Source organism: Nonomuraea sp. 3N208 (assembly GCF_052245935.1).
Classification (GTDB): Bacteria; Actinomycetota; Actinomycetes; order Streptosporangiales; family Streptosporangiaceae; genus Nonomuraea.
On record NZ_JBQQBR010000017.1, the window covers coordinates 164272 to 218494 of the forward strand.

At 68.6% G+C, this 54223-nt stretch carries 60 protein-coding genes and 1 pseudogene (2 of these 61 running past the window's edge); 31 read left to right on the top strand and 30 right to left on the bottom strand.

The features are described 5' to 3' along the window. Together ACTWPT_RS26245 and ACTWPT_RS26250 are read right to left on the bottom strand one after the other, a co-directional pair. Positions 1-377, bottom strand: the 5' portion of a protein-coding gene (locus ACTWPT_RS26245) for a radical SAM protein (protein ID WP_443180103.1). Its footprint begins 577 nt before the window's first position; only the first 377 of its 954 coding nucleotides appear in the window; its start codon is at positions 375-377; its stop codon lies beyond the left edge, outside the window. A gap of 33 nt (positions 378-410) precedes the next feature. Next, positions 411-866: a GNAT family N-acetyltransferase gene (locus tag ACTWPT_RS26250; protein ID WP_443180104.1), complete on the bottom strand. Its 456-nt coding sequence runs from the start codon at positions 864-866 to the stop codon at positions 411-413. 329 nt (positions 867-1195) lie between these two features. Here ACTWPT_RS26250 and ACTWPT_RS26255 point away from each other — a divergent pair, with 329 nt between their 5' ends. The 5 genes from ACTWPT_RS26255 to ACTWPT_RS26275 are packed head-to-tail and all read left to right on the top strand — an operon-like array spanning position 1196 to position 3390. Then, complete coding sequence (locus ACTWPT_RS26255; protein WP_443180105.1) at positions 1196-1519, top strand: DMT family transporter; 324 nt, start codon at positions 1196-1198, stop codon at positions 1517-1519. Then, positions 1516-2097 carry a TetR/AcrR family transcriptional regulator gene (locus ACTWPT_RS26260; RefSeq protein WP_443180106.1) on the top strand — a complete coding sequence of 194 codons (582 nt, stop codon included), beginning with the start codon at positions 1516-1518 and terminating at the stop codon, positions 2095-2097. The genes ACTWPT_RS26255 and ACTWPT_RS26260 overlap by 4 nt, the downstream gene beginning before the upstream one ends. Before the next feature lie 20 nt (positions 2098-2117). Beyond that, positions 2118-2681: a GNAT family N-acetyltransferase gene (locus tag ACTWPT_RS26265; RefSeq protein ID WP_443180107.1), complete on the top strand. Its 564-nt coding sequence runs from the start codon at positions 2118-2120 to the stop codon at positions 2679-2681. Next, complete coding sequence (locus ACTWPT_RS26270; protein WP_443180108.1) at positions 2678-2974, top strand: DUF952 domain-containing protein; 297 nt, start codon at positions 2678-2680, stop codon at positions 2972-2974. The genes ACTWPT_RS26265 and ACTWPT_RS26270 overlap by 4 nt, the downstream gene beginning before the upstream one ends. Positions 2975-3015: 41 nt before the next feature. Next, positions 3016-3390, top strand: a complete 375-nt coding sequence (locus ACTWPT_RS26275; RefSeq protein ID WP_443180109.1) for a nuclear transport factor 2 family protein — start codon at positions 3016-3018, stop codon at positions 3388-3390. A gap of 30 nt (positions 3391-3420) precedes the next feature. Here ACTWPT_RS26275 and ACTWPT_RS26280 read toward each other — a convergent pair whose 3' ends face one another. After that, positions 3421-3642 (bottom strand): hypothetical protein, encoded by a 222-nt coding sequence (locus ACTWPT_RS26280; RefSeq protein ID WP_443180110.1) that lies wholly within the window; start codon positions 3640-3642, stop codon positions 3421-3423. Between the two features lie 418 nt (positions 3643-4060). Here ACTWPT_RS26280 and ACTWPT_RS26285 point away from each other — a divergent pair, with 418 nt between their 5' ends. Continuing rightward, the gene (locus tag ACTWPT_RS26285; RefSeq protein ID WP_443180111.1) at positions 4061-4315 is read left to right on the top strand and encodes a hypothetical protein; all 255 of its coding nucleotides are present in this window, start codon (positions 4061-4063) and stop codon (positions 4313-4315) included. A gap of 585 nt (positions 4316-4900) precedes the next feature. Here the strand turns inward: ACTWPT_RS26285 and ACTWPT_RS26290 are convergent. Then, a complete protein-coding gene (locus ACTWPT_RS26290) occupies positions 4901-5122 on the bottom strand; it encodes a hypothetical protein (protein WP_443180112.1) in 222 nt (73 codons plus the stop codon). Between the two features lie 622 nt (positions 5123-5744). Continuing rightward, complete coding sequence (locus tag ACTWPT_RS26295; RefSeq protein WP_443180113.1) at positions 5745-6227, bottom strand: hypothetical protein; 483 nt, start codon at positions 6225-6227, stop codon at positions 5745-5747. A gap of 109 nt (positions 6228-6336) precedes the next feature. Here ACTWPT_RS26295 and ACTWPT_RS26300 point away from each other — a divergent pair, with 109 nt between their 5' ends. Continuing rightward, positions 6337-6489, top strand: coding sequence for a hypothetical protein (locus ACTWPT_RS26300; RefSeq protein WP_443180114.1), 153 nt, complete (start codon positions 6337-6339; stop codon positions 6487-6489). Between the two features lie 253 nt (positions 6490-6742). On the opposite strand, the gene ACTWPT_RS26305 is transcribed toward ACTWPT_RS26300, so the two are convergent. Then, complete coding sequence (locus tag ACTWPT_RS26305) at positions 6743-7639, bottom strand: YihY/virulence factor BrkB family protein (RefSeq protein WP_443180115.1); 897 nt, start codon at positions 7637-7639, stop codon at positions 6743-6745. 256 nt (positions 7640-7895) lie between these two features. Here ACTWPT_RS26305 and ACTWPT_RS26310 point away from each other — a divergent pair, with 256 nt between their 5' ends. Continuing rightward, positions 7896-8996, top strand: coding sequence for an AI-2E family transporter (locus tag ACTWPT_RS26310; RefSeq protein ID WP_443180116.1), 1101 nt, complete (start codon positions 7896-7898; stop codon positions 8994-8996). 675 nt (positions 8997-9671) lie between these two features. On the opposite strand, the gene ACTWPT_RS26315 is transcribed toward ACTWPT_RS26310, so the two are convergent. Beyond that, positions 9672-10169 (bottom strand): STAS domain-containing protein, encoded by a 498-nt coding sequence (locus ACTWPT_RS26315; RefSeq protein WP_443180117.1) that lies wholly within the window; start codon positions 10167-10169, stop codon positions 9672-9674. Next, complete coding sequence (locus tag ACTWPT_RS26320) at positions 10166-10396, bottom strand: STAS domain-containing protein (protein WP_443180118.1); 231 nt, start codon at positions 10394-10396, stop codon at positions 10166-10168. Before ACTWPT_RS26320 ends, ACTWPT_RS26315 begins: the two co-directional genes overlap by 4 nt. A 175-nt stretch (positions 10397-10571) precedes the next feature. Here ACTWPT_RS26320 and ACTWPT_RS26325 point away from each other — a divergent pair, with 175 nt between their 5' ends. Beyond that, a complete protein-coding gene (locus ACTWPT_RS26325; RefSeq protein ID WP_443180119.1) occupies positions 10572-10787 on the top strand; it encodes a hypothetical protein in 216 nt (71 codons plus the stop codon). A gap of 31 nt (positions 10788-10818) precedes the next feature. Here ACTWPT_RS26325 and ACTWPT_RS26330 read toward each other — a convergent pair whose 3' ends face one another. The 4 genes from ACTWPT_RS26330 to ACTWPT_RS26345 form a co-directional block, all read right to left on the bottom strand. Then, positions 10819-11334, bottom strand: coding sequence for a DUF5994 family protein (locus ACTWPT_RS26330; RefSeq protein ID WP_443180120.1), 516 nt, complete (start codon positions 11332-11334; stop codon positions 10819-10821). Next, complete coding sequence (locus ACTWPT_RS26335) at positions 11331-12293, bottom strand: acyl-CoA desaturase (protein WP_443180121.1); 963 nt, start codon at positions 12291-12293, stop codon at positions 11331-11333. Before ACTWPT_RS26335 ends, ACTWPT_RS26330 begins: the two co-directional genes overlap by 4 nt. Before the next feature lie 155 nt (positions 12294-12448). Beyond that, positions 12449-12751 (bottom strand): LapA family protein, encoded by a 303-nt coding sequence (locus tag ACTWPT_RS26340; RefSeq protein WP_305925196.1) that lies wholly within the window; start codon positions 12749-12751, stop codon positions 12449-12451. A gap of 595 nt (positions 12752-13346) precedes the next feature. After that, complete coding sequence (locus ACTWPT_RS26345) at positions 13347-13640, bottom strand: hypothetical protein (protein ID WP_443180122.1); 294 nt, start codon at positions 13638-13640, stop codon at positions 13347-13349. A 734-nt stretch (positions 13641-14374) separates the two neighbouring features. On the opposite strand from ACTWPT_RS26345, the gene ACTWPT_RS26350 reads away from it, so the two are divergent. The 7 genes and pseudogenes from ACTWPT_RS26350 (at position 14375) to ACTWPT_RS26380 (ending at position 19032) form a co-directional block, all read left to right on the top strand. Beyond that, positions 14375-14686: a UBP-type zinc finger domain-containing protein gene (locus ACTWPT_RS26350; RefSeq protein WP_443180123.1), complete on the top strand. Its 312-nt coding sequence runs from the start codon at positions 14375-14377 to the stop codon at positions 14684-14686. Positions 14687-14705: 19 nt separating this feature from the next. Next, entirely contained in the window at positions 14706-15707 is a 1002-nt protein-coding gene (locus ACTWPT_RS26355) for an acyl-CoA desaturase (protein WP_443180124.1), read from the top strand. Between the two features lie 3 nt (positions 15708-15710). Beyond that, positions 15711-16705 (top strand): annotated as a pseudogene (locus ACTWPT_RS26360) (TerC/Alx family metal homeostasis membrane protein). 248 nt (positions 16706-16953) lie between these two features. Continuing rightward, positions 16954-17127, top strand: coding sequence for a CsbD family protein (locus tag ACTWPT_RS26365; protein ID WP_443180125.1), 174 nt, complete (start codon positions 16954-16956; stop codon positions 17125-17127). A 145-nt stretch (positions 17128-17272) separates the two neighbouring features. Next, a complete protein-coding gene (locus tag ACTWPT_RS26370; RefSeq protein WP_433013658.1) occupies positions 17273-17470 on the top strand; it encodes a hypothetical protein in 198 nt (65 codons plus the stop codon). Positions 17471-17568: 98 nt separating this feature from the next. Next, positions 17569-18540: a LysR family transcriptional regulator gene (locus tag ACTWPT_RS26375; protein WP_443180126.1), complete on the top strand. Its 972-nt coding sequence runs from the start codon at positions 17569-17571 to the stop codon at positions 18538-18540. A gap of 195 nt (positions 18541-18735) precedes the next feature. Then, positions 18736-19032: a GlsB/YeaQ/YmgE family stress response membrane protein gene (locus ACTWPT_RS26380; RefSeq protein ID WP_443180127.1), complete on the top strand. Its 297-nt coding sequence runs from the start codon at positions 18736-18738 to the stop codon at positions 19030-19032. A gap of 499 nt (positions 19033-19531) precedes the next feature. Here the strand turns inward: ACTWPT_RS26380 and ACTWPT_RS26385 are convergent, their stop codons facing one another. Then, positions 19532-20818 (bottom strand): serine/threonine-protein kinase, encoded by a 1287-nt coding sequence (locus ACTWPT_RS26385; RefSeq protein WP_443180128.1) that lies wholly within the window; start codon positions 20816-20818, stop codon positions 19532-19534. A gap of 935 nt (positions 20819-21753) precedes the next feature. On the opposite strand from ACTWPT_RS26385, the gene ACTWPT_RS26390 reads away from it, so the two are divergent. From ACTWPT_RS26390 to ACTWPT_RS26410, 5 genes are all read left to right on the top strand, one after another. After that, on the top strand, positions 21754-22038 hold the full coding sequence (locus ACTWPT_RS26390) for a GlsB/YeaQ/YmgE family stress response membrane protein (RefSeq protein WP_443180129.1): 285 nt from the start codon (positions 21754-21756) through the stop codon (positions 22036-22038). Between the two features lie 403 nt (positions 22039-22441). Beyond that, positions 22442-23050 (top strand): hypothetical protein, encoded by a 609-nt coding sequence (locus ACTWPT_RS26395; protein WP_443180130.1) that lies wholly within the window; start codon positions 22442-22444, stop codon positions 23048-23050. Positions 23051-23053: 3 nt separating this feature from the next. Continuing rightward, on the top strand, positions 23054-23497 hold the full coding sequence (locus ACTWPT_RS26400) for a hypothetical protein (protein WP_443180131.1): 444 nt from the start codon (positions 23054-23056) through the stop codon (positions 23495-23497). 4 nt (positions 23498-23501) lie between these two features. After that, entirely contained in the window at positions 23502-23675 is a 174-nt protein-coding gene (locus ACTWPT_RS26405) for a hypothetical protein (protein ID WP_443180132.1), read from the top strand. Positions 23676-23849: 174 nt separating this feature from the next. After that, entirely contained in the window at positions 23850-24665 is an 816-nt protein-coding gene (locus ACTWPT_RS26410; RefSeq protein ID WP_443180133.1) for a transglutaminase-like domain-containing protein, read from the top strand. Positions 24666-24699: 34 nt separating this feature from the next. On the opposite strand, the gene ACTWPT_RS26415 is transcribed toward ACTWPT_RS26410, so the two are convergent. From ACTWPT_RS26415 to ACTWPT_RS26430, 4 genes are all read right to left on the bottom strand, one after another. Beyond that, positions 24700-24867 (bottom strand): hypothetical protein, encoded by a 168-nt coding sequence (locus ACTWPT_RS26415; RefSeq protein ID WP_443180134.1) that lies wholly within the window; start codon positions 24865-24867, stop codon positions 24700-24702. Further along, positions 24864-25151 (bottom strand): hypothetical protein, encoded by a 288-nt coding sequence (locus tag ACTWPT_RS26420; protein ID WP_443180135.1) that lies wholly within the window; start codon positions 25149-25151, stop codon positions 24864-24866. The genes ACTWPT_RS26415 and ACTWPT_RS26420 overlap by 4 nt, the downstream gene beginning before the upstream one ends. A 48-nt stretch (positions 25152-25199) precedes the next feature. After that, positions 25200-25427, bottom strand: coding sequence for a hypothetical protein (locus tag ACTWPT_RS26425; RefSeq protein WP_443180136.1), 228 nt, complete (start codon positions 25425-25427; stop codon positions 25200-25202). 83 nt (positions 25428-25510) lie between these two features. Next, complete coding sequence (locus ACTWPT_RS26430; RefSeq protein ID WP_443180137.1) at positions 25511-26068, bottom strand: hypothetical protein; 558 nt, start codon at positions 26066-26068, stop codon at positions 25511-25513. 401 nt (positions 26069-26469) lie between these two features. Here ACTWPT_RS26430 and ACTWPT_RS26435 point away from each other — a divergent pair, with 401 nt between their 5' ends. Then, positions 26470-27321: a phosphotransferase enzyme family protein gene (locus ACTWPT_RS26435; protein WP_443180138.1), complete on the top strand. Its 852-nt coding sequence runs from the start codon at positions 26470-26472 to the stop codon at positions 27319-27321. A 198-nt stretch (positions 27322-27519) separates the two neighbouring features. Here ACTWPT_RS26435 and ACTWPT_RS26440 read toward each other — a convergent pair whose 3' ends face one another. The 3 genes from ACTWPT_RS26440 to ACTWPT_RS26450 are packed head-to-tail and all read right to left on the bottom strand — an operon-like array spanning position 27520 to position 30146. Then, a complete protein-coding gene (locus ACTWPT_RS26440) occupies positions 27520-28533 on the bottom strand; it encodes an NAD(P)/FAD-dependent oxidoreductase (protein ID WP_443180139.1) in 1014 nt (337 codons plus the stop codon). A gap of 4 nt (positions 28534-28537) precedes the next feature. Beyond that, on the bottom strand, positions 28538-29059 hold the full coding sequence (locus ACTWPT_RS26445; protein WP_443180140.1) for an isoprenylcysteine carboxyl methyltransferase family protein: 522 nt from the start codon (positions 29057-29059) through the stop codon (positions 28538-28540). A gap of 34 nt (positions 29060-29093) precedes the next feature. After that, positions 29094-30146 (bottom strand): type III polyketide synthase, encoded by a 1053-nt coding sequence (locus tag ACTWPT_RS26450; RefSeq protein ID WP_443180141.1) that lies wholly within the window; start codon positions 30144-30146, stop codon positions 29094-29096. A 122-nt stretch (positions 30147-30268) separates the two neighbouring features. Between ACTWPT_RS26450 and ACTWPT_RS26455 the strand changes: the two genes are divergently transcribed. Beyond that, positions 30269-31144 (top strand): UbiA family prenyltransferase, encoded by an 876-nt coding sequence (locus tag ACTWPT_RS26455; protein WP_443180142.1) that lies wholly within the window; start codon positions 30269-30271, stop codon positions 31142-31144. 22 nt (positions 31145-31166) lie between these two features. Here ACTWPT_RS26455 and ACTWPT_RS26460 read toward each other — a convergent pair whose 3' ends face one another. After that, positions 31167-32309, bottom strand: a complete 1143-nt coding sequence (locus ACTWPT_RS26460) for an NAD(P)/FAD-dependent oxidoreductase (protein ID WP_443180143.1) — start codon at positions 32307-32309, stop codon at positions 31167-31169. A gap of 283 nt (positions 32310-32592) precedes the next feature. After that, entirely contained in the window at positions 32593-33588 is a 996-nt protein-coding gene (locus tag ACTWPT_RS26465) for an aldo/keto reductase (protein ID WP_443180144.1), read from the bottom strand. Between the two features lie 139 nt (positions 33589-33727). Here ACTWPT_RS26465 and ACTWPT_RS26470 point away from each other — a divergent pair, with 139 nt between their 5' ends. The 3 genes from ACTWPT_RS26470 to ACTWPT_RS26480 all read left to right on the top strand — a co-directional run bounded on the left by ACTWPT_RS26470 (position 33728) and on the right by ACTWPT_RS26480 (position 38104). Next, a complete protein-coding gene (locus ACTWPT_RS26470; RefSeq protein ID WP_443180145.1) occupies positions 33728-34588 on the top strand; it encodes a helix-turn-helix transcriptional regulator in 861 nt (286 codons plus the stop codon). A gap of 254 nt (positions 34589-34842) precedes the next feature. After that, complete coding sequence (locus ACTWPT_RS26475; protein ID WP_443180146.1) at positions 34843-36558, top strand: enoyl-CoA hydratase-related protein; 1716 nt, start codon at positions 34843-34845, stop codon at positions 36556-36558. 16 nt (positions 36559-36574) lie between these two features. After that, entirely contained in the window at positions 36575-38104 is a 1530-nt protein-coding gene (locus tag ACTWPT_RS26480) for a helix-turn-helix domain-containing protein (protein WP_443180147.1), read from the top strand. A 143-nt stretch (positions 38105-38247) separates the two neighbouring features. On the opposite strand, the gene ACTWPT_RS26485 is transcribed toward ACTWPT_RS26480, so the two are convergent. Further along, positions 38248-39084, bottom strand: a complete 837-nt coding sequence (locus tag ACTWPT_RS26485; RefSeq protein WP_443180148.1) for a phosphatase PAP2 family protein — start codon at positions 39082-39084, stop codon at positions 38248-38250. Positions 39085-39363: 279 nt separating this feature from the next. Between ACTWPT_RS26485 and ACTWPT_RS26490 the strand changes: the two genes are divergently transcribed. Beyond that, positions 39364-40494 (top strand): tyrosine-type recombinase/integrase, encoded by a 1131-nt coding sequence (locus ACTWPT_RS26490; protein WP_443180149.1) that lies wholly within the window; start codon positions 39364-39366, stop codon positions 40492-40494. Positions 40495-40634: 140 nt separating this feature from the next. Here the strand turns inward: ACTWPT_RS26490 and ACTWPT_RS26495 are convergent, their stop codons facing one another. From ACTWPT_RS26495 to recD2, 3 genes are all read right to left on the bottom strand, one after another. Next, the gene (locus ACTWPT_RS26495) at positions 40635-41132 is read right to left on the bottom strand and encodes a GNAT family N-acetyltransferase (RefSeq protein WP_443180150.1); all 498 of its coding nucleotides are present in this window, start codon (positions 41130-41132) and stop codon (positions 40635-40637) included. Positions 41133-41168: 36 nt separating this feature from the next. Then, positions 41169-42371 carry an Ig-like domain-containing protein gene (locus ACTWPT_RS26500; RefSeq protein ID WP_443180151.1) on the bottom strand — a complete coding sequence of 401 codons (1203 nt, stop codon included), beginning with the start codon at positions 42369-42371 and terminating at the stop codon, positions 41169-41171. A gap of 124 nt (positions 42372-42495) precedes the next feature. Beyond that, positions 42496-44709 (bottom strand): SF1B family DNA helicase RecD2, encoded by a 2214-nt coding sequence (gene recD2 / locus ACTWPT_RS26505; RefSeq protein WP_443180152.1) that lies wholly within the window; start codon positions 44707-44709, stop codon positions 42496-42498. Positions 44710-45444: 735 nt separating this feature from the next. On the opposite strand from recD2, the gene ACTWPT_RS26510 reads away from it, so the two are divergent. Continuing rightward, on the top strand, positions 45445-47439 hold the full coding sequence (locus ACTWPT_RS26510; RefSeq protein WP_443180153.1) for an ATP-binding protein: 1995 nt from the start codon (positions 45445-45447) through the stop codon (positions 47437-47439). A 36-nt stretch (positions 47440-47475) separates the two neighbouring features. Here ACTWPT_RS26510 and ACTWPT_RS26515 read toward each other — a convergent pair whose 3' ends face one another. Beyond that, positions 47476-47754, bottom strand: a complete 279-nt coding sequence (locus ACTWPT_RS26515) for a hypothetical protein (protein ID WP_443180154.1) — start codon at positions 47752-47754, stop codon at positions 47476-47478. Between the two features lie 395 nt (positions 47755-48149). Between ACTWPT_RS26515 and ACTWPT_RS26520 the strand changes: the two genes are divergently transcribed. The 3 genes from ACTWPT_RS26520 (at position 48150) to ACTWPT_RS26530 (ending at position 52757) form a co-directional block, all read left to right on the top strand. After that, complete coding sequence (locus ACTWPT_RS26520) at positions 48150-48635, top strand: hypothetical protein (protein ID WP_443180155.1); 486 nt, start codon at positions 48150-48152, stop codon at positions 48633-48635. Between the two features lie 226 nt (positions 48636-48861). Beyond that, on the top strand, positions 48862-52410 hold the full coding sequence (gene dnaE, locus ACTWPT_RS26525; RefSeq protein WP_443180156.1) for a DNA polymerase III subunit alpha: 3549 nt from the start codon (positions 48862-48864) through the stop codon (positions 52408-52410). After that, a complete protein-coding gene (locus tag ACTWPT_RS26530; RefSeq protein WP_443180157.1) occupies positions 52407-52757 on the top strand; it encodes a DUF6300 family protein in 351 nt (116 codons plus the stop codon). Before dnaE ends, ACTWPT_RS26530 begins: the two co-directional genes overlap by 4 nt. Before the next feature lie 80 nt (positions 52758-52837). On the opposite strand, the gene ACTWPT_RS26535 is transcribed toward ACTWPT_RS26530, so the two are convergent. The 3 genes in view from ACTWPT_RS26535 to ACTWPT_RS26545 are tightly spaced (at most 40 nt apart) and all read right to left on the bottom strand, a layout consistent with a single transcriptional unit that may run on beyond the window. Beyond that, a complete protein-coding gene (locus tag ACTWPT_RS26535; protein ID WP_443180158.1) occupies positions 52838-53020 on the bottom strand; it encodes a hypothetical protein in 183 nt (60 codons plus the stop codon). Between the two features lie 40 nt (positions 53021-53060). After that, entirely contained in the window at positions 53061-53630 is a 570-nt protein-coding gene (locus ACTWPT_RS26540; RefSeq protein ID WP_443180159.1) for a hypothetical protein, read from the bottom strand. After that, positions 53627-54223: the 3' portion of a putative 2OG-Fe(II) oxygenase gene (locus tag ACTWPT_RS26545; protein WP_443180160.1), read on the bottom strand. It continues 72 nt past the right edge of the window; the window shows 597 of its 669 coding nt (coding positions 73-669); its start codon lies beyond the right edge, outside the window; the stop codon is at positions 53627-53629. The genes ACTWPT_RS26540 and ACTWPT_RS26545 overlap by 4 nt, the downstream gene beginning before the upstream one ends.

Consider the following 54223-nt stretch of genomic DNA (forward strand, 5'->3'; position numbering starts at 1 on the left):
AACCGGTACGTCTCCTCCGCCACCTGATAACAGTCGCCGCTGACCCCGACCGCCAGCTCCTCACCGCCCCAGCGCGCCAGATCCGCCCGCAACCGCGCCACCGCGTTCGGCTTCACCACGACCCGCGTGTCGAAATCCCGCCCCGCGTCCAAACCCAGCCGCCGATGCCCCGCGCGGGCGCCACAGCCGCGGCAGGCATGGGCGCAACCACGGTAGGGGGAGACGGCCCACCGCTGCGCGATGCCCGCGACCTGCGGCACCCGCTCGATCATCGTGCGGGCCTGCATCTCGAGGAAATCACCGCGCACCACCGCACGCCGCTCGATCAGCGGGCGATCGTCGGCAGCGTCAACAAGCGAAAGCGCGTCCCAACCCACACCCTCCAGTGGAACACGTATTCGACTACGTTTTCAAGCGGTTCCGCCCACCACATGCCCCCACGCGTAACGATGCACCAGCGCCGGCTCGCCCGCCGCGTCCAGCCAGCCGACCCGGCCGCTGCCCACGCGGCGCCAGCCCGACCGCTCGTACAACGCGATCGCCGCCCGGTCACCGGCCGACACCTCCAGCTCCAGCGGCCCCGGCACCGCCGCGCGCACCGCCGCCAGCAGCCGCCCCGCCACACCCCGCCCTCGCGCGGCCGGCACCACGAACAACCGGGTGACCTCCACCTCCCCGGCCACACCCACATGCCCCACCACGGTCCCCGCCTCGACCGCCACCCACGCCCGCGTCAGCCCACCCGGACACAACCAGCCGGCCGGATCATCCGGCCAATTCACCGGGTAGCGGTCTGCGGCATGGACCAGGGCGAGCGCCTCCACGCAGGCGTCCAGGTCCCCAGGAACTCTCCGGCGAATGGTCACGTCCCCACCCTAAGCCTCGTCGCCATCGCCGATCCCGCCCTGTCCCCGCCGGCCAAGCCTGCGGCCGCATCCCCCCGCACCTGACGGCCAGCCCGCGGCCCGACCCGCCTGCGCCCTGACGGCCGTGGCCAGACCCGGCCGCGCCTGCCACACCCAAGGCGACAGACCGGGGGAGCAGCGCGCCCGGCCGCCACACCACCCCGCGCAAGCCCCCACCACCACGGCCGCTCCACGGTGGCCGCGCCGCTGGGGCGCAGCCGCCCAACAGTGGCGGCGGCGCCCGCGATAAACTGGCACACTCGTACCACTTTTCAGTCTGGGGGACACCCATGGCCTGGCTCCTGCTCGCCATCGCCATCGCCACAGAGGTCCTGGCCACCTCCGCGCTCAAACTCAGCAACGGCTTCACCCACCTCGGCTGGACCCTCCTCGTCGCCGCCGGCTACATCACCTCCTTCACCCTCCTGGCCCAAGCACTCAAACTCCACCTCGACATGGGCACCGCCTACGCCGTCTGGTCAGGCGCGGGCACCGCCGCCATCGCCCTCATCGGCGCCGCCTTCATGGGCGAGACCCTTACCCCCCTCAAGATCGGCGGTATCCTGCTCATCATCGGCGGCGTCGTCGTCCTCAACCTCGCAGGTGGCCAGTGAACCCGCAGCCCGACCACCCCGGCCTCGCACCCCGCCACACCGCCACCCAGGCCCGCGGCCGCCGCCGCCGCGCCGCCCTCCTGGCCGCCGCCGTCGACCTGCTCACCGAAGGCGGATTCGCCGCCGTCACCCACCGAGCCGTCGCCCAGCGCGCCCACCTGCCCCTGGCCGCCACCACCTACTACTTCGCCTCACGCGACCAGCTCCTGGCCGAAGCCTTCGCCCAGCTCGTCGAAACCGAACTGGCCACGACCCGCGCCTGGATCGCCGACCACGGCCTCCTCGACCTGCCCGCCCAGGTCGCCGCCGCCGACCGCACCCGCCAGCTCGGCCTGTGGGAACTGTACGTCCACGCCGGCCGCGACCCCGTACTCCAGCAGATCGCCCGCCGCTGGACCGACGGCTGCACCCACCTCATCGCCGACGCCCTCCACCTCAGCGACACCGACCCCCGCGTACGCCTCCTCTCCACCACCCTCTCCACCGTCTGGCTCGAACACGTCGTCGAACAACGCCCCCTCGACGAGGCCCGCACCCTGCTCACCCTCGCCATCGAAAACACATTGCGCCCCCCATGACCCCTCCCTACACTGCCTGCGTGCTCCAACCCCGCTACCCGATCACCACCGAACGCCTCCTCCTGCGCCCCTTCACCCCGGCCGACCTCGACGCCGTCCACGCCTACGAATCCCGCCCCGACGTCGCCCGCTACCTCTACTGGGAACCCCGCGACCGCGACACCTCCCGCACCTTCCTCGACAAGAAGATCACCCGCACCGCGCTGCGCGAAGAAGGCGACGCCCTCGACCTGGCCATCACCCTGCCCCACACCGGCCACGTCATCGGCTCGGCCCTGCTCATCTGGACCAGCAGGCAGCACCGCCAAGGCGAGATCGGCTACATCCTCCACCCCGACCACCACGGCCACGGCTACGCCGCAGAAGCCGCCCGCGCCATGCTCCGCCTCGGATTCGCCGACCTCGGCCTGCACCGCATCACCGGCCGCCTCGACGCGCGCAACACCGCCTCCGCCCGCGTTCTGGAAAAACTCCGCATGCGCCGCGAAGCCACCCTCATCGACAACGAATACGTCAAAGGCGAATGGGCCAGCGAAGCCGTCTACGCCATCCTCGACACCGAATGGACCGCACAGGCCGCATGACCCTCCACCACCTCGCCCTGGCCGCCGACTGGCATGCCGCCCAGCCCGCGGGGGAGTACCGCATCTCCACCCTCGGCCGCACCCTCGAGCAAGAAGGCTTCATCCACTGCAGCCGCGACCTGGCCCAGCTGCGCGACGTCCACACCGCTTACTACCGCCACGTCACCGCACCGCTGCTCATCCTCGACATCGACCCCACCGGCCTCGACGTCCGCACCGAAAACGGCTACCCCCACCTGTACGGGCCCCTGCCCGTGACGGCCGTCACCGCCGTCCGCCCCTACACCGGCTGAAAACGGCCACCACACCACGCAAGCCGGTCACAATGATCGGTATGGAGACCCGAACGGCCGCCCAGCGCTTCGCCGACACCTGGCAGCGCGCCTGGACCAACCACGACGTCGCCGCCATCACCGCCCTCTACCACGACGACGCCGTGCACACCAGCATGCCGTTCCGCCCCCCGCATCACGGCAAACAAGCCATCGCCGACTACATCGCCTGGTCCTTCACCGGCGAAAGCGAACCCACTGTCACCTTCGCCACCCCCATCGTCGACGGAGACCAGGCCGCGATCGAGTTCCGCGTCCACGCCCTCGACAACGGCCGCCCCACCACCCTGGCCGGCTGCGTGTTCGCCCGCTTCAACACCGACGGGCTCGCGGTCGAAACCCGCGACTACTGGCACACCGCCGACAGCCACTCATGACCACTGCTCCCGGGACAACGGGGGAGCGGCTCAGCGCACCACCCGCAACGGCGCACCACCAGGCCCGCCACCGGCCACAGCCGGTCGCCTCGGCGCGGGCTCCGCACGTACCACCGGCTCCGGACGCGCCATCTGCTGCGTCTGCTCGGCCGCCTCCGCACGCCGCTCGGCACACCCGCCCGCGCAGTACCCGTTGGTCACGATCAGACGCCCCCGCAGCGCCGTGTACGACTCCTTACCCGAAGCGGGCACAACACCTTGACATACCGGGCACAACACCGACTGGCTCCCCACGTGCTGCTCCTCTCGGCGCGAATAGCGCGAATAGCAGGAGCTCCACCCTAAGTCCATAGCCGGCGCAAAGGACAGCGAATCAACCAGCCGTCAAAGCAGCCGTCAAACCCGCCGGCCCGCCGCGAGCGCCCGGCCGCGGCGCCGGCGCACCGGCGAAAGCGCCGCTCAGCACACCGATTCCGCCCTCCGCCGCCTCCTGCGCGGCGCCGGATCCGTCCACGAGGCCGGCAGAAAAACTTTCCCATCAGACCCTCCGGCCTCACCCGCAGAGGGGAGTCTCGCACCGCACCGGACAGTGGTTACTTGACATAATGTTCATTATCAAGCAACGAGCGAACCGCCGCATAAACCCTCAACTCGTGGGAAGACGCAGCCCATGTCACCCCTGGAGATCACGAGCCCGAGCATCATCGCGCTCACGGCCGTCATCACCGCAGCCGCCATCTGGCTCATCATCCTCGCCGCACGCCTGACCCAGCGGCCCCGCAACCGCCCCAACCCGAGCATCGATCTGGTCGACCAGGCCCGCGAGCTCAAAGCCCTCGGCCAGATCCAGGAAGCCGTTTTCCTGGTACGCGGCGAAACCGGCATGAGCCAGAGCGCCGCCGCGCGCTTCGTCAACCGCCTGTGACCCGTCACGGGACGCTGGTCGCAGGCGGGCTTCCCCGAGAGCCGGTCGTCGGCGGGTCCGGCGCTGGCGCCCTAGAATCACCCGAAAGAGGCATTTATGCGCTATACCGGACAGAATGTGAATTCTGTTCTGTTTGGCTTGTTTGTTGATCTTCGCCCCCTTTTTTCATGTCGCACCAGATGCCCTGTCTCATCGGATCTGCTTGGTTTCGACCCGTCTTTGTCCCTTCTCGGTTGAGCTGGCGCAATCGCAACAAATCTCGGCGTCGATCCGGCCGATTCTCGATCGACCTGAGAGTTGCTGAACGGCATGGTCCGTTTTGGGCTGATTCTTGTCTCACTAGGGTTGGCGGTTCTCAGTAGATCAGCGACGTTGTCGACCGGCGCGGCGGAGATGCTCGGCACCGCTGACCTGAGGGAAAGGACGAGGCTGTGGCGGGCATAAGCCAGAAGCAGCACTGGTGAGATTCTGGTTCGTCTCACCACGCCTGTTGTACCCCAACTTCGCGACACGATCCGCTGGCGTGATTTCTGAGACTGGACATGTGTCTGGCAAGGCGGGAAGGATCGGATGCGCGATTGAGGGTTACTCGCGCGCGACCCTTCGCAGGCCGTGCGTGGGCGTCCACCACTCGACGACGAGCATCGTGGCCTCGTCGTCGAGGTGGGTGTGCACAACTTCGGCGATGTCGGCGTGGAAGCGGTCGCCGTCCGGTCCCTCGGCGATGGGTCCGACGGCGATCGCCCGACCGGAGATCTTCGCCTCGCCCGGAGATCCGCGGTGACCCGTCGGCTCGCAAGGTGGCAATTGTCTTGTGTCTGTGGGCGTCGAACAGCGCCCGCACGCGCCGCGCGAACTCCGGCTCTGCCTGTTCGACCTTCTGCCACGCCGTCATAGGTCCATGATCACACCGAGGACCCGGGTGGGATGCGCAGACAGGGGCTGTGCCCCGGGCACTCCCCCAGCTTCCCACCATCTACCTTCACGGAATTCTGGGCAATCGGCACATCCCAATGAGCGGGCGTTTCGCGTCCCGGCCGGGCTCATCTGGGCCGACGCCGGCCAAAGGTCACTCCGGGTCGAACATGCCGGGTTCGCCAGCCGCCGCGGTCCTGTCGTAGCGAAGACTGAAAGAAGAGAGCGAGCCGGACTTCAGCGGGGCTGTGCCCCTCCCCCGCCCTTGCGCCGTCGGCCGGGGGAGCAAATCAGTCCCCTGCGTGTTCCCCCGCTCCCCCGGACCTGGCCGCCAACCGGCGTCAGGTCCTTCTGCAGCAGCCGTGTCTGCCGCTGGTCGCATCGATCCGGGTCCAGCGCCTCGGCCAACTTCTTGGTATGCCAGTCCCCCTGGGGGCGGCATTTACTCATTCGATCACGCTGCCGAGCAGCTGCCGCTGCACCTGCAGCATGGGCTCGGCTGGCGATGTACAGGCTAGCCATCTCCTACGGCAGGCGCTACGTATGCTGCTCCCGGTCGTCTGTTGCCTCGCGCGGCCAACCGCATGTTAACCACTCCGACGCTGGTCAGGCTGGCAGCGGCCTGCTGAGACGTGGAGACCTTCCGTAAGCTGCTGAGATGACGACCACACCCCGCCGCGACGAGTCGGGCGAGTTGTCCCTTGAGACGGAAAAGCGAGCACTTCTCGATCACCTCGCCGCCGTTCTTGACGGCATGACCCGTGAGGAGGCCCGCGCAGCTGTTGATCGTTTCGCCGGAGCAGGCACCGCGCACGCGGTCGTCGCGGAACGACGCCGCCAGGCCGACGAAGCACGGCGCATGCTCCAGCGCATCATCGACGAGCGATACCGCGACGATCCGGAAGCCGCCGCGGCCGCTGCCGCCCTCGTCGGCCGACTTATCGCGCGGATCAAAGCCGAAGCCTCGCTCTGTTTCATCACGCCCGCTGTTCAGCATCGGCTGCTATTTCGTACCGGGCTGAAGGAGAGATCGTGCACCGCGCCAACGAGCTGGGCCTGGCCGGCGCCGTATCCCTTGCGGTCGCGATCACCGCCGCGATGCTCTGGTGGCCGAGGTCGTGCTCGGCAATTGGCTCGCCATCGTGTTCGGCGCCGCGGCGGCACTGGCCACCTGCTGGCTGTGGCTCCTGCAGCCGATCATCGACCTGCGCCGCCAAGCAACGGCCAACCCACCGCAGGCAACAGATGGCGCGGACTAACGAGCCGAGCGCGAATCCCCGGCGCCAAGAGCCGGCTGAACCCGAACGCCCGCTACGGGAACAACCCCACGGACGGAGGTTCCCACCCATGACCAGCACCGAGAGGATGAACACAGCGCTGCGCGACAACCCCCGCGCAGCAGCTGGTCGGCTTGGCGGGGGTGGTGGGGGGCGGTGCGGGGGCAGTGTGGAGTCGCGACGGAGGTACAGGCGGAGCCGGGAGTGGCCGTCCGGGTGGTGGCACACCTCGAGGTCACGGCGGATCTGACCGAGTGGCCAGGTCGGTGACCTCGCCGGTGGCGCTGGTGGCCGCCAGCGCGGTGGCGAACAGGATGAGCTGGTTGAGCACCTTGAGGAAGAGCAGCATCGCCACCGCTCCGGTGACGACCTGGTAGGCGGGGTTGGCGGCGGTGAGGTTGAGCAGGGCTTGGCCGAGGGTCTTGAGGATCTCCAGGCCGATCGTGATGACGAGCGCCGGCCCGATCACCCGGTGCAGCGGTAATCGCAGCCGTGGCGGCGCGGTCAGCAGCGCCATGGCCAGCAAGGTATTGACCCCGATGCCCAGCACGAACGCAGCCACCGACAGGACCCACCGGGCAGGGGTGGCCTCCACACCCACGGTGTTCACCGCAAGCCAGGTCAGCACCCACTCGGCGGCGAAGGCGACGGTGAGCGACAGGGAGAGCAGCACCCCGAGCCCGGCCACCACGCCCAGGTCGATGATCTGGCGCAGGAAGAAGTTGCCCGGGTACTCCTCGAGCCGCCAGATCGCCCTGGTCGCCGAGCGCAGCGTGTCCATCCAGAACAAGCCCGTCAGCGGCAGCACCACGCAGGCCACCAGCCCGGCCGTTCCCCCGGCATTGCGAAGCGCTTGGACGTCCAGGCGCGGGAAGGTGTCGCTCAGGTAGCGCTGCACCTCGGCCAGCGCCGCCGGATAGTCCAGGATGCGGCCGAGGATGGCGAACCCCAGCAGGACCAAGGCGAAGGTGGCGAAGAAGGCGTAGTAGGTGAGGGCGGCCGCCAGCCGGCCGGCGTCGGCCTTGTCGTAGCGGATCAGGGCGCGCACCATGTGATCCAACCAGTCGTGCCGGCTCCTCGCTCGCTTCCAGCCTGTCGCCATCCGGTCGGCCCAGCGCCGGGCGGCGCTCATGGCCGGGGCCGGTACGTCGGCGGAATGCGGCCGTGAGCGCGCGCCGCGGTCGTTTCACAGAAGATGGCTCACCGTGCCGTCGTGAAAAAGTTGGTAGGGCGGAACGACCCCTACCCGTGACGCACCTTTTATCTCTCCAACATTTCCCTGGGTTGAATCCTGAAAGCGTGCCTATCTCCGACCGGTGGGGAAGGTTCCGTGCATGGATCCACCTCAGGAGCGCCTTTTGCGGTTAGTGCCTGCGACCTTGGCGAGGATGGCCGCGTGGTGCGCGTGTCTGATCGTCATCGGCATCGTGGCCAACTACGTGTTCGGCTTCGTGGCGACGATGCGCATCCTCGCCCTGCCGGTGGCGGTCGCCCTGCTGCTGACCGCGCTGCTGTTCCCGCTCACCCGACGCCTGCGCGCGTCGGGCCTGCGGGCGATCTACGCCACCTGGATCACCATGCTCGTCGCCCTCGCCGTGCTGAGCGGGACGGGCTGGATCATCGGCGTCCGGGCCAACGCGGAGTTCCCCGGCCTGGTGACACAGGTCAGGCAGACGGCCAAGACGGTGGAGGACTGGCTCTACACCGGCCCTTTGCACCTGGAGCCCCTCCAGCTCAGCCGCTGGGTGGACGAGATCGCCAAGTTCATCACCGAGCGGCAGCGGCAGATCACCTCGACGGTTCTCGCGGGCACCGTGGTGGTGATTGAGGTCCTGGCCTCGATCGTGCTCCTGCTGTTCGTGACGTTCTTCCTGCTCAAGGATGGCGACCGGATCTGGTCCTGGTTCCTCAAGGGGTTCGGCCGGAGGGCGCCGCGGGTCGACCGGGCCGGCCGGACTGCCTGGGCCACGCTGTCCCACTACGTGCAGGGCACGGTGGCCGTGGCCGCGGTGCACGGCGTGCTCATGGGTCTGGTGCTGGCCGTCATGGGCGTCCCGCTCTGGGCGGCACTCGCCGTACTGATCTTCCTGGCCAGCTTCATCCCGATCGTCGGCATCCTGTTCGCCGGCGCGGTCGCGACGCTGGTCACGCTCGGCGCGAAGGGCCCGATCTACGCGCTGATCTTCATCGGCATCCTGATCATCGAGCAGCAACTGGAGAATCACGTGCTCCAGCCGCTGATAGTCGGCCGGGTGCTGCACTTCCACCCGCTGGCGATCATCCTCGTGCTGGCCGTCGGCGGCATCCTGGCCGGGATCGCGGGCGCGGTCGTGGCCGTGCCGATCACCGCCGTCCTCTACCGGGCCGTGCCCGAGCTCTTCAAGGACGATCCGATCCCCCTCCCGGCGGGACCGGCCCCAGAACCACCGGCCCCAGAACCACCGGCGCAGGCCGTATCTCCTGGGAAGGAACCCGAGCAGAAGGACTGACGGGCTTGGAGGCGAGCGCAGGCGCGCTCGAACTGGACAAGATCATGACCGCACGACCCGTGACGACAACGGGCGTGCGCGCCCGCGAGATAAATCTCTACCGCCCCTACTTCAACCTGGTCGCCGACAGCGCCAAGACGATCGAAGTGCGGGTGCAGTGCAGTACCTCAACCTGCGCACCCTCGCCACCGGCGACCACATCCGGTTCGCGTGCGGCCGCGACGCCGCCCTCACCCGTGTCAAGTGTGGCTCCTGCAGCCGATCATCGACCTGCACCGTCAAGCAACGGCCAACCCACCGCAGGCAACAGATGGCGCAGGCCAACGAGCCGAGCGCTGGTGAATCGGCCACGTCTGACCTACCGATCGCGATCGGACCGCGGTCATGGCGAGGGCCGGCGTGTCAGCCCAACCCTCCCTGCAAGGCCGTGCGCGCCCAGCCGAGCGCAGCAGAGGGATCCATCCCGCGCGGGTGCGGTCGGTTGGGGTGTAGCTGAGCCACTGGTCGATGAGCCGGCCCAGCTGTTCGGGCACGTCGATCTGCGTTAAGGCGATGATCTGCGCCGAGGCGACGATCTGCTCGGCGTCGGTGCGAGCCTGGCCGAGGATCGCGGCGGCCTGGATCTGGGCTTCTCCCAGCACCTGATGCCGTAGCCGATCCAGCTCGGCTGTTGCCTCAGCGGGAAGACAAAGGCGTGGCCCGGCGGTCGTCCTGCTGGCAGCGGCGGCGAGACCAGACATGTGCGCACGACGTCTCAGCGCGCTGCCGCGGAGCCGAACACGACCCTGCCCGTACCCCTGCCCGTACCCGTGCTCGCACGCCTGCCGAAGCCTCTGCCCGGGGTGGTGCCATACATCGGGAAGCTGCGGTCCAGGCCGGTGAGGCGCAGCACCCTGGCCAGGTGTGGACGGGGGCGGCCAGGCCGAGGGCGATGTCCAGGGATCTGGCCCGGTGCTGGACACCGACCACGGCGCCTAGCCCGGCGGCGTCGCAGAACGACACCCCCGACAGGTCGAGAATGAGCAGGCTGGTGCTGTACCGCAACGCGCGCAGCAGGCGTTCGCGCACCGCCTCGCCGGTGCCGATGTCCAGCTCGCCGCACAGGCGAACGACGGTGGCGGTGGCAGGGATGAGCCACAGACCTGCCCCGGAGCGGGGATGGAGGGTCGTCATGAGTTGCTCCGATCCTGCAGGTGAAGACCTGCCGTCTGGTGCCAGCCGGTGAGCTCGAGCAGGCGTCGCACCTGTGGGGAGGGCGAGCGCAACGTCAGAACGTGGCCGCCGCGCATACCGGCGGCGGCGGTGACCAGGGCGCGCAGTCCGCCGACGTCGCAGAACACCAGGCCGCTGAGATCGACGCAGAAGCTGCCACCACCCGCCATCGAATCTGTCGGCTGCACCGCTCGTGGCGTGTTGCGGGAATGGGGCGCTCTGCTGTTGACCGCAGCCGGTGTCTGGCGCAGAGCTCGGCTGGCGGTGGGCACGGTGGGATCGGACAACACTCAGAGCTCAAGGACGGCAAGGTGAATGGCGTTGAATGCTCGATTTCCGCGGCGGCCGGATCCGAACGATGGCGTGGATCAGGCCCTGGCCGATGTCTTGAAGGCGATTGGCACAGCCTCGCGTACGCTCGCCCTTCAGAACGCGGCGGGCATGGCCTGCCGTGGTGACCGGCAGCGGCTGGCCGTCTGTCTGGAGGCGATGACGCCTGGTCAGCTCGTTGAGGTGGCCGCTGCCGCCCGGTTGCTCAGTGCCGCGGCCGACCAGGAGCTCGCCAGGAGGGACCCGTAGCGGTGTGCAGTCCCCCTGCCAGAACGCGTGATCAGGATGCGTAGTCGCCGCGGGCGGGCTGTCGGGTCTGCCCGCCTTCGTTGTCCCAGTCGGACAGGCTCAGCTCCTGCTCGGCGATGGCGTCGGCGGGGCCATTTTGGTTTGCGGCGGCGAGGATGTCGCCAGGACGGGTACGGCCGCGGCATCGGGTGGCCATGACGAGCGCCTTGTGAGCGGCGGCGGGTGTGGTGTCGGGTGGGATGACGAGCAGGTTGAGGTGCTCGATCCCCGGGATGATCAGGTTGATCACGTGGGGGTCGATGGTGCGGAACCAGCCCACTTTGACGTGACGCCCGGGGGCGCCGATGTGGTGTGGGATGTTGTCCCAGGTGTCGATGTGCAGGCCCACGCGCAGGACTCGCCGGTTCAGCCGCTGGTCGACGGCGGTGATCAGGGCGGGCAGTTCCGCGCCGGCGTCGTAGGTGGCGGGCCACCACGCCCCGTCCACGGCGCCTCGGCGTGTGATGGCGGGATCCAGGCTGAGCCGTATCTTCTCAGGGCCGGTCATGGCGATGGCTCGCGGCGTCGTGCGGCCAGGCGTGCCGGGGTCGGCCAGCGTACGTCGTGGATCCAGCCGAGTTTTTCCAGCAGCCGGATCAGCCGGGCGGAGATGTCGATCTGGCCGGGCAGCACGCCGTGGCGGGCGCAGGTGGGGTCGGCGTGGTGGCCGTTGTGCCAGCTCTCGCCGAACGACAGGATCGCCAGCGGCCAGAAGTTCGCGGCCCGGTCGCCGGCGCGGGTTTTCAGCGGCCGCTCACCGAAGACGTGGCAGATGGAGTTGATCGACCAGGTGACGTGGTGCAGCATCGCGATGCGTACCAGGGCGCCCCAGAAGAACGCGGTCAGCGCGCCGTGCCAGGTGCCGGTGGCCAGCAGGCCGATCGCGGGCGGCAGCAGCAGCGAGGCCGCGACCAGTGGCAGGAACAGCTGGTCCACCCGGCCGATGCCGGCGTCGGCTAGCAGGTCCTTGGCGAAGCGCCGCCGGTTGGTGAGGTCGCGTCCGAACATCCAGCCGACATGCGCGAACAGCAGCCCTTTGGCCAGGCCGCGTACGCTGTGCCCGTAACGCCAGGGCGAGTGCGGATCGCCGTCGCGGTCGGCGAAGGCATGATGGCGCCGGTGGTCGGCCACCCACTGGATGACCGAGCCCTGCACGGCCAGGGACCCGGCCACGGCCAAGACGATCCGCAGCCACCGGCCCGCCTTGAACGCGCCATGGGTGAGATAGCGGTGGAAGCCCACCGTGACGCCGAGTCCGGTGAGGACGTAAGCCGTGGCGGCGATCGCCACGTCGACCCAGCTCAGCCCCCACCCCCAGGCCACCGGCACGGCGGCGGCCAGTGCCGCGAACGGCACCAGCACGAAAACCCACAACGCGACCACCGCCGCGACCGGTTTACGCCCGTCGATGATCGGCGCCGCGCCGATCCGCTCCCGATCGACGATGCCTGCACCTGTCGAAGCCATGCCAGTTCCCCCGTCACACGTGCAGCAGTGTCCTTTCGTTCCCTGGAACCAGTCCGCCTGCCCACGCCTTCAGCGCTCACTCTCCCCTTGGGCTGTTCTTGGGATTACCGGGGTGATCTGGTGGAGAAAGCCCTGACGCTGGGAGTGCTCGGCGGTCAGCGGTTCTGGCGGCGGCGTCGGCTGGCCAGGCGGCGGAGCTGGGTGATGCGGGCGGTGCCGAGCACCAGGGTGAGCAGGATCCCGCTGATCATGGCGATCAGCATCGCGACCGCGAGCGGCAGCGTGCCGTGCAGGCCGAGGAAGGACACCTGCGTGGGTGTGGTGTTCTGCAACATGAACACGATGAAGGCGACGGACACGAGCGCGGCGGCCCACACGCCCGCCCAGGCCACGCTGGTGCGGGTGACGGGTACCGGCCTGGAGGTCTCGGCGCTGGAGCCCGGGTCCGCGGGGCGCACGGCCGGCGCTGGTGAGCTCTCGCCTTGGGGCACATCGGCTTCAGCCGTTCCAGCGGATGGCCCGGATCTGGTACGGAAGCGGTGCAGGATGTCCATGACAACCCTTTCGGTGAGCCGGCCTGGCAGGCACCTCAAAAGCGTCGGGATGTCGTCGTTTCCGGATACCTTGACTCTACGTCACTCACCTGGCACGCCAAGCGGGCGCTCACCAGAGCGGCCGACCAGGCGGTCAGCGCCGCCAGGTCCTTCTTCGGGCCTGCCGTCATGCCGGATCCCGTCGCAGCAGCCGCACACGCCCCGATGCTCAGGGAGATCCGCCGCGCCCAGTCGTTTGATCCGCTCGGTATTCCCGTCAACGGCTCGCCCTGCGACTTCGACGCGCGTCAGCAACGCGAAGTCCCCACCCCGATCTCTCCTGACGCCTCCGCGCTCGGTATCGGTGTGAATCCCGGCTGCCCGGGCACGCTGCAATGCCGACAGCTCCTTTGCATCCCGCGCGGCATGAAGGCTGGCATAAAAAATGCCCGCGCCATGACGCGAGAATATTCTCACACGCCACAGCACAAGCTGAGTTTTTGCGACGTTCAGCTGGTGATCAGCTCTTGTCGCGAATCACATCGTAGTTGGAGAACTCGATCGGGCCCTCGCACAGTTTGGCCATGTGCGCGTTGAACCGGTCGGTTTCCGGTAGCTTGCTGTTACGCTGGGCCTCCTCGTAGGAGGAGAACTCCACGATGGCCACATAGTGATCGGGGCGATCGCGGTGCTTCGCCACGACCTCGCGTCTTACAGAGCGCGTGCCCTTGGTCTGTGTCCGCCACTCGTTCATGAGCGACTCGACATCCCCGGCGCGTTTGGTGTCGAATTCCAGAATCTGTACGAAGCTCATAAGAGCCTCCCCTTTTCCTTGGCTTGCGTTCCTTATTCAATACCCATCCGAAATAAATAGCAAGGAAATTTCGCACAAATGAGCGAATTCCACTCTCGGCATAAGGTGATGGGAGGTTCGCGCCGGTGAAATCTCCGGCCGATTCTGCGGGCCGGCGGCCCTCAAAGTTCGCGATCCGGCAGGTCAAGACGATCCAGTGGCCCCTCTTGGAAGATCTCGCCCGGCCCTGCCTGAGTCTGGGACGAGGGTCGCTGACACGTGTGCATCGGCCGAGGACGTCGCGCGGTGTTGGGCTCCGGTTCGGGCCCGGGAGACTGTCTGCGATCATCAACGGTCGGCCGGATCCTCGGCGCGAAGGTGCCAGAATTCGGAGGGAGACGGCTACGAGCTCGTTGTCGGCTGAGTTGATGGCGTTCTGGACAGCTCGCCCCGCGTTCCGCGCCCGGCCCTGGCAGGGGTCACCAGCTGATCAGCATCCACTCACCGCGAGAGCGAGGAAGTCCGCGAAACGCGCAGGGATCCCGGTCCATCGCTTTTGTGGCGGTCCGTCGAGACGCGGGATCGAGCCGGATGCGTGTCAGATACGGCGCGTCGGCAACGCGCCCGCAGGCTCGCTATCGCCGCAGGTGATGAGACTTACTGGGAATGGACGTTTCCACCGGCTCGCAGATCACCTTGACTGAGCACTGATCAGTCGGCGCAGCTTGCGTCGCTGTCACCATGAGGGGGTCGTGATGACCCTGGACGCAGAAGGAACGAACGCGACCGCGCGCGCCGGTCTGAACGGTCAGGCGCCGCGTTGCGATCACATCGATCTGCTCCCGGCCGTGGAGCCCGGGCTGCCCGAATGCAAGGAATGTCTGGCCCTCGGCCGGACCTGGACGCGGTTGCTGGTGTGCCTGACCTGCGGGTGGGTGGCCTGTAGCGACGATGCGCGCGGAGGCCACGCCAAGGATCACTACCAGGAAACCGACCACCCGGTGGCCGCCACCCTGGACCCGGGCTCGACCTGGCGCTGGTGCTACGTGCACCGGCGAACCGTATAGACAACACAAAAGAGACATCATGACCATTTTCGAACGGCCGGTAAAAGATCGGCTGGACTATGACGGCGCATCCCCATTTCCCGGAGCAAAGGAGCATCCTGCGGCCGGCAGAGCTCAGCTGGGGCTGACGGCGGCGATCGTGATCCTGCCGTTCTTCGCGCTCGGCGTCGCGATCGTCCTGGCGTGGGGGCAGGGAGTCGCGCTCACCGATCTGCTGCTGGCGGCGGGCTTCTACGTGGTGACCGGGCTGGGGGTGACGGTCGGCTTCCACCGGCTGCTCACCCACGGCTCCTTCACCGCGCGGCCATGGTTGCGCGTGGCGCTGGCCATCGCCGGGTCGATGGGTTTTCAGGGCAACGTCATCGACTGGGTCGCCGTCCATCGCCGCCATCACGCCTTCACCGACCGGCCGGGCGATCCGCACTCTCCCTACCGGTACGGCACCGGCCTGCGCGGGCAGCTTCGGGGGCTTGCCCACGCCCACCTGGGCTGGCTGTTCGCCGACGACCAAACGCCGGCCGAGCGCTACGCCCCGGACCTGCTGGCCGACCCGGCCATGGCCCGGGTGGCTCGTGCCTTCCCCGCGCTGTGCGCGCTGTCGCTGGCTCTACCGTTTCTGGCCGGCTGGGCGATCACCGGCACCCTGTACGGCGGTTTGACCGCGTTCCTGTGGGCTGGGTTGATCCGCGTCGCGCTGTTGCAGCACGTCACCTGGAGCGTCAACTCCCTGTGCCATGTGATCGGCAGCAGGCCGTTCAAGACCCGCCGCCACGACCGCTCGACCAACGTGTGGCCGCTGGCCCTGCTGTCCTTCGGCGAAAGCTGGCACAACGGCCACCACAGCCAGCCCAACTGCGCCCGTCACGGCCTGGAACGCGGCCAGCTCGACCCGTCCGCCGGGCTGATCCGCCTGTTCGAGCGGCTGGGCTGGGCGAGCGACGTGCACTGGCCCGACGCCGAGCGCATCCAGCGCCGCCGAGCCGACCACCCCCAGCAGGCCCGCGTCCTGGCCGGAGACTGACCGATGCCCCTTTCGGTGTCACCGTTGGGCTGGCTGCTCACCGGTGCGGCGGCGGCTGTGGTGATCATCGCCGACCTGGTGGCCGGGCGAGGCCGACGCCCCAGCCCCTTGCAGGCCGGCGTATGGGTGAGCGTCTATCTCTCCCTGGCCATCGCCTTCGGCATCGGATTGGGCCTGGTCGCCGGTGTGGATACGGCGGTGCAGTTCTTCGCCGGCTACCTCACCGAATACAGCCTGTCAGTCGACAACCTGTTCGTCTTCGGGGTCGTCATGGCGGCCTTCGCCGTGCCGGCCGCACAGCAGGCCCGGGTGCTGCTCATCGGCATCGCCGCCGCGCTCGTCTTGCGCGGTTGTTCATCCTGGCCGGAGCCGCCGCCATCGACCGCTTCTCCGCCACCTTCTACGTGTTCGGTGCCTTTCTGATCTTCACTGCGGTGCAGCTCATCCGCCATCGTGGCGTTCAGCCCGACATCGCCCGCAATCCGGTGTTACGCCTGGCCGCGCGGCTTCTGCCCACCACCTCCGACTACCACGGTGGCGCATGGACCGTCCGGGTGGCGGGGCGCCGGCTGCTCACCCCGATGGCGATGGTCATCGTGGCCATTGCGCTGTGCGATGTGATGTTCGCCCTGGACTCCATTCCGGCCATCTTCGGCCTGACCCAGGAGCCTTATCTGGTCTTCACCGCCAACGCCTTCGCCCTGATGGGGCTGCGCCAGCTGTACTTCCTGCTCGGAGGCCTGCTCGACCGGCTGGTCTACCTCTCCCACGGGCTGGCGCTCATCCTGGCCTTCATCGGCGTCAAACTCATCGCCCAAGCCGCCCACGACAGCTTCCCGCAGATCCCGCAGATCCCGGTGTGGCTGTCGCTGACAGTGATCGTCACGGTTCTGGCCACGACCACGATCGCCAGCCTGGCCGCGTCCCGGCGCACGAGAAGGCAAGACACGGACGGCCCGGCATCCGGCATCCAGCCGCCCGCACAGCCCGTGCCGTAGACAAGAAAGACATTCCAAGATCGCGACCCCGGATGCTCTGGTACGGCCAGCGCTCATCGGTTCCGGTGATAACCGGCGCCGCCATTGCTCGTTTCCCCCTATCGGGCCCGGGCGGACACTGGGACTCCAAGCCGCCTGACCGCGGCGGAAGTATCCGCCTGCCCAAGGTCATGGCAGACGGGCATACGAAACAACAGTCTGCCCGGCATGCCGGCGTACGGGATGCGGAGCGGTGAAGGGAAATCGCGATGAGTCTGCGTTGGGAAATCAGCAACAAGGTCCAGGTCCTTAAGGGCTGGGCCAGGCAGCGTTTCGGCCGCGTCACCGGCAACCGGCGCCAGCAGATCGCGGGCAAGAGCGATCGGGTCGCAGGCAATCTGAAGCAGGCCGGCGGGAAGGCCAGGGACGCCTTTAAGCGCTGATCCCCGCTTCGACAGAACGCCCTGCGGGGTCCAGATTCCGACCTGGGATCCCGCCCGGACACCGGCGAACTCCACGATGACCCCGCCCGATGACCCCATCGTCTCCGCCACCCCCCGCGCAAGAACGAAGATGGAGGGAGGACCAATGCGCATCGCATCAGTAGTGCTGATCCTGTGGCTGATCGCCGGTGCCGTCGCCGCAGGCCAGCGTAACTACTACACAGGACCGGTGGAGAACTGCAATCAGGTGGCCACCATCGCGGTGACGATCCTGGCAGGCCCCCTCAACTACCTCGGCATGAACCCGAAGATCGCCTGCCAGACACCTCAGCCCAGCAAGTAGTGCCAGGCCCTCCTCCAGAAGTTCACACGCCCCCGAGGAACTACAGTCGAAGATGACGGCCCGGATCGGCGCCGCCCGGGCAGGAAGGGGTGGCGGGCATGGAGTTACGTCAGCTGCGCTACTTCGTGACGCTGGCCGAAGAGTTGCATTTCGGCCGGGCAGCGGCCCGCGAGCACATCGTGCAGTCCGCGCTGAGCCAGCAGATCCAGCGGCTGGAGCGCGAACTGGGAGTGCGACTACTGGATCGCAGCACCCACCACGTCGACCTGACCCTGGCGGGCGCCGCATTCCTCGTCGAGGCGCGCCAGATCCTCGACCACGTGGGCAGGGCCGCGCAGGCCGCACGCAACGCCGTCGCCTCAGCACCCACGCTGCGCGTCGGCATCATCGACGCCGGCTACGACACCATGCCGCAGATCCTGCGCGAACTCCAGCACACCCATCCTGACATCACCATCCACCAGGTCGAAGCGGGCACCCCCGAGCAGTACCGGCAACTGGCCGACGGGCGCCTGGACATCGCCATCGGACACGCCTCCCAAACCCCGGCCGAGGTGACGTCCAAACTGATCAGGCTCGATCCACTCGGCGTGCTGGTGCCCAACGACCACCGCTTCGCCGACCTCGACGGCGTACCCGTCGCCGCCCTCGCCGGCGAACCCCTGCTGCTCGGCGAGGAATCCCAGACGCCGGAACTCAACCAGTTCGTCATCGCGCTGTGCCGTTCGGCAGGGTTCGCGCCCACGATCTACGAGGGAACCGTCGAGAGCACCCGCGCCGCCGCCGACCTCGTACTCCAGCACCGCTGCGTGCACTGCATCCCCTCCTCCTTCCGCACCTCCAACCGGCCGGGCACCACCTGGCGGCCCTTGATCGAACCTGCCACGCACTATCCCTGGTCCCTGCTGTGGCACGACGCCAATCCCTCTCCCCACATCGCCACCCTCATCAACAGCGCCTCACACCTCGCCGAGCGGCTCGGCTGGCTGGAACCCGTCGCCCCGCCCAGCGGACCATCCCTCAGCGAAGGTGCTCCGACGGCCACCAGCCACAGCGATGAGCCTGTCTGATGCCCCGGTGATCGGTCCTGGAGATGGGTTCTTTCCGGATCGCCTGTTTCGGTACGGCACGCGTGAGTGTTTGGCTCGAAGTGAACGAGTGTGACCGTCGGCGCCGGCACCCATGCGGCGGCCGGCCCCCTGCTTCGACCGGTCCGGAAGGCCGATCCCATGCAGACATCGATGCACCGCCAAAGGAGCTCGGCCATGGGCATCATCGCTTGGATCATCCTCGGACTGGTCGCCGGGGCAGTGGCCAGAATGCTGGTCCCCGGCAAGGACCCGCAAGGTTTGATCATTACTTTCGTGCTCGGCATCTCCGGGGCGCTGCTGGGTGGCTTCGTGGCCACCGAGGTGTTGCACGTCTCGGGTATCCAGGGGTTCTTCAACCTGTCCACCTGGCTGTGCGCCATCGCCGGCGCGGCAGCCCTGCTGCTCGGCTACCACCTGATCACCGGCCGGCGTTCGGGCCGCCGAACCGGCCGCTGGGCCGGCCGCCGATGACCCCGCCCAGCACGCCCCGCAACCCATCCCATTCCTGTTGACCTGGCCTTCCAGGCTCGTTTCGGCTGCTGTATCTGCCGGTGGTCTGCGTCTTCGACTGGCCGGCTCATGCTCATTGCGGGAGCGGATCGGCTGGCCTGGCTTGTCCGAGTTCACCGTGAGATCCAGACGGAGGGACAGCAGGAGCCGTACGTGCGGCCTTCGCACAGCTTGAAGACGGTGATGCGACTGAGGCGGGTGGAGTCGGGTCCCGCAGCCCCCATCCGGCGTCGTCATGCCAGGCGCCGGCAGACTGGGCAGTGGCCGGCGAGGCAGCGAGCACGGCGGTGATGGCGGTGACCGTCAGGGCGATGCGAGGGAACGCGCGCTATCCGTTGTGGAGGTCAGAACGGTGCCCCAGCGAACCCATCGCATGCCTGGATCTCACAGCTCAGACCCCTTAGTGACGTGTCTTGATCAACATTTGGTCGGCACCTCACGAGCGAGACAGTCGCACGCCTCAAGGCTTCTTCGGACGACGCCACACTGGGCGTCCCGTGTTAGCCCGCCGCTGACTGCGGACGAAAATCCACAGCCGTACGAGAACGCGGGCGCCTTTACCGGTACTTGATACGGCCTGCCGAATGCGGACCAAACAGCCCTCTCCACCCTTCTCATCTGATCTTCTCTTGACCGTCCAAGAGGTCTGCCGATGCAGTAGGCGACGGAATGATCTACTGTCCCTGGCGTACGAGCACAGTCCGCGCACACGAGCCTTGCCGCTGCCGAGTTGGGACCCTCTCATCGACGGCGCGGCGATTCCGGGAATGAACGGTGAGGTCGCTGCCACGGGGATGTGCATGAGGGTGGTCACTGCCGGCTCGTCCTTCAGCGGCCATAGATCTGCCACGTGCCGGAGTTGCTCGCGCGCGCCGACTGCGTCGAGCCGCGTGGCAGGGTCCTTGTCGAGCAGGCCGGCGAGCACGGCCGCCAGCGGTCCAGCCCTTTGGAAAGGGTCGGGTGGGTCGGCGAGCACGGCGACGAGAGTGTGAATCGCCGTGTCACGGCAGAAGGGGGGCCGCCCTTCGACGGCCATGAAAAGGGTGGCGCCCAGCGACCACAGGTCCGACTGTGGGCAGGCATCGCCTGTGACCCGCTCAGGAGCCAGGAAGGCCATGGTGCCTGTCAGCGTTCCGGTCGGGGTGGAGGCCTCGCCGTCCATCGCGGCGATGCCGAAGTCGGTCAGGACCACGCGACCGTCATGAGCCAGAAGCACGTTGTCCGGCTTGACGTCCAGGTGCACGATCCCGGCCGCGTGAGCGGCGCACAACCCCTCGAGCACGTCCAGCCCGATCTTCGCCACTGTGCGCGGAGACAGCGGCCCGTCCTGGGCCACCCTTTGACCAAGCGTTCGAGAGCGCACCAATTCCAGCACGATCCAGGGCTGGCCGGCCACCTCGACGACGTCGTAGACGCCCGCGACATTGGGATGGTTGACGCGTGCTGTGGCACGTGCCTCCTGTCGGGTGCGCTCGGCCAGGACCGTCCGTTCGGGCCCGGTTGGCAACGGCACTTCCTTGATCGCGACCTCGCGAGCGAGCAGCTCATCACGACCGTGCCAGACCGTTCCCATGCCGCCCATCCCGAGAGGTTCGAGCAGTCGGTAGCGGTCGGCGAGAAGAGAGGAATCCAACGGTGCATCGAGCCTGCGATGATCACCTGCTGTATCGACGTCATGCCCGGGCGCGAGGTCGAGGACGGGCCTCTGATGGTGGCTGGGGGCACCAACACTCGCCGTGAGCGCCATCCGATCGTGATCGCCGGTCGGTAGCGGCCTGGTCTCTGGCGCCCGGCCGGTCCTCGCCATATCTACTTTCCTGTCCGCTGGCCGTCGCTTGGGCGGCGAAGGCCGATGATCGGCTGCAGAATGGCCACAGCCGGCTGGTCGCCAGCGTCGCCGAACACGATGGCCAGTCGTTGGCGCATATTCGTCAGCTCGGTACGAAACAGCAACCGGTGCTGGACAGCGGGCGTGATGAAGCTCGCCGCCTCCCGAGCGGCTGCCCCTCCCGGTGAGGCCCGAGGTTCCGTGCAGGAGCGTCATGGGCGGGCCGGGCAGCAAGATGCGTCCGGAGACGATGGCCGCGTGGTCACCGCCCACCGCCTGTTGCTTCATCGTGGACAGGGCGTTCGTGCTCGGGTGAATCGCTCGCGGAGACGTTCTCGACGCTGTCGCAGTCGGCCGTAGGCAATGGCCAGGATCACCATTTCGACGACGATTACGGCCAGCCATAGCATGGTCTCGGTGAATATGACTGCCTCCGCGCGGTATCGACGCTGACAGACACCGCCCGAAGACGGGTAGCCAGACACCGCCAGCCAATGCCGCTGACCAGCAGACGGCTACCGGCGTTCCGAGCAAAGCTCATCACCGTAGCTGATCACCGATCAAACCCCTTCGACAGGCCGAGTCCGACAACGCCGGACGGGGCCGACCGTCGGGGCCGCCTGCCTTGCAACCGCCAGACGGTCCGCAGCGCCCGTGCTCCGCCCGGTGATCGGCTGTGGTGATGACGCCTTCCGGGATTGGCTGTGTCTGTATGGCATGCGTTGATGTTGGCTTAAGGAGAACGAGTTCGACAGCCGGCCCCGGCGAGTCCGCGGACGGCCGGCCCCCTGCTTCGACCGGTCCGGAAGACCGATCCTGCGCAGACATCGATTCGCCGCTCTAGGAGTTCGGTCATGGGCATCATCGCCTGGATCATCCTCGGATTGGTAGCCGGACTAGTGGCCAGAGCGCTGGTCCCCGGCAAAGACCCGCAAGGGCTGATCATCACCTTCGTGCTCGGCGTCGCCGGCGCATTGCTGGGCGGCTTCGTGGCCACGCAGCTGTTCCACGTCTCGGGTATTCAGGGGTTCTTCAACCTGTCGACGTGGGTCTGCGCCATCGTCGGCGCGGCTGTTCTGCTGCTCGCCTACAACCTGTTCACCGGGCGGCGTTCTGGCCGCTGGGCGGACCGCCGATGACACCGGCCGAGCGCCGCGGCGTGGGTGCGACCTGATTCCTTCGATGGTGGCATCGCCGTCATCGCCATCGGAGCCATCTCACCTTCGCGCTGAACAGAAGCACGATAGGCGGCCTCGCCCTGAACATCGTCGGCGTCATCCTGATGCTCAGTGGCGGCGTCGCGCTCGTGCTGCCCCTGCTCCTGCGTGGCAGATCGCGCTGGAGCCTGTCGACCGTCCGCAAGCCACCAGGACGTCATCGATGACGCGCCGCCCATCATGGTGGACCGTCCTGACGACGAGGCCAGGCAACACGATCAACGTCAGTACCCGGACGATCTTCGGTCCTGGTCGGCAGATGTGTCCCATGCGATGCCTTCGCCCCCGGCGGTGCGCGAAGGCATCGAGTCTCCAGGAGGCAGACATGACCAGCATGACCATGACCTGGGTCGCGGTGGCCGTGGCGGTGGTGGTGATGTTGGCCATCGCCTCTATCGTGCTGCGACAGCGCCGGCAGCGGCTTCGTCGGCGCTTCGGTCCCGAATATGAACGCACCCTGAGCCAGCGGGACACCCGCGGCGAGGCCGAGCGGGAGTTGCGGACCCGCGAGAAGCGGTTCGCCACCCTCGGCATCAAGCCGCTCAGCCCGCAGGCCCGGCAGAGCTACCGCGCGCAGTGGACCAAACTGCAGGAACAGTTCGTGGACGCGCCAGGCCCCACCGTAGGCGAGGCCGATCAGCTGGTGATGGCGGTCATGGCCGAACGCGGATACCCCACAGGAGACTTCCAGCAGCAACTCTCCAACCTGTCGGTGGTGCACGGCCGCACCCTGCACCATTACAGGAAGGCCCGCCAGATCAGCGGGCGTGCCGCACGTGACAAAGCCTCCACCGAGGATCTGCGGCAGGCCATGGTGCACTACCGCGTCCTGTTCGAGGAACTCCTCGACGACTCCGACAAGGACCACCCGCAACCAGCCGCCGCTGCCCGTGACGACCATCCGGCACTGCACGGCGACCCTCGAGAGAGCTGACGCATGGACATCCGCAACGACGAAGAGCGCCTCGGCCAGACCACCGACATACCGCCACCTCGACCCGCGCCCATTCTCGATCACGACACTCCTCCGGCCACCACCTCCGACAAGCTCGTCTTCGAGCCGGCGGCCGAACCCGCGCCACCGCAACGCGCCTCGCTACTCGGCAGCGACCCCAGCGGTGTCCTGGACCGGTGGCACGATCTTCAAGCGTCCTTCGTGGACGACCCGCGCGAAGCCGTCCAGCGCGCCGACTCCCTCATGGATGAGGTGATGACCTCGATCCGCGAGACGCTGGAACGCCGCCTGCGTGAGCTCCAGGAGCCCTGGAAGAACACCGACCACGACGAAACGGAAACCGAACGACTGAGAATGGCCCTGCGCGCCTACCGCAACGTCTTGCACAAGCTGATGCCGCTCGCCGACGACCACGCGACGCGGTGACGTCGTGCTGGCCATCGTCGCGGCCATCGTTTTTGCGATCGGCCTACTGCTCGACCTGCTCAACACCGCTATCGCCGACATCGGCGGCACCACCTTCATCCTGCTCGGACTGTGCCTGCTCGCACTCCATCAGGGAGGCATCGGCACCGCGGGCACCCGCTGGCGCAGAAAACGCTGACCGGGGCACCTTCCAGCCACGGCGACGAGCCTCCCAGCACCCTCAGCGACGTGCCTTCGGATCAAAGGGACCCATGGCAACCAACCAAGCCACAACTGAAGGAGTTCTTCGAATACTTGGGATCGGCTGGCGACGGGAAACGTGATGGAAACATCGCCGCAGCACCATAGGGCCGTGGACGTGCGACGGGTTCGGGTGGGATGTGAGTTCGTGTACGTCGCCGCCATCGACACACCGACCGTCTTGCAGGTGGAACTCCAGGACGCGGCGCCGGTCAGTCTCGCGCAGCACGGGTGGTCGACGGAGCCGCAGTTGCGCATCCGCCGCTACACCGACTTATACGGCAACCTGTGTGTGCGGGTGGTGCTCCCCGCGGGACGGTCCACGCTGCGCTACGACGCCCTGGCACTCGTGCCCGACGCGGCCGAGCACGCCGACGAGCACGCGCCGGAGCTGCCGCCGGAAGAGTTGCCCGACGACGTTCTCATCTACACGCTGCCCAGCCGCTACTGCCTGCCCGACATGCTCGGCGACGAGGCCTGGTCGCGCTTCAGCGCCCTTTCCCCTGGCTACCTCCGGGTACAGGCGATCTGCGATCATGTCCACCGCCATCTGACGTTCCGCTACGGCAGCAGCGGTCCACTGTCGACGGCGGTCGACGTCAACACCTCCGGGTTCGGCGTCTGCCGCGACTTCACTCACCTGGCGATCTCGTTCTGCCGGGCGCTCAACATCCCGGCTCGCTATGTCTTCGGCTACCTGCCCGATATGGACGTGCCGCCGGACCCGGCGCCCATGGACTTCGCCGCGTGGATGGAGGTATGGCTGGGCGATCGATGGTGGACCTTCGATCCGCGTAACCACCGCCGGCGCAAGGGCCGGATCCTGATAGGACGTGGACGGGACGCGTCCGACGTAGCCATGATCACCACTTTCGGCGCGCCGCTGCTGGAGTCGATGACCGTGCGCGCGGAGGAGGAGCCGGCGTGACCACGAACGGATCACACCGCCGCCCGCCGCATCATCAGCCGAGCCGGGTGACCTCGATGGTGACGCCGAATTGCTCCGGTGCCAAGCCGGAGTAGACGCTGGACAGCGGTCGTACGTCAGCGTAGTCACGGCCACGTGCCGGCAACACGTGCCGGCTGCCCAAGTCGGCGAGGCTGGTCGGGGTCGAGGGCAACCCAGTCACCGACCCAGAACTCCGTGGCTCTGGCACACGCCCTCCCCCGCCACGCGGGCTTCGGCCGTCGAGGTGCGCACGTGCGTCGCGCCACGCTCGAAACGCAGTGTCTTGTGAGTCCACTCGGCGGTGCGCAACCCGGGCTGCACCGGTGTCGCCCCGGCGAGCAGGGACCGTCCGACCTCGGCCAGCTCCGGCTCCGCCGGGACGTACGACGAGGTGGCGAGCATCTCGGCGAAGTGGTCCCGGACCGCTGGGCCGGCCAGGTCGGACCAGCTGACGCCGTCCGGCACGGGCCACACAGGGGCGCGGCGACCCGGCGAAAACCGGTGGGTAACCCCTTAGCTGACCGTCGACACGGTCCGCTGTAGCGCGTGCAGCCGCTCCGGCAGATCGTCGAAGAGGATTGGCGGCAGATAGGAACTCCAGGTCGGTCCCGGCCCGGCCGATCCCCCGCGGGCGGGCTCGTCCAGCGCGGACCGCCCAGACACCGGATCGAGCCGAGCCAGCGCATCCTCCCCCGTTCTGCGGGCGTGGAACGGCAGGTGATCGCCAACGGAGGTATTCATGGGATCGCGGATGTCCAATCCCGCAGTGCTCGTCCCCGAACTGGGGCGGTGACGGGCACTGTTCAAGGCCATCTCGATCTGGCCTAGTAGCGGTGGGGTCCGACGTGCCCCTCGAACAGCAGGCACGGCGCGGGCTCGTCCCCGTACGGGGAGCGCGGGTCGGGGTTGGGGTCGGCGCGTTCGACCGGGCACGGCGGCAGTGTGACGAGTTCGCGGGCGCGGATGTCCCAGCGGATCCAGATGAACCGATCCGGTTCGGGCAGCACCTGGACGTGCGCCGCGTGAGTGCCCGGATGGCCGGGCGCCAGCTCGCACCCGTAAACGGCCTTGCGCTCGCGTGCGCCGCCCTCGGCCAGCGGGGCCCATTCGGCGTCAGTGAGCACGTTGTAGTGCGGGCAGTCCTGCTCACCGGTGTGCCGTTGCAGGCCGGTGGCCAGCGCGGCCGCCAGCCCCGCCGCGGTGAAAACCTGATGCACGGCGTTGTGGACCAATTCGACGTCGTCGTCGCTCAGCTCCACCGCACCGAGTTGGTCGGCCAGCAGCCGCACATGGGTGGCGAAGTGCCGGCAGGCGTCGACCAGCGCGGTCACCGGAGCCACCGCGTCGTGCGGTGGGTCGGCCGGAGAGTCTCGGTGCGTCACAACGGACACGCTACGCCGCCCTCTGGTCATGCGCACGGCGGTGGGCGATGCCGTCAGAGCGTGTCGAGGCCGCACGGTGCCGGGTTGCGCCGGTCATCGACAAGCCTCGGCTGGGGGCGGGCGGGCGGTGCCGATCAGTCAAAAGGTGAGCGTGACCAGCGAGTACGCGGCGAAGAGCAGCAGTGTCGTGCCCACTGACTTGATGGTCCACGGCAGGGGCTCACCCCTCCCCTGCGTTGTTTGACGGTTGTCGGCTGAGCAGCCGAAGGGGGGCAGATCGCCGATTCAGCCGCGCCCCGCCCGTCGCGCCACCGCGGCTCTCTATCGACAACTTGCTATGGTGCCCAGGTTGCACCGCTTGGTGAGTACGGCAGCGCGCAAGCAAGGGGGGGCAGGCGACGATGCAGGCGTCAGAGGTCCCGCGTGCGGTGGCTGCGGCCATGTCGACCGCCTCATCACTTGACCTGACAGTCGACGACGCGATCGTTCTTCATGACTCGAACAAGCTCACTCTGCGTCTGCTGCCGTGTGACGTCCTGGCCCGGGTGGCACCTGTGGCGCATCAGGTCGCAGGGTTCGAAATCGAGCTAGCTCAACGGCTCGCCGAATCGGAGAGCCCTGTGGCTGTTCTCGAGCCGCGAGTGGAGCCACGTGTCTACGAGCGTGATGGTTTCGTGGTCACGCTGTGGACCTACTACGAACCTGCGATGCCTCGAGAGGTCTCACCGGCCGACTATGCTCATGCGCTCGAGCGGTTGCATGCCGGGATGCGCAAGCTCGATGTCCCGACGCCGCACTTCACGGATCGAGTCGAGCAGGCTCAACAACTCGTGGCGAGCCGCGACCGCACGCCGGCGCTCGCGGACGCGGACCGGGAGCTCCTTGGCGACACGTTGCGAAGCCTGAGGCGAGCCATCGGCGAGCGCGGCGGTGCCGAGCAGCTCCTGCACGGCGAGCCGCACCCGGGCAATGTGCTCACCACGAGGAACGGGCTGCTGTTCATAGACCTCGAAACGTGCTGCCGTGGGCCTGTCGAATTCGACCTCGCGCATGCGCCCGAAGAGGTCAGCGAGCACTATCCGGGCGTCGATCAAGAGTTGTTGCGCGAGTGCCGGATCCTCGTGCTGGCGATGATCACAACGTGGCGCTGGGATCGAGGTGACCAACTCCCCAACGGGCGCCGGCTGGGCACAGAGTGGCTCAGCCAGATTCGAGCCGCGCTCGATCGCAAAGGGGTGGATGGCCATGGCTGATGGCGGGCCTTCGAGGTCGTGGCCGGCTGGCTGTTGATGTCGGGATCTACCGTGATCCTGGTCTTGGCCGGTCGTGGTGAGATCCAGTCGCACTTGTCGCGGCTGGATGAGCGATTCGGACCGTCGAGACCAGGCGAACGTTGCCGGTCGCGGCACGTGGCGTCGCAGCGTACTGGATGAAGATCAGGAATGGATGTGTCAGGCGAGGATCCTGACGATGCCCGTGAACAGGCCGGGCAGGCGGTGGGCGGCGGGTACCACCAGTCGGGCTGTGCCGGGGCGGCGTGTGGCCTGCACGAGCGCGCCCGTCAGCAGCCGGTGCGTGCGAGACAGCCGTAGCCACGCGCCGTCGTAGTCCTCGGGCCGGTCCTCGGCCAGGCACCTGACGAGCAGTTCGGCCGAGCGTACGGCCAGGGAGACGCCCTCGCCGGTGAGCGCGTCCACGTAGCCGGCGGCGTCCCCGACCAGGAGGACGCGTCCCGCGCGGCGGGTGCGCACGGCCTGGCGCAGCGGGCCCGCGCCGCGCACTGGGGTGACGGCCGGGCCGCGCAGGTGGTGGCTCAGGTCGGGGAAGCCGCGCAGGTGCTCGTCGTAGCCGCGTCGCTCCGAGCTGAGTATCGCGACGCCGATCAGGTCGCCGGCGACGGGGGTGACGTATGCCTCGCCGGCGCTCGACCAGTGGACCTCGACGAAGTCGGTCCACGGTTCGATCCTGTAGTGCCTGCGCTGGCCGTACCTGCGGGGTCCGCGCGCGGGGAGGTCGAGGCCGAGGGAGCGGCGCAGCGGCGAGTGCAGTCCGTCGGCGGCCACCAGCCAGCGGGCTCGCAGCCCGGTGGCTTCCACGCCGTCTCGGTCCTGCTCGATGCGGGTGATCTTGCCGGTGACCGTCTTGACGCCCAGTTCGGCGGCCCGCCGTGCGAGCGCGGCGTGCAGATGTGTGCGGCGTACGCCCAGCCCGGGGGCGGCGGAGAAGGCGGCCCGCACCTCTCGCCGGCCGTCGAGGTAGTGGATGCCGCGGAACCCGCGTCCCTCGACCTGCACCCCCATCGCCTCCAGTGCTGCCACGCCGGCCGGCATGATGCCCTCGCCGCATGCCTTGTCCACGGGCGAGGCGCGCGGCTCGACGACGACGGCCTCCATCCCGGCCAGCGCTGCGTGAACGGCCGTCGCGAGCCCCGCTGGGCCGCCGCCGGCGACGAGCACGTCGATCATGCCGTCACCGCTCCGAGGCGAGGGCGAGGGCCGCGTTCTCACATCGGATCCGCACGACCATCAGCGCGGCGTTGAGCATGGTGAACGTCAGGGCGGTCACCCAGGCCGTGTGTACGAGCGGCAGCGCGAGCCCCTCTATCGCCACTGCCACGTAATTGGGGTGCCGCAGCCACCGGAACCGGTAGGGGCCGCGTGTCACCAGTGGCAGGCCGGGCACCACGATCACCTGCGTGTTCCAGCGCGGCCCGAGTGAGGTGATGCACCACCACCGCAACCCCTGGGCCGCCACGACGAGGGCGAGCATCGGCCAGCCGAGCGCGGGAAGGAAGGGTCGCTCTGCCAGCGCGGCCTCCAGGGGCGCGCCGACGAGCAACCCGGTGTGCAGGGCCACCATCCACGGATAGTGCCCTTGACCGGTCACGACACCGCCGCGTGCCATGCTCCACGCGGCGTTGCGGCGGGCGACGACGAGTTCGGCCACACGTTCCAGGCCGACGAGTACGACGAGTATGAGATACCAGGTCATCAGGTAGTCACCAGCAGTCGGGTCGTGGGTGCGGTCACCAGCGGATCAGGACGAGTTCCGAGCAGAAGCCGGGTCCCATGGCGATGATCAGTCCCCAGGTTCCCGGTTCGGGCGGCCGGGTGGCGAGGGTGTCGCCGAGGACGTGCAGGACCGAGGAGGAGGATAGGTTGCCGTTGGCCGCCAGTGAGCGCCATGTCACGTCGAGTGCGTCCGCGGGCAGGCCGAGCACGTCCGACACGGCTTCGAGCACCTTCGGCCCGCCGGGGTGGCACACCCACGCCGTCACCTCGCCGGCTGTCACGCCGTGCTCGGCCAGAAGGCCGTGCACGTCGTCGGCCAGGTACCGCCGCACGAGCGCCGGGACGCTCGCGTCCAGCATCACGCGGAACCCGGTGTCGCCCACCTGCCATCCCATGACGTGCTCGGAGCCCGGATACAGGTGGCTGCGGGTGGCCACCACGGTGGGACCGGCTGCCCGGCGTTCGCCGCCGCAGGCCACCACGGCGGCCGCGCCGTCGCCGAACAACGCGCTGGCGACCAGGTTCGCGGGCGAGGAGTCGCCCCGCTGGACGGTGAGCGAGCATAACTCCACCGACAGCAGCACGGCCACGTGGTCCGGCCAGCCGCGCAGGTAGTCGTGGATCCTGGCGATGCCCGCGGCTCCGGCCACGCAGCCCAGGCCGAAGATGGGCACCCGTTTGACGTCGGGTCGCAGGCCGAGCGCGGCCGCCAGGCGGGCGTCGACGGAGGGCGCGGCGATGCCGGTCACCGACGTGAACATGATCATGTCTACGTCGGTCGGCTTCAGTTCGGCCGCGTCCAGGGCGGCCTTCACACTCTCGAGTCCCAGGTCCACGGCGACCGAGACGAAGGCGTCGTTGGCGGCGCCGAAGCCGTTGAGCTTGTCGTACTGCTCGATGGGCAGGGCGAGGTTGCGGTAGTCCACCTTGGCGTTGCGGTGCAGGCGGTCGAGGAGGCGCCGGTCGGCGTTGTGCGGCAGGCATACGCGGGCGGCCATGTCGGTGAGCTCGGCCTGTGGGTATCGGTGGGGAGGGAAAGCACAACGGACTGCGGCGATACGGGTCATGCAGTTCTCCCTCGGCAGCCGACAACTCTTACTCCCCGCACGTTTCCCGTCTAAATGGTCATTTAAGCCATACGTGGAGCGTGGGAATTCTCGGCGGCGATCGCCCGGTCTACGATCACCTTGTGACTGACCCCGACCCCGCGGCCGCCGCCGTCGTACGCGATGGGCCGGGGCGGCTGGCCGTCGGGCTGGCGCGTGCGTGCCATCCCGGCCCGACCGCGGCCGTGACCGCTTTGGTCACCGCGCTGGCCGTGGCCACGGGGCGCGACGCGGTCGGGTGCGTTCTGGCGGGCGCGGCCGTGCTGACGGGGCAGCTCTCGATCGGCTGGTGCAACGACGCGATCGACGCCGAGCGGGACGCGGTGGCCGGGCGCGCGGGCAAGCCTGTCGCGGGCGGCGCGGTGAGCGCGCGTGCGGTGTGGATCGCCGCTCTTGTGGCGCTGGCCTGCTGCGTGCCGCTGTCGCTGGCCTCCGGCTGGCGGGCGGGCGCGCTGCACCTCGCGGGGGTGCTGGCGGCCTGGGGGTACGACTTCGGGCTGAAGGCGACCCTCCTGTCGTGGGCACCTTACGCCGTGGGGTTCGGCGTGCTGCCGGCCTTCGTGACGCTGGGCCTGCCCGGTGAGCCGTGGCCGGCGTGGTGGGCGGTCCTGGCCGCCGCGCTGCTCGGTGTGGGCGCGCATCTGGCCAACGTGCTGCCGGACATCGCGGGCGACCTGGTCACCGGCGTACGCGGCTGGCCGCAGCGCATGGGCGCCGCCCGCGTACGGCTCCTGGTCCCCGTGCCGTTGCTGGCCGCCACCTGCCTGCTCGTCTTCGGCCCTGGAGGCGCCGCCCCCGGCGTGGCGGGCTGGCTGGCCGTGGCGGCCGCCTCGGGCCTGGCGGCCCTGGGGCTGCTGCTGGCCGCCAGGTCCTCACGGGTGCCGTTCGTCACCGCCGTGGCCGTGGCGGCCGTGGACGTGATCCTCCTGGTTGCCGGCGGCGCCTCGCTCACCGCGTGACTCGCATGGCCGCACGCCCCGCTCACTGCCCGGGGCGCAGGGATCCGCGCAGCCACCGCATCGCCACGGCCAGCGCGAGCGGCGCGGGCACTGTTCCGGCCCCGAGCCCCACCTCCACCAGCAGGTCGAACACCTCCTTGCGGTGCACGGCGGTCTCGATCGCCGCGTCGATGAAACCGGGGGACTGGGCCAGCCGGGCCAGCACGTCGGTGGTGCGCAGGTGCCGTCCGAGCGCCCTGCGTAGCTTGCCCCGGTACAGTGTCAGCGGATCGCCGGGCGACTCCACCGCTGCCTCGGCCGCCAGCCGCCCGGACAGCAGCGCGTAGTAGATGCCCTCGCCGGTGAGCGGGTTGATCAGCCCCGCGGCGTCACCGGCGAGCAGGACCCGTCCGGCGCCGGGCGTCGGCCGGCCGGTCGAGAGCGGCAGGTGGTGGGCGCGCAGGTCGCGGGCGGGCCGGTCGGGCAGCAGCTCGGCGAGCCTGCCGTGCAGCACCTGACGTCCGGGCGCCCCCGCCGCGCGCAGCCGGGGCAGCAGCATGCCGAAGCCGACGTTCGCGGTGCCGTCGCCGATGGGGAACGACCACGCGTAGGCCGGCCAGCCCGCCTTTTGCATGGCGATGAGCTGGACATCGTCCTCCTCGGGCACGTCGGCGTAGCCGCGCACGGCGATGGCGGTGTGCTTCTCGGCGGCGGCGGCCAGGCCGATCAGGCGGCGCACCACCGAGCCGGCTCCGTCGGCGGCCACCACCGTACGGGCCCGCAGCCGCCCGTCGATGACCACGCCGGACCCGTCGAAGACGAGATCCTTGACGCGGTGGCGGCGTACCTCGACGCCCCTGGCCCGCGCGGCGGCCACCAGGCGAGCGTCGAACACCCGGCGGGGCACCACGTGATTGGGCCGCGCGGCCTCGGCGGAGACCCGCACCCCGCCTGGCGAGACCACGGTCAGGCGGGGGGTGGGCCGGTAGTCGTCGATGAGCGCGGGCAGCCCCAGCAGGGCCAGCTCGTCGCGCCCGTGGGCGGCGATGCCGTCGCCGCACGGCTTGTCACGGGGGAAGTCGGCTCTGTCCAGCAGGAGCACGCGCAGCTCCGGGCGTAGTTGCGCGGCCCGCAGCGCCGCCGCCGAGCCCGCCGGTCCCGCTCCCACGATCGCTACGTCCCACATGTCGTCCATGCGAGGTCTGTCCCCACTGCACGTGCCATCGGAAACTGTGCAGATCCCATGTCCGGCCGCGTCGGATGAGCAACGGGGCGAATGTTCTTGATCGGCTTTGAACTCGTCGCGCGCAGGCGGACGGCCGGCGGCGCCCGCAGACCGTCTTGCAACGCCGGCCATGGAGCTGGAGCCTTCGTCGGAGGTGCTTCGTGTTGGAGGGACGGATCAAGGGCCGCTACGCGCCGCGTAGCGGCCCTTGATCCGTCCCTGGTGCTGTGTCGGGAAGCCGGGCTCAGTTGCCCACGCCAAGGCTGGACATGAACGCGGACGGGTATCGGTCGCCGCGCGCCGCGCCCGGCGGCACCGCCTTTTCAATGTCGGCCAGGTCGTCCGCGGTGAGGTTCAGGTCCATGGCGGGCAGCGCCTCGGCCAGCCGCTCGCGGGTGCGAGCGCCGGCCAGCGGCACGATGTCCTGGCCCTGTGCGGCCACCCAGGCGATGGCCAGCTGGGCGACGGTGCAGCCCTTCACCTCGGCGACGCGGCGCAGAGCGTCCGCGAGGGCGAGGTTGTGTTCCACGTTCTCGCTGGAGAAGCGCGGGCTGAAGCCGCGGCTGTCGCCGGGGCCGGGGGTATGGCCTGTGGTCCAGTGCCCGGAGATGAGGCCGCGGCTGAGGACGCCGTACGCGGTCAGGCCGATGCCGAGCTCCCGCAGTGCGGGCAGAACGTCCGTCTCCACCGCGCGGGAGAGCAGCGAGTACTCGATCTGGAGGTCGGCGATCGGGTGCACGGCGTGCGCCCGGCGGATCGTCGCCGCATCGACCTCCGAGAGCCCGATGTGGCGCACGTGTCCGGCGTCGACCATCTCCTTGATCGCGCCCACCGTCTCCTCGATCGGTATCGCCGGGTCCAGCCGGGCGGGACGGTAGATGTCGATGTGGTCGGTGCCCAGCCGGGTCAGCGAGTAGGCCACGAAGTTCTTCACCGCCTCGGGACGGCCGTCTTGCCCGCCGAACTCGCGGCCCGGCCCCCGCAGCTGGCCGAACTTGACGCTCAGCTGGTAGCTGTCGCGATCCCGGCCGCGCAGCGCCTCGGCGAGCAGCAACTCGTTGTGGCCCATGGCGTAGAAGTCGCCGGTGTCGATCAGTGTGACGCCGGCCTCCAGCGCGGCGTGCACGGTGGCGATGCTCTCCGCGCGGTCGGTCGCGCCGTAGGCGCCCGACATGCCCATCGCGCCCAGGCCCAGCGCGGAAACGGCCGGTCCGGTGCGGCCCAGGGTTCGTATCTGCATCACGTTCTCCCTCTTGTCGATGTCCTTGTCGACGTCGCTCCCAACCCTGGGCCCGGGCCGGGAGGGGCGGAAGCGGAGCGTTCATCATGGGAGAGCCGCTCCCTGGCTCGGCTCGCCGGCCGCGAGGCAGTATGAAGGCATGCAACGTGACCAGCTCGCCGACTTCCTGCGCCGCCGCCGGGAGGCGATCCGTCCGGCCGAGGTGGGTCTGGCCGACAGTCCCCGCCGCCGCACCATCGGCTTGCGCCGGGAGGAGGTGGCGATGCTGGCTGGCATGTCGGTGGACTATGTCGTACGCCTCGAGCAGGGCCGCAGCAGTCAGCCCTCGACCCAGCTGCTCGGCGCGCTGGCCCGGGCGTTGCGCCTGTCCGACGATGAGCGCGACCACCTGTTCCACCTGGCCGGCCACCGGCCCCCGCCTGCCGACGGGGTGGCGCGCCTGGCCCGCGCCGGCCTGGTGCGCATGCTCGACCTGCTCGGTGACACCCCGGCCCTGGTGCTGTCCGACCTGGGGGAGGTCCTGGCCCAGAACCGGGCGGCCGTCCTGCTGACGGGCGAGCACAGCGGCTACTCCGGTGACCGGCGCTATGTCGTGTACCGCTGGTTCACCGAGGCCGCCGCCCGCGCCGTCTGCCCGCCGGAGGAGCAGGAGCGTCAGGCCCGTCAGTTCGTGGCCGACCTGCGCGCGGCCGCGGGCCGCCGGTCCGGCGACCCCACGGTCGCCGGGCTCGTCGATCGTTTGCAGGCTGCGAGCGCCGATTTCCGCCGGCTCTGGGCCGAGCACGAGGTGGCGGTCCGGCGCCTCGACCGCAAGACCGTGCTGCACCCGCGGGTGGGCCGGCTGCTGATGGATTGCGAGACCCTGGTCACCCCCGACCAGGGTCAGCAGCTGCTGGTGCTCACCCCGGCGGACGCCGAGACCCGCGAGCGGCTGGAGCTGCTGCGGGTGCTCGGCATCGAGGAGTTCCCCACGGGGGCCGCGGGCACGTCCGTACGGTGAAGCGGCCGGTCCTCCTGATCTCCGCGGGGGATCTTTTGGGCAAAGCGGGTCAAGTGGGGCTGGCCGGGTGGGTTTTTGCGTTGAATTGTCAGCAGCAGTGTGTTTTCCATGTCAGCATCGATGCATGTATGGGCCTTATGGGACTGCCGTAAATGATCGGGGCCGGTGGGACCGGCCTGCCGTGGCAGGTTAGACCCGTGTGCGTGCCCTGATCGTTGCCCCTCTCCCCCGCTCTCCTGGAAAGAAGTCTGGCGTTGCGTATCTTGCTGCTGTGCTCCTCCTTCAACGGCCTGACTCAGCGTGCGTGGCTGGAGCTGCGCCGGGCCGGTCATGACGTGAGCGTCGAGCTGGCCGTCTCGGAGGAGGTGATGGCCGAGGCGGTGGAGCTGGCCAAGCCGGATCTGGTGATCTGCCCGTTCTTGAAGGAGCGGGTGCCGTCGCGGGTGTGGCGGAACGTCCGCACGGTGATCATCCATCCTGGGCCGCCCGGGGATCGGGGTCCGTCGTCGCTGGATTGGGCGATCGTCGACGCCGAGCCGGAGTGGGGGGTGACGGCGTTGCAGGCGGTGGAGGAGATGGACGCGGGCCCGCTGTGGGGGTATCGGACGTTCGCGCTGCCGCCCGGCGACTCATCAGGGGTGCCGCGGAAGTCGGCGTTGTACAACGGCCCGGTGGCGGATGCGGCGGTGGAGCTGGTGGCGGAGGTGGCGGTCAAGGCGGCCGATGCGTCGTTTCAGCCGGTGCCGCTGGATTACCGCTCCCCCGAGGTTCGGGGGCGGTTGCGGCGGGCGATGCGGCATGGGGACCGGGAGTTCTCCTGGGAGGAGCCGGCTGAGGACATCGTGCGGCGGGTGCGGGCGGCCGACGGGGCTCCGGGCGGTCGGGCGGTGCTGTGTGATCTGCCGGTGCGGGTGTTCGACGTGTACCGGGGTCCGGAGCTGGCCGGGGAGCCGGGCCGGGTGGCGGCGCGGCGTGAGGGTGCGGTGCTGGTGCACACCGGGGACGGGACGGTGTGGGTGGGGCATGTGCGGCTGGAGCGGGAGGGCGCGGTGAAGCTGCCGGCCGCGATGGCGCTGGGTGAGCTGGTGGCGGGGGTGCCGGAGCGGCCGGGCTACAGCGAGATCACCTATGACCGCAGTGAGGGTGTGGGGGTGGTGAGTTTCGACTTCTACAACGGGGCGATGTCGACGGAGCAGTGCCGGCGGCTGGCGGCGGCACTGCGGTATGCGGTGGCGCAGGATACGCGGGTGCTGGTGGTGCGGGGCGGGGAGGTGTTCTCGAACGGCATTCATTTGAACGTGATCGAGGCGTCGCGGCATCCGGAGCTGGAGGCATGGATGAACATCAATGCGATCAACGCGGTGTGCCGCGAGATCGTGGCGTGTACGCGGCAGCTGGTGGTGACGTCGATCGGCGGTAACGCGGGTGCGGGTGGGGTGATGATGGGGCTGGGCGCCGACCGGGTGGTGGTGCGGGAGGCGGTGGTGCTGAATCCGCACTATCGGACGATGGGGTTGTTCGGCAGTGAGTTGTGGACGTATGTGTTGCCGCGGCGGGTGGGGGCGGAGCAGGCTTTGCGGTTGACGCAGGAGGCGTTGCCGATCGGGGCGGCGGAGGCGGTGGAGCTGGGGCTGGCCGATCGGGCGCTGGGCGGGGCGCGGTTGGAGTTCGAGCGGCGGGTGCTGGAGTATGCTGAGCGGCTGGCGGCGGATCCGTCGTACGATCGGCTGCTGGTGGGGCGTCGGCAGGCGCGGGAGGCTGAGGAGCGGCGTAAGCCGCTGGATGCGTACCGGGCTGAGGAGCTGGCGGAGATGAGCCGCGACATGTTCGACGATCGGGGCGGGTTCCGAGCGGCGCGGCGGGCGTTCGTGCAGAAGGAACGTCCGGTGGCGACTCCGGCGCATTTGGCGCGTCATCGGGAGTTGTCCGGCGCGTCGGCCGCTGCGAACGCGGGTGCATCTCATATGTGAGATATGGTCTGCTGTTGTGGCAGATGATTATCTTGTGCGGATCGGCCGGCTGATTCGGGATGCGCGGCAGCATCGAGGTTGGACGCAGCTGCAGCTGGCGGATGCGCTGGCGACGTCGCAGAGTGCGGTGAACCGGATCGAGCGTGGTAACCAGAACATCAGTCTTGAGATGATCGCCCGGATCGGCGAGGCGCTCGACAGTGAGATCGTGTCGCTGGGTTATGCGGGTCCGATGCATCTGCGGGTGGTGGGCGGGCGCCGGCTGTCGGGCAGCATCGATGTGAAGACGTCGAAGAACGCGTGTGTGGCGTTGTTGTGCGCGTCGCTGCTGAACTCGGGGCGGACGATCCTGCGCAAGGTGGCGCGGATCGAGGAGGTGTACCGGATCCTGGAGGTGCTCGCGTCGATCGGGGTGCGGGCGCGGTGGATCAACGAGGGCAGCGATCTGGAGATCGTGCCTCCGGCGAGGTTGGAGCTGGAGGCGATGGACACCGAGGCGGCGCGTCGTACCCGGAGCGTGATCATGTTTCTGGGGCCGTTGATGCATCGTACGGAGCGGTTCCAGATCCCGTACGCGGGCGGTTGTGATCTGGGGACGCGCACGGTGCAGCCGCACATGTCGGCGCTGAAGTATTTCGGGCTGGACATCACGGCGACGGGCGGGTTCTATCACGCGCGGGTGGATCGGGGGGTGTCGCCGTCGCGGCCGATCGTGTTGACCGAGCGGGGTGACACGGTGACGGAGAACGCGTTGCTGGCGGCGGCGCGGCACGATGGGGTGACGGTGATCCGCAACGCGTCGTCCAATTACATGGTGCAGGATCTGTGTTTCTTCCTGGAGCAGCTCGGGGTGCGGGTGGAAGGGATCGGCACGACGACGCTGACGGTGCACGGGCAGCCGGTGATCGAGCGGGATGTCGACTACTCCCCTTCTGAGGATCCGGTGGAGGCGATGAGCCTGCTGGCGGCGGCCGTGGTGACGTCGTCGGAGCTGACGATCTGCCGGGTGCCGGTGGAGTTCCTGGAGATCGAGCTGGCGGTGCTGGAGGAGATGGGGCTCGATCACGACCGCGGGCAGGAGTATGCGGCGGCGAACGGGCGGACGCGGCTGGTGGATCTGACGGTGCGGCCGTCGAAGCTGGTCTCCCCCATCGACAAGATCCATCCGATGCCGTTCCCGGGGCTGAACATCGACAATGTGCCGTTCTTCGCCGCGATCGCGGCGTCGGCGCAGGGCTCGACGTTGATCCACGACTGGGTGTATGACAACCGGGCGATCTATTTGACGGAGCTGACGCGGCTGGGGGCGTCGGTGAAACTGCTGGATCCGCATCGGGTGCTGGTGGAGGGGCCGACGCGGTGGCGCAGCGCGGAGATGATGTGCCCGCCGGCGTTGCGGCCGGCGGTGGTGGTGCTGCTGGCGATGATGGCGGCTGAGGGCACGTCGGTGCTGCGGAACGTGTACGTGATCAACCGGGGGTATGAGGATCTCGCGGAGCGGCTGAACGCGTTGGGGGCGCGGATCGAGACGTTCCGCGACATCTGACGTCGCCGGCCTGATGACGCTGCGTGCTGGGTGAGGTTGCTCGGCTGGCCTGCGATCGATGGGTTCGGCGCGCTTCGCGCGCGACAAGATCCGGGCCGACCCGGAGCCGGACGTCCATGACCGCTCACGACGTGCGGCTCTGCTCAGGCGTGAAGCTGTGAGCCCGAAGGCCGGGATCTCGCTCTGCGCCGGCGCTCGGCGAGGTAGCCCCACGCTGATGCGGCAGCGATGGAGGCAACGAGTAACACGGCGCTTGCGGCAACGTCGAGCACGTAGTGGTTTCCCGTGGTGAGCACGACCGCCGTCATGCCTAGCGGGAAAAGCCACGGCAACAGCGCCAATCGGGGATGGGAGGCCCGCAGCGCGCACCAGACGGCGTACGCGCACCACATCGACCATCCCACGTGCAGGCTGGGCATGGCCGAATAGAGGTTCTGGCCGTTTCCGATCTCGCGTGAGGCATGGCCGCCCAGGATGTCATGCTCGGCGATGATGTCGACGACGCCCGGCAGGGCGAACCGTGGGGGCGACATGGGCAGCGCCCAGAAAACGGGCAGCACGAGGACGGCCATCGCAACGAGGGTCCGGCGGGCCTTGACGTAGACATCGGCGTGCCGGACGAAGACCCACACCAGCACACCGATGATCGCGACGTAGTACAGGCGGTAGTAGTACACCGCCGGCTGGATCAGGGCCGCATGCTCGGTCAGCCACTGGTTCGCCCGCAGCGCGACGTCCAGGTGGAGGGCGCGCTCCAAGGATTGCAGGGCCCGAGCGTTGGCGATGGCGGCCGCGACGTCCTTCCCGGCGGCGGCATGAAGCCGCGAGAAGAGCAGGATCACGAGCAGCAGACCGACCACTTCAACGAGCGCGGCGGGGCGCCCACGCACGCTGGTGAAAAGCGTGCCCGACCGGGCGCGCTCGATCAGGCGCCGGGAGCGGCCGGTAGCCGCCTCACGCCACCAGCGGACCTGATGCATTCTCCCCAGGCGCGGGCTTCTGCTCTCCGGCGGACGTTCCATATCCAGAGATCCGCTCGCGACCTCCCGACATTACAGGCGGTCAGATCGCCCCGGTGTGGCCTGGTAGCAGCCACGGGTCCAGGTTGGTCGCGCCGTACGCCGGCTACCGTGATCCCTCGACATCCGGGACTCTGCGCACAACGCCGCGGTGTTGCTTGCCGGGGTGGCGCTTTTGTCGGTGCGGGCCGCTACCGTCGAGGCCGGGATGGTTGCCGAGGCAGAGAGGGGTGGCCAGGGGTGCGGCCTGCGGAGCTCGAGCGGTTGACGGTGGCCGAGGCGGCGGATCGTTATGTGGAGCTGGTGCGGGCCAGGACGTTGACGGGGGCGTTGTCGCCGTCGACGGCGGAGGTGTATGCGCGGGATGTGGCGACGCTGGTGGACCTGGCCGGTGCCGCGGTCGTGCTAGACGACCTGACGGGCCAGGACGTGGACGCGGTGTTGCTGGCGTTCGCGCGTAAGCCGGACGGGCGGGCGGCGCGCGCGCAGCCGGCGGGAGATCGGTCGGCGGGCGGGCGCGGCGGTTCGAGGTCCGGGCCGGGTTCCGGTGGCGGCTGGCAGGTGGACGGGGCCGCCAGGCAGCCGGCGGCGGGCCAGTCGGCGGTCGGGCAGTCGGCGTCGTCGCAGGCGCGGTTCCGGCGGTCGATCTCGGCGTTGTTCCAGCATGCGACGCTGGCCGGGTGGGTGCAGATCAACCCGATGACGGCCTCGACGGTGACGGCCAAGGAGCGGGGTGGGTTGCGTCCGCATCGGCGGGCGTTGACGCGGGAGCAGGCGCAGGGGCTGATCGGGGCGGCGCGTGCGTTGCCGGAGGAGCCGCCGGCGGCGGGCAAGCGGCGTGATCAGCGGACGGAGTTGCGTGACGGGCTGATCGTGTTGTTGCTGGCGACGGTGGGACCGCGGGTGTCGGAGCTGGTGCGGGCCAACGTGGAGGACTTCTTCAGCAACGACGGGGTGCGGTATTGGCGGATTTTCGGCAAGGGCGGGCGTACGCGGGATGTGCCGTTGCCGGATGATGTGGCGCGGGTGCTGCAGGTGTACCTGGCGCGGGGGCGGCCGGCGGTGCAGGACAAGGCGTTGCTGTTGTCGTGGCGGGGGCGGCGGCTGGCGCGTGGGGACGTGCAGGCGGTGATCGATCGGGTGCAGGCGCGGGTGGATGCGGATCGGCAGCGATCGGTGACACCGCATGGGTTGCGGCATACGACGGCGACGCATTTGCTGGCCGATGCGGTGGACATGGACGCGGTGCGGCGGGTGCTGGGGCACAGTGATCTGTCGACGCTGGGGCGTTACCGTGATGAGCTGCCGGGTGAGCTGGAGGTGGCGATGCGGTCGCATCCGCTGCTGCGCGGGAGCGGCCCGCCGCAGTGACGCCGCGCCGAGGGGCCGGTGTGGTACGGCCAAGGGCGGCCGGCCGGCGGGTGGGGCGCTGTGGGTAGTGCTGTGGTGCGGTGCTGTGGGTGCCGCCGTGCTGTGCTGTGGCAGGTCCGCCGGGGGCGTTGTGGGCGGTTTTACAGGCGGCGGTGTAGGAGCATGCCGGGCCACTCCCCTACGGCGAAGGGTTCGGCGCGGGTGAAGCCGCAGCTTTCGTAGTAGGCGACCAGGCGGCCGTCGTCGCCGGCGTAGCAGTCGACGCGCAGCAGGGCGACGCCGCGGGCGCGGCCTTCCTGCGCGGCCCAGTCCAGGAGTGTGCGGCCGATGCGGTGGCCGGTGTAGCGGCGGTCGGTGACGAGGGCCTGGACGTACAGCTCGGGTTCGAGGGCGGGGCTGACGTAGTCGTGGGCGGGTCCGACGGCGATGCAGCCCGCGGGAGTGCCGTCGATGTGGGCGATGCGCATGCCGCCGCCGGCGGCCCAGCGGGTGACCTGCTGGGTGCGGCGGGGGTCACCGGTGAACGGCCGGCTGCCCCATTGGCCGGTGCGTCCCTGGGCGGTGAGCCAGGCGACGGCGCTGTCGAACATGGCCAGAACAGTGGCGACGTCGTCGACCCTTCCTTCACGAATGTCCACCCCCGTCACTTTAGGGGGGTGGTCCGGTGGTGTGGGTCAGGCCTTGCCGTTGAGGGCGCTGCCCTTCTTCCACTCCTTGAACGACATCTGCCAATAGCCCCAGCCGTTGTTCCATTCCAGTTCGCGGTCGGTGCCGACGATGGTGACGACGTCACCGCGCTGGACGTTGTCGTAGAACCATTTGGCCTGGTCGGGGCGGGCGTTGATGCAGCCGTGGCTGACGTTGCGCACGCCTTGGGCCCAGACGTTGTTCTTGGCGTGGACGTACTCGCCGGAGTTGGAGATGCGGACGGCGTGGTCGATCATCACATCGTAGTAGCCGGGGTCGCCCTTTTTGCGGCCGGGCGAGATCATGCGGACGGGATTGCCGCGTTCCATGGTGAGGTGGACGCCCGAGGTGGTGGTGTATTCGCGGGTGGTGGCCATGCCGGCGCTGATGCGCATGGTCTGCACGCGTTTGCCGTCCTGGTAGACGTACATCTTCTTGGTGCGGGTGTCGACCTTGCTGATCTGCTTGGCGCCGATCTTGAGGGTGGCGGTGTGGTCCTTGGTGCCGTACAGGCCCTTGCCGCCCTTGATGCCGCTGATGCGGGCGTTGAACGTGACCTTCTGGTGGGCTGGCCAGTATTTGGCGGTGCGGTAGATGGCCTTGGTGTCGTCGACCCAGCGCCAGGCGCCTTCGACAGGCTTTTCTGCGTCGACTTCGAGGGCGCGTTCGATGGTGGCCTTGTTGGCGACGGGCTGGTTGAAGGTGACGATGATGGGGGCGCCGACGCCGATGGTCTCGCCCTTGGCGTTGGGGGTCACGTCGATCACCTGCAGGGCGCGCTCCGGTTTGGCCGTGGTGAAAGCGCTGGTGGCGGTGGTGACGCCGGCCTTGGCGGTGACGGTGTAGTCGGTGGAGGGCTTGAGCGGGGTCTTGGAGACCCATTTGGTCTTGTCGGCGTTGAAGCGGCCGTCGATCGGCTCGTCGCCGGCGGCGACGGCGACGTCCTCGAGGGCGCCGCCTGCGGCGGTGACGACGATCTTCTTGTCGGGGCTGACCTTGGCGCTGCCCTCGGCGGGAGTGATCGTGACGGTGGGGGCCTCGGGCGTGGGCGAGGTGGTGGTTTCGGGTACGCCGGGATCGGCGGCGGTGGTGGTGGTGCCGCCGTTCGAGCAGGAGGCGGTCAGGGCGGCCGCGGCCAGCAGCGCGACGGTGGCGGCGGCCGGTCTCCTCCATGTGGGCGTAACGTTCAAGACTGTCCTCTCCCCCAGGGCACCAAAGGCACCTCAAAAAACCTTAATGCTCCTGCATGTAAGACGACGAATGATTTGGGAGAGTTCGGTCACATTTAGATCACTTGTTGTGGTCAGGCGCAGGTCAACGTGTCGTCAGGCGGTGGGTGAGGCCGGTGTGCCGGCGTCCCGCGCCCTTGGTGCGGACGGCCTGGGCCAGCGCCCGCCGCGAGCCGACGATCACCACGAGCTTCTTGGCGCGGGTGATGGCGGTGTAGAGGAGGTTGCGCTGCAGCATCATCCAGGCGCTGGTGGCCAGGGGGATGACGACGGCGGGGTATTCGCTGCCCTGGGAGCGGTGGATGGACACGGCGTAGGCGTGGGCGAGCTCGTCGAGTTCGTCGAAGGCGTAGTCGACCGGCTCGTCCTCGTCGGTCAGGACGGTGAGCTTGTGCTCGTCGGGCCGGATGTCGGTGACGATGCCGACGGTGCCGTTGAACACCCCTGCCGCGCCTTTGTCGTAGTTGTTGCGCAGCTGGGTGACTTTGTCGCCGACGCGGAAGACGCGGCCGCCGTAGCGGCGTTCGGGCATGCCCTCGAGGGCCGGGGTGAGGGCTTCCTGCAGGGCGGCGTTGAGCGCGCCGGCGCCGGCCGCGCCGCGGTGCATGGGGGCCAGGACCTGCACGTCGCGGCGGGGGTCGAGGCGGAAGCGGGCGGGGATGCGGCGGGCCACGACGTCGACGGTCAGGGCGGCGATCTCCTCCGGCTCTTCGCAGGGGAACAGGAAGAAGTCCTTCATGCCCTCCAGGACGGGGTGGCGGCCGGTGTTGACGCGGTGGGCGTTGACGACGACGCCGGACTCCTGGGCCTGGCGGAAGACCTGCGTCAGCCGTACGCGGGGGACGTCGGCGGCGGCCAGGAGGTCTTTGAGTACCTCGCCGGCGCCGACGGACGGCAGCTGGTCGACGTCGCCGACGAACAGCAGATGCGTGCCCGGGGCGACGGCCTTGACGAGCTTGTTGGCCAGCAGCAGGTCGAGCATGGAGGCCTCGTCGACGACGACCAGGTCGGCGTCCAGGGGGTTGTCGCGGTCGAAGGTGGCCTCGCCGCCGGGCCGCAGCTGCAGCAGCCGGTGGACGGTGGTGGCCTCGTGGCCGGTCAGCTCGGCCAGGCGTTTGGCGGCGCGGCCGGTGGGGGCTGCCAGGATGACGCGGGCGCGTTTGGCGCGGGCCAGCAGCACGATGGAGCGTACGGTGAAGCTCTTGCCGCAGCCGGGCCCGCCGGTCAGCACGGCGAGCTTCTCGGTCAGGGCCAGGCGGACGGCCTGGCGCTGCTCGGGGGCGAGCTCGGCGCCGGTCTGGGCGTGCAGCCAGGCCTCGGCGCGTTCCCAGTCGACGTCGGCGAAGGCCTTGAGCCGGTCGTGGCCGCTGCGCAGCAGGGCCAGCAGGCCCGAGGCCAGCGACTGCTCGGCGCGGTGGAAGGGCGGCAGGTAGACGGCGGGCAGCACGGTGTCTCCGGCGGGGACGGGCTCGCGGACGACGCCTTCGGCGGCCACGAGCTCTTCCAGGCAGGCGGCGACGAGGTCGGCGGGCACGTCGAGGATCTTGACGGCGTCGGCGGTGAGGTTGGGGGCCGGCAGGTAGCAGTGGCCGTCGTCGGCGGCCTCCGACAGGGTGTAGCGCAGGCCGGCCTTGACGCGTTCGGGGCTGTCGTGCGGGATGCCGACGGCCTGGGCGATGGTGTCGGCGGTCTTGAACCCGATCCCCCACACGTCGTCGGCCAGCTTGTACGGCTGCTCCCTGACGACGGAGATGGACTGCTCACCGTACTGCTTGAAGATGCGCACCGCGATGGAGGTGGACACGCCGACGCCCTGCAGGAAGATCATCACCTCTTTGATGATCTTCTGTTCGTCCCAGGCGGCGGCGATCATCTTGGTGCGTTTGGGGCCCAGGCCCGGCACCTCGGTCAGGCGTTCGGGCTGCTGCTCGATGACCTCCAGGGTGTCGGTGCCGAAGTGGTCGACGATCCGCTCGGCCATCTTCGGGCCGATCCCCTTGATCAGGCCGGAGCCGAGGTAGCGGCGAATGCCCTGGACGGTGGCCGGCAGCACGGTGGTGTAGGACCACACCTCGAACTGGCGGCCGTAGCGGGGGTGAGAGGTCCAGCGGCCGTGCAGCCGCAGCGACTCCCCCACCTGGGCGCCCAGCAGCGGGCCGACGACGGTCAGCAGCTCGGAGCCGGAGCGCTCGGTGGCGACGCGGGCGATGGTGTAGCCGGTGTCCTCGGCCGCGTAGGTGATGCGTTCGAGAACACATGAAAGTTCGGTGACGACGACAGTATCTGCACCTTCGCCCACCGTTCAACCCCTCCCGCTGGAGCCGCTTCCGGGGCCAGAGTAGAGGAATAGCCGGACATTGGGGCTCTCGGCCCTGCCGCGCATCGGATCGAACAGCAATCAGAGGGCGGCGCGTCTGATTGCGTGTGAGATCGTGTTACTCATGCGAACCCGTGACGAAGCGTTTGCTGCCGCCGGGCGAGTCCTCGCCGAAGCGCGGGCTCGCCGCGACGCTCTCTCCCCCGAAGAGGCCGCCCGTGCCGCGTACGTCCCCGGGGGCCGCTCCGTTGAGGAGCTGGCGGCCATCATCCGGGAGCAGCGCCGCAGGGCTGGGGCACGTTCGAGGGCCAGCTTGAATTGATCTCGCTGGCAATTCCGCACGCGAGATGTGCTGGATACGAATGAGGCGCAGGAGCTGTGGCGGGTCTGCCTTGGGACGCAGGCTGTATCGCCCGTTGGGATACCTGGCTCGGAAGATCCTGGTGCTGGTGCGGGCGCGGTCAAGACCGGCCAGGAACAGTTGATGGCAGGTGATCTGGCGCAGGACCGGCTCCAAGACCGTGACCATGACTCGGGCCTGCAGGCGATGTGACCGTGCCACCACCCTGTCACCGGACTGACGTCGTAAATGCCCAGGTGGAAGGCGCGTTGTAAGCTGGTAGGGAGATGCCTGGTCAAACAGGCCGGGTACGAAAACCGGCCGGAAGAGCGACTTTTGTCGGGCGTCAACGCGAGATGTCCGACATGCGGCGCCTGATGCCGAAAACGCGACTGCTGACCCTGACCGGTCCCGGAGGTGTCGGCAAGACCCGGCTGGCGTTGCACGCCGCCCACGCGTTGCGGTCGCGCTTTCGCGACGGAGTGGCGGTCGTGGAAGTGCACCCACTCACGCGTGACGATCTGCTCGCCCCGGCGGTGGCCGCCGCGCTGGGAGTGCGCGACCTCGACCAGCCGGTACGGCCGCTTCTGGCAGAATACCTGGCCGACAAGCGGATGCTGCTCGTGCTGGACGGCTGCGAACATCTGGTGCAGGCGTGCGCGGAGTTGACGCAGCGGCTGCTGGGCACCGCTCCCCGCCTGCGCGTCATGACGACCAGCCGGCACCGCCTCGGCGTGACCGGCGAGCAGGTGCTGGCGATCGGACCACTGCCGTACGCCGACCAGCACGCGCCGGTGCGCGAGATCGCCCGAAGTGATGCGGTGCGGCTGCTGATCGAGCGGGCTGTTGCCGCCCAGGTCGGCCTGCAGATCGATGCCACCACGATTCCGGTAATCGCCCGCATCTGCCAGCGGCTGGACGGCATCCCGCTGGCCATCGAACTGGCCGCGGCGCGCCTGCGTGCTTGCCCCCTTGAGCAGCTCGAGCGGGAACTGGAGGACGACGGCACCGGCCTGGCCGGCCACAGCTCATCGCCGTCCGCCGGGTTCCACGAGAGCCTGCGTGCCATCATCGATTGGAGCTACCGGCTGTGCTCACCTGCCGAACGGCGGCTATGGGGGCGCCTTTCGGTGTTCCCGGGTGGCGTCGATCTGGAGACGGCCGAGGAGGTGTGCTCCGGTGGCGGCATCGCCGCCGAGGATATCGTTGACGTGATCGCCGCCTTGGTGGACCACTCGATCCTGTCGGCCCGGCCGTCGGCGACAGGCATGCGCTACCGGTTGCTGGACACCCTGCGCGCCTACGGGCGTCAACGCCTGACCTCCCACGATGAGGAGGTGTTGCGGGAGCGGTACTGCGCTCACTACCGGTCCTTGGCCGAACGGCAGTCGATCGACCGGCTTAGCCCCGACCAGCTCGAGAGCTTCCGCATCCTGCAGGCCGAGTTGCCCAACGTGCGTACCGCTCTGGAGTTCTGCTACAGCAGTCCGGCCTCGGCTGAAGGCGGCCTCAACATGGCCACCCGGCTTGGAGCCTTCTGGCTGCTGGCCGGGGCTTTGACCGAGGGCAGGCATTGGCTGGATCATGGCCTCGACCTCGTGCCGGCGCGGACCCGGACGCGTATCACCGCACTGTGGGTCGACGCCCTGCTGGCGATCTACCAGCGAGATCCCGCTGCGGCCACGGCACGACTTGGTCAGTGTCATGCCTTGGCCGAGGAGTTCGCAGATGAGACAGGCCGGACATCCGCCGCCATGACGGCCGGCATCGCCGAGCTGTCGGCCGGCAGCACCGGGCATGGCCTGGCCTTGATGGAGGCGGCACGCGCACGCCAGCGGGCGGCCGGCGACCTTGACGCCGTCGGCCTCAACCTCTATCTGGCCGCAACGTTCTGCGCCGCCGGCGATCCCGATGCCGCCGCAGCGCTCGGCCGTGAGCTACTGGCGTTGTGCGATGTCCACGGCGCGCCGCTGTTTCGCGCGTACGCGCTGTTTCTCATCGGCGTCGCGGCCTGGAAACACGGCGACTCCCGCCAGGCGGAGAGGCTGTTTCAGGAGGCAACCGTGCCATGGATGGCCGTCAACGACCACTGGGGGCTGGCCAAGGCGTTGGAGGTCCTGGCTTGGACCGCCGAAGCCCGCCATGCCCACGAGCGCGCCGCTCGCCTGCTGGGCGCCGCCGACGCACTGTGGCAAGAGATCGGCTTCGCCCCCACCCTGCTGCCGTACCACACCCATTCCCACCAGGACTGCGAGAGCGGCGCCCGCCAAGGGCTCGGACAAGGGGCGTTCGGCGCCGCCTTCCGCCGCGGAGCCGAACTCGATCTCCACACCGCGGTGGCATATGCGATCAGCAACGACGATCGCCAATGAACGCCGATGAACGCCGAGCCTGGCCGTGACGTTCCGTTATCCCGGCCAGGAGGCCTCGACGGTGGTGCTGGTCTCGGTGGCCAGGTCGTCGATGATCCGCCGGTTGGCGTCCCACCATGCGGCCTCGACGGCGTGGTAGCCGGCGTGGGCGCCGCTGGTGTCGCGGAGGGTGAAGGCGACGGCTTGGCGGACGTCGAGGACGACGCCGGTCTTGGGGCAGGTGATCTGCTGGCTGACGAGGTGCTTGAGGGTCATGCGGTCGGCGGCGGTGTCGGTGTCGAGGTCGCCGAGGATGGCGGCCATCATGTCGTGCACGGTGGTGGCTCCGTTCTGGTATTGCTGGCGTTTTCGCTAGCGAGATTGCGGTCCACTGTTCCCCTGTGGGGTGGTGCGGGGGTCGGGTGGGGGTCCAGCGTCGCAGAGTCCATGCGGATTCGCAGCGACTTCTTTGGGGGTCTCAGACGCTCTCAGAGCGTACGGGGGAAGCGGTTCGATCAGTCACCCGGTGAATGCGCTGTGAGCGCTTCTGGGATGGTCTCGGGACGCGTGCGCGGTCGTGCTGATCAAGGGACACGCTAGCGCTCCCGCAAGTCACCACAGTTGCGCAAAGTGCGCAACGCCAGAAGACTGGAGCCGCGACCGGACTTCGACAGCGGAGGCGAACCACCCTTATGGCCAGCACAGGCAAGGCACCGAGCCGAGGCAAGGCCGTGCCCGAGGCGCAGTTCAGCGAACACGCGCAACAAGCGCGCGCCGCCGCGGCCGAAAAGGCGAAACCGCCAGCGACTCGGCGCCGCATCGGCAAGCCGAAGACCATGTACCCGCTCAACGTGCGCATCCCCCGCGACATGGACGAGCGCATCACCGCCGCCCACGAACGCACCGGCATGGGGCCCCAGACCATCGCCCACGAGGCGATCAACGATTACGCCACGGCGGTCGGCGTACCCGAGGACCTCCCCGTCCCCGCCAAGGATGATCGCCCGTTCCGTGAGCGCACCCCCAAGAAACGCACCTACGGCAGCGCCGAGTACAACGACGAGCGCCAGTTCTCCGTACGCCTCAACCCGCTCACCGACACTCGCCTCACCGCGGCCTGCGACATCACCGGCAACGGGCCGCAGGACTTCGTCCAGACGGCGTTGAACATCTGGCTGCACAGGAAGAAGATCCCCTACAGCGCCCGACAGGATTAGGCACGAAGCGGGACCACGGCCGTAATTACGCTGCGGCTGGGCTAGCTAGCCCCCGCTGGCAACCGGGCGCTGCGAGCCGTATATGGCCACGTCAGCGGGCCGTGCACGGAGCGTGGGCAACAGGGTGGCAACAACCCATGCGACTCTGTATCGCATCGCCCCAACAGCCCCAGGAGAAGGAATAGGCTCAGCCGAGTATTTGGGCCGTTGGGAGTTGGGGGAACGCGTGAGCGACTCGTTCGTGCATCTGCATGTTCATACTGAGTACAGCATGCTTGACGGTGCGGCGAAGATGAAACCGCTGTTCAAGGAAGCTGAGCGGCTCGGGATGCCGGCGATCGCGATGTCGGATCACGGGAACATGTTCGGCGCGTACGAGTTCCACTCGGTGGCCAAGGGCTTCCCCGTCAAGCCGATCATCGGGATCGAAGCGTACGTGGCGCCCGCGTCGCGGTACCACAAGAAGCCTGTCTTCTGGGGTCCGCGGGCGGAGACGGGCGTGGCCGACGGCGAGGGCGGCAAGGACGTCTCCGGCGGCGGCCGCTACACCCACATGACCATGTGGGCCAAAGACGCGAACGGGCTGCGGAACCTGTTCCGGCTGTCGTCCCTGGCCAGCTTCGAGGGCTACTACGGCAAGCCGCGCATGGACCAGGAGCTGATCGCCGAACACGCGGAAGGGATCATCGCCACCACCGGCTGCCCGTCCGGCGTGGTCCAGACCCGGCTGCGGCTCGGCCAGTACGACGAAGCGGTCAAGGCCGCCGGCGAGTACCAGGAAATCTTCGGCAAGGAGAACTACTTCCTCGAGCTGATGGACCACGGCATCGACATCGAGCGCGAGGTCCGAGCCGACCTGCTCAAGCTGGCCAAGCAGCTCAATATCCCGCTGCTGGTCACCAACGACTCCCACTACGTCACCGAGGACCAGGCCGACGCCCACGACAGCCTCCTGTGCGTCGGCGTCGGCAAGAACAAGGACGACCCGAACCGGTTCCGGTTCAACGGCTCCGGCTACTACCTCAAAACCGCCCAGGAAATGCGGGCGCTGTTCCCTGAACTGCCGGACGCGTGCGACAACACGCTGCTCGTGGCCGAGATGGTGGGCGACTACAGCGAGGTGTTCGCCGAGGTCAACCGGATGCCGGACTACCCGGACGTGCCCGAGGGCGAGACGCAGGAGTCGTGGCTGCGCAAGGAGTGTGAAGCCGGTCTGGCGATGCGGTACGGCACGCCGATCCCGCAGGAGGTGTGGGACCGGTACGAGACCGAGATGAAGGTCATCGGCCCTATGGGGTTCTCCTCCTACTTCCTCGTCGTCGCCGACATCTGCCGGTATGCCCGTGAGAACGGCATCCCAGTCGGCCCTGGCCGTGGGTCCGCCACCGGGTCGATCGTCGCCTACGCCACCCGCATCACTGAGTTGGACCCGCTGGAGCATGGCCTGCTGTTCGAGCGGTTTCTGAACCCGGAGCGGATCAACCCGCCGGACGTTGACCTGGACTTCGACGACCGCCAGCGTGACCGCATGGTGAACTATGTCACCGAGAAGTACGGCGCGGAGATGACCGCGCAGGTCAACACGTTCGGCACGATCAAGGCCAAGGCTGCGGTCAAGGACGCGAGCAGGATCCTCGGCTATCCGTTCGCGGTCGGTGACAGGATCACGAAGGCGATGCCGCCGGACGTCATGGGTAAGGGCGTGCCGCTGGCGGACCTGTTCAACGAGGACCACCCGCGCTACAACGAGGGCACCGAGATCCGCGCCCTGTACGAGTCCGACCAGGACGTCCGCAAGGTGATCGACACCGGCCGCGGTATCGAAGGGCTGATCCGCGGCACCGGCGTGCACGCGGCCGCCGTCATCCTGTCCTCAGACCCGCTGCTCGACCTGATCCCCATGCACATGCGGGACAAGGACAAGGTGATCATCACCGGGTTCGACTACCCCTCGTGCGAAAACATGGGCCTGGTCAAGATGGACTTCCTGGGCCTGCGGAACCTGGGCATCATCGACCACGCCATAAAGATCATCAAACAGAACCGGGGCATCGAGCTCGACACCCTGACGATGCCGCTCGACGACGCCAAGACCTACCAGCTCCTGGCCCGCGGCGACACGCTGGGCGTGTTCCAGCTCGACGGCGGCCCCATGCGGCAGCTCCTCAAGCTGATGGAGCCGACCCGGTTCGAGGACATCGCCGCCGTGCTCGCCCTGTACCGGCCGGGCCCGATGGCGGCCAACGCGCACACCAACTACGCGCACCGCAAGAACGGCCGCCAGGACATCGAGCCCATCCACCCCGAACTGAAGGACGCCCTGGACCCCATCCTCGGCCCGACGTTCCACCTGCTCGTCTACCAAGAGCAGATCATGGCCGTCGCCCGAGAGCTGGCCGGCTACACTCTCGGCGGCGCCGACCTTCTCCGCCGGGCCATGGGCAAGAAGAAGAAGGAGATCCTGGACGCCGAGTTCGCCAACTTCCAGGCGGGCATGCGCGGCAACGGCTACAGCGACGACGCGATCACCGCGCTGTGGGACGTCATGCTGCCCTTCTCCGGGTACGCGTTCAACAAGTCGCACACCGCCGGGTACGGCCTCGTCGCCTACTGGACCGCCTACCTGAAGGCCAACTACCCCGCCGAATACATGGCCGCCCTGCTTACCAGCGTGGGCGACGACAAGGACAAGGCCGCGGTCTACCTGGCTGAGTGCCGCAAGATGGGCATCCAGGTCCTGCCGCCGGACGTCAACGACTCCCAGCTCGACTTCGTCGCGGTCGGCGACACCCAGGTCCGGTTCGGCATGGGCGCGGTCCGCAACGTCGGCTCGAACGTCGTCGAGGGCATCGTCAAGGCCCGCATGCAGAAGGGCCGCTACAGCGACTTCGACGACTTCCTCGCCAAGGTGCCCCTCTCGGTCTGCAACAAGCGGGTCATCGAATCATTGATCAAGGCGGGTGCGTTCGACTCGCTCGAGCACCCGCGCAAGGGCGTGCTCATGATTCATGAGCAGGCCGTCGAGTCCGTGATCGACATCAAGAAGAACGAGGCCCACGGCCAGGACTCGCTGTTCGGTGGGATGGACGACGACGGCGACGACACCGCTTTCACGATCGCCATCCCTGACATGGAGTGGGACAAGAAGACCAAGCTGGACTTCGAGCGGGAGATGCTCGGCTTGTACGTGTCGGACCATCCGCTGGCCGGCACGGAACGGATGCTGGCCCGCAACCGGGACACCACCATCGCCGACCTGCTCGACAGCGGCCGCGAAGACCGGGGCGACGTCACCGTGTGCGGCATGATCACGAAAGTGGACAAGCGGGTCAACAAAGCCGGAAACGTCTGGGCCATCGCGACCGTCGAGGATATGGACGCCGGTGTGGAGTGTCTGTTCTTCCCCAAGAGCTACGAGCTGTACGGGCCGGAACTGCGCGAAGACTCAGTGGTGGCCGTCAAGGGGCAGATCAACAACCGCGACGGCGCTATCTCGATTTTCGCCCAGGACCTCACTCTGCTGGATGTGTCCGGCATCAGCAGCGACGCGCCGGTCACCCTGCTCCTGCGTGAGGAACGCCTCAACCAGAGCATCGTGGACGAACTGCGCAACGTGCTCAAGCTGCACCAGGGACAGGTGCCGGTGCTGATCAACCTGCGGCGGCTGGCTGGCCAGACCGTGACGCTGTCGTTGCCGGAATTCCGGATCAACCCGGAGCCAAGCTTCGCGGCCGACATCAAGCAGCTGTTCGGGCCGGAAGCGATCTCGTTGTGACCGGGCGGCGGCGGATCGACGTCGTCACGTCCCAGGAGCCGCCTTCCTGCCCTCGCTGCGGGCAGGAAGGGCTGCTGCTCGCCCGCGTGCCGTACGGCTGGACGAACGCCGCCGGGACAGCGGTGGACGGCCGGACCGGTGTCGTGCTGTGCGCCGCCTGCGACGCCCAGGTGCCGGGCGCGGATGCCCTGATCACGTGGTTCCATGTGTACGGAAGCGTGGAACCCGACCACACCGAGGAGTTCGCTCGTCTGCTGGTGGCGTGGGCCGAGCAGGTTTCGGTGCCGCTGGTGGACGAGCAGCAGCTGGCGGCCGAGAGCGATCTGTGGAGGCGCGGCGAGCTGTGACCGCCACCCGAACAGGGGCTGGCCCCCGCCGGGGCTCGTCCGGCGGGGGCCAGCTTTGTTTCAGGGGTGCAGCAGGTCCGCTACAGGCGAGTCGTCGTCTGAGCGGTCAGCGCGAAGTTGTTCTGCACCGCGCCGCACTTGTTCGAGTCAGACACGATCGCGCCCTGGCTGGCCAGGGCGAGGTACTGCTGCACCTGGTCGGCGTCAACGGAGACCCCGAGGCTGGGGGCGTTCAGGCCGAGACCGACGTTGTTCGCTTCCATTCCTTTTCTCCTTCGGAGATCGGGTTGAGAACGGAACTACCTATGTGATCGACGTTGCGACCACGACGGCGATGGCTTCTCCTTTCTCGACGGGGACGATGGAGCAGGTAAGCCAACCGGGGACGACGGCCAGCGAGCCGGCGGCCGGAGTGATGGTGAGCTGGCGGCCCCAGGGCAGGCCAGGCATGGCCGTCATGGCGCTCCCCGCGCGGGGGTCGAACACCGCGGCCGTGCCTGCGTCCGCTTCGACCGGCGGGACGACCTCGAGGAAGCACCAGGCGAGGTAGTCGTTCGGCACGGCGAACATCGGCTTCTCGTAACCGCCCAGCCAGATCTGCGCCTCCATCTGAACGTCCGCGACGTGCCGGCCAGCTGTGCCCCCCTCGATCCCTCGCTCGGCGAGGGCGTTCATGTCGGTCACGAACGCATGCCGGAGCATGTCGATGTCGGCGACGGCCTCCCCGAGCGGAAGGGTGGTGAACGAGCTGACCGCGGTGTGGCGGTCCACGATGTTGTCGTGGGCAATGCCGGTCAGATCGATCTGCCGGATGGTGGAGGCGGTTCCCCAGTGGCGGGACACCACTCCCGGCCCGGTGTTGGTGATGGTCATGCCTGTCCCCCTGTCCGGGCGTAGGAGGCGTTCCATGCGATGCAGATTCGCAGGCCGTCCGTGTAGTGATCGGTGGCCTGGACGGAGTGCGGCAGCCAGGACGGGAACGCGACCAGCAGTCCCGGGCGCGGCTCGATCGAAAGCACCCCGGGGGTGACCCCGCGGGCGATCGCCGCCGGGCGGGGGTCGAACATCTGGAGATTCCCGGAGGTGGCGCAGACGCCGCCGCACTCGATGTAGATCGTCCCGGAGTAGATGGAATCGTGGTGCGTGTGCAGCCGATGGGAGCCGCCCGACCGGTAGACGACCGCCCACGCCTCGGCGATCACCCCGTAGGCGTCTTCGACCTCCGGCGCGTGTTCGGCCAGCACATCGTTCGTCATCGCGGATACGGCGTCGCGGATCTGCGTACGCAGCCACGCCACCGCCGGGTGATCCCACTTCAGGATGTCCATGCTGGACTTCTGGGCACCGATCACGCCGAACGTGTGCTTGTCGTCGTCGCGGCCTTCGGCGTCCAGGATGAGATCCCGCAGCGTGCCGATCATCTCCCGGGCTCGTGCCCCGCCATCCTGGGTGTCCAGGTCTGTCAG

Excerpts from the sequence above, each read along its gene's own strand:
- ACTWPT_RS26510 (WP_443180153.1), top strand. The coding sequence starts at position 45,445 with ATGCCGAAAACGCGACTGCTGACCCTGACCGGTCCCGGAGGTGTCGGC.
- ACTWPT_RS26375 (WP_443180126.1), top strand. The coding sequence starts at position 17,569 with ATGGAGTTACGTCAGCTGCGCTACTTCGTGACGCTGGCCGAAGAGTTG.
- ACTWPT_RS26335 (WP_443180121.1), bottom strand. The coding sequence starts at position 12,293 with ATGGCTTCGACAGGTGCAGGCATCGTCGATCGGGAGCGGATCGGCGCG.
- ACTWPT_RS26440 (WP_443180139.1), bottom strand. The coding sequence starts at position 28,533 with ATGATCGACGTGCTCGTCGCCGGCGGCGGCCCAGCGGGGCTCGCGACG.
- ACTWPT_RS26395 (WP_443180130.1), top strand. The coding sequence starts at position 22,442 with ATGACCAGCATGACCATGACCTGGGTCGCGGTGGCCGTGGCGGTGGTG.
- ACTWPT_RS26345 (WP_443180122.1), bottom strand. The coding sequence starts at position 13,640 with ATGAGCTTCGTACAGATTCTGGAATTCGACACCAAACGCGCCGGGGAT.
- ACTWPT_RS26275 (WP_443180109.1), top strand. The coding sequence starts at position 3,016 with ATGGAGACCCGAACGGCCGCCCAGCGCTTCGCCGACACCTGGCAGCGC.
- ACTWPT_RS26470 (WP_443180145.1), top strand. The coding sequence starts at position 33,728 with ATGCAACGTGACCAGCTCGCCGACTTCCTGCGCCGCCGCCGGGAGGCG.
- ACTWPT_RS26445 (WP_443180140.1), bottom strand. The coding sequence starts at position 29,059 with ATGACCTGGTATCTCATACTCGTCGTACTCGTCGGCCTGGAACGTGTG.
- ACTWPT_RS26310 (WP_443180116.1), top strand. The coding sequence starts at position 7,896 with ATGGCCGCGTGGTGCGCGTGTCTGATCGTCATCGGCATCGTGGCCAAC.
- ACTWPT_RS26355 (WP_443180124.1), top strand. The coding sequence starts at position 14,706 with ATGACCATTTTCGAACGGCCGGTAAAAGATCGGCTGGACTATGACGGC.
- ACTWPT_RS26380 (WP_443180127.1), top strand. The coding sequence starts at position 18,736 with ATGGGCATCATCGCTTGGATCATCCTCGGACTGGTCGCCGGGGCAGTG.
- ACTWPT_RS26295 (WP_443180113.1), bottom strand. The coding sequence starts at position 6,227 with ATGCTGAACAGCGGGCGTGATGAAACAGAGCGAGGCTTCGGCTTTGAT.
- ACTWPT_RS26285 (WP_443180111.1), top strand. The coding sequence starts at position 4,061 with ATGTCACCCCTGGAGATCACGAGCCCGAGCATCATCGCGCTCACGGCC.
- ACTWPT_RS26370 (WP_433013658.1), top strand. The coding sequence starts at position 17,273 with ATGCGCATCGCATCAGTAGTGCTGATCCTGTGGCTGATCGCCGGTGCC.
- ACTWPT_RS26330 (WP_443180120.1), bottom strand. The coding sequence starts at position 11,334 with ATGACCGGCCCTGAGAAGATACGGCTCAGCCTGGATCCCGCCATCACA.
- ACTWPT_RS26540 (WP_443180159.1), bottom strand. The coding sequence starts at position 53,630 with ATGACCATCACCAACACCGGGCCGGGAGTGGTGTCCCGCCACTGGGGA.
- ACTWPT_RS26390 (WP_443180129.1), top strand. The coding sequence starts at position 21,754 with ATGGGCATCATCGCCTGGATCATCCTCGGATTGGTAGCCGGACTAGTG.
- ACTWPT_RS26400 (WP_443180131.1), top strand. The coding sequence starts at position 23,054 with ATGGACATCCGCAACGACGAAGAGCGCCTCGGCCAGACCACCGACATA.
- ACTWPT_RS26350 (WP_443180123.1), top strand. The coding sequence starts at position 14,375 with ATGACCCTGGACGCAGAAGGAACGAACGCGACCGCGCGCGCCGGTCTG.
- ACTWPT_RS26385 (WP_443180128.1), bottom strand. The coding sequence starts at position 20,818 with ATGGCGCTCACGGCGAGTGTTGGTGCCCCCAGCCACCATCAGAGGCCC.
- ACTWPT_RS26535 (WP_443180158.1), bottom strand. The coding sequence starts at position 53,020 with ATGGAAGCGAACAACGTCGGTCTCGGCCTGAACGCCCCCAGCCTCGGG.
- ACTWPT_RS26435 (WP_443180138.1), top strand. The coding sequence starts at position 26,470 with ATGCAGGCGTCAGAGGTCCCGCGTGCGGTGGCTGCGGCCATGTCGACC.
- ACTWPT_RS26255 (WP_443180105.1), top strand. The coding sequence starts at position 1,196 with ATGGCCTGGCTCCTGCTCGCCATCGCCATCGCCACAGAGGTCCTGGCC.
- ACTWPT_RS26365 (WP_443180125.1), top strand. The coding sequence starts at position 16,954 with ATGAGTCTGCGTTGGGAAATCAGCAACAAGGTCCAGGTCCTTAAGGGC.
- ACTWPT_RS26465 (WP_443180144.1), bottom strand. The coding sequence starts at position 33,588 with ATGCAGATACGAACCCTGGGCCGCACCGGACCGGCCGTTTCCGCGCTG.
- ACTWPT_RS26270 (WP_443180108.1), top strand. The coding sequence starts at position 2,678 with ATGACCCTCCACCACCTCGCCCTGGCCGCCGACTGGCATGCCGCCCAG.
- ACTWPT_RS26460 (WP_443180143.1), bottom strand. The coding sequence starts at position 32,309 with ATGTGGGACGTAGCGATCGTGGGAGCGGGACCGGCGGGCTCGGCGGCG.
- ACTWPT_RS26485 (WP_443180148.1), bottom strand. The coding sequence starts at position 39,084 with ATGCATCAGGTCCGCTGGTGGCGTGAGGCGGCTACCGGCCGCTCCCGG.
- ACTWPT_RS26305 (WP_443180115.1), bottom strand. The coding sequence starts at position 7,639 with ATGAGCGCCGCCCGGCGCTGGGCCGACCGGATGGCGACAGGCTGGAAG.
- ACTWPT_RS26425 (WP_443180136.1), bottom strand. The coding sequence starts at position 25,427 with ATGAATACCTCCGTTGGCGATCACCTGCCGTTCCACGCCCGCAGAACG.
- ACTWPT_RS26315 (WP_443180117.1), bottom strand. The coding sequence starts at position 10,169 with ATGACGACCCTCCATCCCCGCTCCGGGGCAGGTCTGTGGCTCATCCCT.
- ACTWPT_RS26450 (WP_443180141.1), bottom strand. The coding sequence starts at position 30,146 with ATGACCCGTATCGCCGCAGTCCGTTGTGCTTTCCCTCCCCACCGATAC.